55 protein-coding genes (2 of these 55 cut by a window edge) are annotated in these 57,005 nt (G+C 33.2%); 29 read left to right on the forward strand and 26 right to left on the reverse strand.

The window, feature by feature from the left end:
* The 4 genes from leuS to ACWA1F_RS15525 form a co-directional block, all read left to right on the forward strand.
* Positions 1 to 10: the 3' portion of a leucine--tRNA ligase gene (gene leuS, locus ACWA1F_RS15510; RefSeq protein WP_456894823.1), read on the forward strand. The gene continues 2,855 nt to the left of window position 1, outside the view; 10 of the gene's 2,865 nt are visible here — the last part of the coding sequence; its start codon lies beyond the left edge, outside the window; it ends in the stop codon at positions 8 to 10.
* A 635-nt stretch (positions 11 to 645) separates the two neighbouring features.
* Entirely contained in the window at positions 646 to 1,494 is an 849-nt protein-coding gene (locus ACWA1F_RS15515; RefSeq protein WP_456894825.1) for an alpha/beta fold hydrolase, read from the forward strand.
* Position 1,495: 1 nt separating this feature from the next.
* The gene (locus ACWA1F_RS15520; protein ID WP_456894827.1) at positions 1,496 to 1,969 is read left to right on the forward strand and encodes an RNA polymerase sigma factor; all 474 of its coding nucleotides are present in this window, start codon (positions 1,496 to 1,498) and stop codon (positions 1,967 to 1,969) included.
* Positions 1,956 to 2,552, forward strand: a complete 597-nt coding sequence (locus tag ACWA1F_RS15525; protein ID WP_456894829.1) for a hypothetical protein — start codon at positions 1,956 to 1,958, stop codon at positions 2,550 to 2,552. Before ACWA1F_RS15520 ends, ACWA1F_RS15525 begins: the two co-directional genes overlap by 14 nt.
* 55 nt (positions 2,553 to 2,607) lie before the next feature.
* On the opposite strand, the gene ACWA1F_RS15530 is transcribed toward ACWA1F_RS15525, so the two are convergent.
* Together ACWA1F_RS15530 and ACWA1F_RS15535 are read right to left on the reverse strand one after the other, a co-directional pair.
* Positions 2,608 to 3,585 carry a hypothetical protein gene (locus ACWA1F_RS15530; RefSeq protein WP_456894831.1) on the reverse strand — a complete coding sequence of 326 codons (978 nt, stop codon included), beginning with the start codon at positions 3,583 to 3,585 and terminating at the stop codon, positions 2,608 to 2,610.
* Between the two features lie 109 nt (positions 3,586 to 3,694).
* Positions 3,695 to 4,096, reverse strand: coding sequence for an MmpS family transport accessory protein (locus tag ACWA1F_RS15535; protein ID WP_456894833.1), 402 nt, complete (start codon positions 4,094 to 4,096; stop codon positions 3,695 to 3,697).
* 167 nt (positions 4,097 to 4,263) lie between these two features.
* Between ACWA1F_RS15535 and ACWA1F_RS15540 the strand changes: the two genes are divergently transcribed.
* The 3 genes from ACWA1F_RS15540 to ACWA1F_RS15550 all read left to right on the forward strand — a co-directional run bounded on the left by ACWA1F_RS15540 (position 4,264) and on the right by ACWA1F_RS15550 (position 7,685).
* Complete coding sequence (locus ACWA1F_RS15540) at positions 4,264 to 6,276, forward strand: ATP-binding protein (protein WP_456894835.1); 2,013 nt, start codon at positions 4,264 to 4,266, stop codon at positions 6,274 to 6,276.
* Positions 6,266 to 6,895, forward strand: coding sequence for a response regulator transcription factor (locus ACWA1F_RS15545; RefSeq protein WP_456894837.1), 630 nt, complete (start codon positions 6,266 to 6,268; stop codon positions 6,893 to 6,895). Before ACWA1F_RS15540 ends, ACWA1F_RS15545 begins: the two co-directional genes overlap by 11 nt.
* A gap of 103 nt (positions 6,896 to 6,998) precedes the next feature.
* A complete protein-coding gene (locus ACWA1F_RS15550) occupies positions 6,999 to 7,685 on the forward strand; it encodes a zinc metallopeptidase (RefSeq protein WP_095928287.1) in 687 nt (228 codons plus the stop codon).
* Between the two features lie 212 nt (positions 7,686 to 7,897).
* On the opposite strand, the gene ACWA1F_RS15555 is transcribed toward ACWA1F_RS15550, so the two are convergent.
* From ACWA1F_RS15555 to ACWA1F_RS15565, 3 genes are all read right to left on the reverse strand, one after another.
* Positions 7,898 to 8,368, reverse strand: coding sequence for an Lrp/AsnC family transcriptional regulator (locus ACWA1F_RS15555; protein ID WP_008465121.1), 471 nt, complete (start codon positions 8,366 to 8,368; stop codon positions 7,898 to 7,900).
* A 467-nt stretch (positions 8,369 to 8,835) separates the two neighbouring features.
* A complete protein-coding gene (locus ACWA1F_RS15560) occupies positions 8,836 to 9,585 on the reverse strand; it encodes a uroporphyrinogen-III synthase (RefSeq protein ID WP_111365823.1) in 750 nt (249 codons plus the stop codon).
* A 14-nt stretch (positions 9,586 to 9,599) separates the two neighbouring features.
* The gene (locus ACWA1F_RS15565; RefSeq protein WP_306153284.1) at positions 9,600 to 10,271 is read right to left on the reverse strand and encodes a DUF4271 domain-containing protein; all 672 of its coding nucleotides are present in this window, start codon (positions 10,269 to 10,271) and stop codon (positions 9,600 to 9,602) included.
* Positions 10,272 to 10,377: 106 nt separating this feature from the next.
* On the opposite strand from ACWA1F_RS15565, the gene ACWA1F_RS15570 reads away from it, so the two are divergent.
* From ACWA1F_RS15570 to ACWA1F_RS15580, 3 genes are read left to right on the forward strand one after another with little or no spacing between them, the layout of a single operon-like run.
* Positions 10,378 to 11,103, forward strand: a complete 726-nt coding sequence (locus ACWA1F_RS15570; protein WP_144217259.1) for a polyprenol monophosphomannose synthase — start codon at positions 10,378 to 10,380, stop codon at positions 11,101 to 11,103.
* A 9-nt stretch (positions 11,104 to 11,112) separates the two neighbouring features.
* Positions 11,113 to 12,453 carry a dihydroorotase gene (locus ACWA1F_RS15575; RefSeq protein WP_456894841.1) on the forward strand — a complete coding sequence of 447 codons (1,341 nt, stop codon included), beginning with the start codon at positions 11,113 to 11,115 and terminating at the stop codon, positions 12,451 to 12,453.
* 9 nt (positions 12,454 to 12,462) lie between these two features.
* A complete protein-coding gene (locus ACWA1F_RS15580) occupies positions 12,463 to 12,945 on the forward strand; it encodes a DUF4296 domain-containing protein (RefSeq protein ID WP_306153278.1) in 483 nt (160 codons plus the stop codon).
* Here the strand turns inward: ACWA1F_RS15580 and ACWA1F_RS15585 are convergent.
* The gene (locus ACWA1F_RS15585; RefSeq protein ID WP_456894843.1) at positions 12,940 to 13,941 is read right to left on the reverse strand and encodes an NAD-dependent epimerase/dehydratase family protein; all 1,002 of its coding nucleotides are present in this window, start codon (positions 13,939 to 13,941) and stop codon (positions 12,940 to 12,942) included. The genes ACWA1F_RS15580 and ACWA1F_RS15585 overlap by 6 nt on opposite strands.
* 239 nt (positions 13,942 to 14,180) lie before the next feature.
* The gene (locus tag ACWA1F_RS15590) at positions 14,181 to 15,416 is read right to left on the reverse strand and encodes an outer membrane beta-barrel protein (RefSeq protein ID WP_456894845.1); all 1,236 of its coding nucleotides are present in this window, start codon (positions 15,414 to 15,416) and stop codon (positions 14,181 to 14,183) included.
* 406 nt (positions 15,417 to 15,822) lie between these two features.
* On the opposite strand from ACWA1F_RS15590, the gene tyrS reads away from it, so the two are divergent.
* Together tyrS and ACWA1F_RS15600 are read left to right on the forward strand one after the other, a co-directional pair.
* A complete protein-coding gene (tyrS, locus tag ACWA1F_RS15595) occupies positions 15,823 to 17,118 on the forward strand; it encodes a tyrosine--tRNA ligase (protein WP_456894847.1) in 1,296 nt (431 codons plus the stop codon).
* 142 nt (positions 17,119 to 17,260) lie between these two features.
* On the forward strand, positions 17,261 to 17,605 hold the full coding sequence (locus ACWA1F_RS15600) for a hypothetical protein (protein ID WP_456894849.1): 345 nt from the start codon (positions 17,261 to 17,263) through the stop codon (positions 17,603 to 17,605).
* 15 nt (positions 17,606 to 17,620) lie between these two features.
* On the opposite strand, the gene ACWA1F_RS15605 is transcribed toward ACWA1F_RS15600, so the two are convergent.
* The 4 genes from ACWA1F_RS15605 to ACWA1F_RS15620 form a co-directional block, all read right to left on the reverse strand.
* Positions 17,621 to 18,601 (reverse strand): LuxE/PaaK family acyltransferase, encoded by a 981-nt coding sequence (locus ACWA1F_RS15605; RefSeq protein ID WP_456894979.1) that lies wholly within the window; start codon positions 18,599 to 18,601, stop codon positions 17,621 to 17,623.
* Between the two features lie 172 nt (positions 18,602 to 18,773).
* Positions 18,774 to 19,112 (reverse strand): T9SS type A sorting domain-containing protein, encoded by a 339-nt coding sequence (locus ACWA1F_RS15610; protein ID WP_456894851.1) that lies wholly within the window; start codon positions 19,110 to 19,112, stop codon positions 18,774 to 18,776.
* A gap of 216 nt (positions 19,113 to 19,328) precedes the next feature.
* Positions 19,329 to 20,456 carry a hypothetical protein gene (locus ACWA1F_RS15615; RefSeq protein ID WP_306153267.1) on the reverse strand — a complete coding sequence of 376 codons (1,128 nt, stop codon included), beginning with the start codon at positions 20,454 to 20,456 and terminating at the stop codon, positions 19,329 to 19,331.
* A 204-nt stretch (positions 20,457 to 20,660) separates the two neighbouring features.
* Positions 20,661 to 23,435: a TonB-dependent receptor gene (locus ACWA1F_RS15620; RefSeq protein ID WP_456894853.1), complete on the reverse strand. Its 2,775-nt coding sequence runs from the start codon at positions 23,433 to 23,435 to the stop codon at positions 20,661 to 20,663.
* 244 nt (positions 23,436 to 23,679) lie between these two features.
* On the opposite strand from ACWA1F_RS15620, the gene ACWA1F_RS15625 reads away from it, so the two are divergent.
* From ACWA1F_RS15625 to ACWA1F_RS15635, 3 genes are all read left to right on the forward strand, one after another.
* A complete protein-coding gene (locus ACWA1F_RS15625; RefSeq protein ID WP_008465097.1) occupies positions 23,680 to 24,363 on the forward strand; it encodes a response regulator transcription factor in 684 nt (227 codons plus the stop codon).
* Positions 24,364 to 24,664: 301 nt separating this feature from the next.
* Complete coding sequence (locus tag ACWA1F_RS15630) at positions 24,665 to 25,744, forward strand: sensor histidine kinase (RefSeq protein WP_456894855.1); 1,080 nt, start codon at positions 24,665 to 24,667, stop codon at positions 25,742 to 25,744.
* A gap of 167 nt (positions 25,745 to 25,911) precedes the next feature.
* Complete coding sequence (locus ACWA1F_RS15635) at positions 25,912 to 27,222, forward strand: porin (RefSeq protein WP_456894857.1); 1,311 nt, start codon at positions 25,912 to 25,914, stop codon at positions 27,220 to 27,222.
* 198 nt (positions 27,223 to 27,420) lie between these two features.
* Here ACWA1F_RS15635 and ACWA1F_RS15640 read toward each other — a convergent pair whose 3' ends face one another.
* The 3 genes from ACWA1F_RS15640 to ACWA1F_RS15650 form a co-directional block, all read right to left on the reverse strand.
* Positions 27,421 to 28,530 carry a glycosyltransferase gene (locus ACWA1F_RS15640; RefSeq protein WP_456894859.1) on the reverse strand — a complete coding sequence of 370 codons (1,110 nt, stop codon included), beginning with the start codon at positions 28,528 to 28,530 and terminating at the stop codon, positions 27,421 to 27,423.
* A gap of 596 nt (positions 28,531 to 29,126) precedes the next feature.
* Positions 29,127 to 29,681 (reverse strand): hypothetical protein, encoded by a 555-nt coding sequence (locus ACWA1F_RS15645; protein ID WP_456894861.1) that lies wholly within the window; start codon positions 29,679 to 29,681, stop codon positions 29,127 to 29,129.
* A gap of 63 nt (positions 29,682 to 29,744) precedes the next feature.
* Entirely contained in the window at positions 29,745 to 33,179 is a 3,435-nt protein-coding gene (locus tag ACWA1F_RS15650; protein ID WP_456894863.1) for a hypothetical protein, read from the reverse strand.
* A 174-nt stretch (positions 33,180 to 33,353) separates the two neighbouring features.
* Here ACWA1F_RS15650 and ACWA1F_RS15655 point away from each other — a divergent pair, with 174 nt between their 5' ends.
* Complete coding sequence (locus ACWA1F_RS15655) at positions 33,354 to 33,677, forward strand: helix-turn-helix domain-containing protein (protein ID WP_456894865.1); 324 nt, start codon at positions 33,354 to 33,356, stop codon at positions 33,675 to 33,677.
* Between the two features lie 274 nt (positions 33,678 to 33,951).
* Here the strand turns inward: ACWA1F_RS15655 and ACWA1F_RS15660 are convergent, their stop codons facing one another.
* Positions 33,952 to 34,863 carry a glycine zipper family protein gene (locus tag ACWA1F_RS15660; protein WP_456894867.1) on the reverse strand — a complete coding sequence of 304 codons (912 nt, stop codon included), beginning with the start codon at positions 34,861 to 34,863 and terminating at the stop codon, positions 33,952 to 33,954.
* A 188-nt stretch (positions 34,864 to 35,051) separates the two neighbouring features.
* Here ACWA1F_RS15660 and ACWA1F_RS15665 point away from each other — a divergent pair, with 188 nt between their 5' ends.
* The 3 genes from ACWA1F_RS15665 (at position 35,052) to ACWA1F_RS15675 (ending at position 39,674) form a co-directional block, all read left to right on the forward strand.
* On the forward strand, positions 35,052 to 36,104 hold the full coding sequence (locus ACWA1F_RS15665; protein ID WP_456894869.1) for a helix-turn-helix domain-containing protein: 1,053 nt from the start codon (positions 35,052 to 35,054) through the stop codon (positions 36,102 to 36,104).
* A gap of 9 nt (positions 36,105 to 36,113) precedes the next feature.
* The gene (locus ACWA1F_RS15670; protein WP_456894871.1) at positions 36,114 to 37,166 is read left to right on the forward strand and encodes a helix-turn-helix domain-containing protein; all 1,053 of its coding nucleotides are present in this window, start codon (positions 36,114 to 36,116) and stop codon (positions 37,164 to 37,166) included.
* Positions 37,167 to 37,481: 315 nt separating this feature from the next.
* Positions 37,482 to 39,674, forward strand: coding sequence for a TonB-dependent receptor domain-containing protein (locus ACWA1F_RS15675; protein ID WP_456894873.1), 2,193 nt, complete (start codon positions 37,482 to 37,484; stop codon positions 39,672 to 39,674).
* 1 nt (position 39,675) lies between these two features.
* Here ACWA1F_RS15675 and ACWA1F_RS15680 read toward each other — a convergent pair whose 3' ends face one another.
* From ACWA1F_RS15680 to ACWA1F_RS15700, 5 genes are all read right to left on the reverse strand, one after another.
* Positions 39,676 to 39,909: a putative signal transducing protein gene (locus tag ACWA1F_RS15680; protein WP_456894875.1), complete on the reverse strand. Its 234-nt coding sequence runs from the start codon at positions 39,907 to 39,909 to the stop codon at positions 39,676 to 39,678.
* Positions 39,910 to 40,095: 186 nt separating this feature from the next.
* Complete coding sequence (locus ACWA1F_RS15685) at positions 40,096 to 42,261, reverse strand: peptidase domain-containing ABC transporter (protein WP_456894877.1); 2,166 nt, start codon at positions 42,259 to 42,261, stop codon at positions 40,096 to 40,098.
* A 6-nt stretch (positions 42,262 to 42,267) separates the two neighbouring features.
* Positions 42,268 to 42,789: a TlpA family protein disulfide reductase gene (locus ACWA1F_RS15690; RefSeq protein WP_456894879.1), complete on the reverse strand. Its 522-nt coding sequence runs from the start codon at positions 42,787 to 42,789 to the stop codon at positions 42,268 to 42,270.
* 165 nt (positions 42,790 to 42,954) lie between these two features.
* Positions 42,955 to 43,584, reverse strand: a complete 630-nt coding sequence (locus tag ACWA1F_RS15695; RefSeq protein ID WP_456894881.1) for a hypothetical protein — start codon at positions 43,582 to 43,584, stop codon at positions 42,955 to 42,957.
* A 380-nt stretch (positions 43,585 to 43,964) separates the two neighbouring features.
* A complete protein-coding gene (locus ACWA1F_RS15700) occupies positions 43,965 to 44,198 on the reverse strand; it encodes a hypothetical protein (protein ID WP_456894883.1) in 234 nt (77 codons plus the stop codon).
* A 157-nt stretch (positions 44,199 to 44,355) separates the two neighbouring features.
* Between ACWA1F_RS15700 and ACWA1F_RS15705 the strand changes: the two genes are divergently transcribed.
* Positions 44,356 to 44,709: a helix-turn-helix transcriptional regulator gene (locus ACWA1F_RS15705; RefSeq protein ID WP_456894885.1), complete on the forward strand. Its 354-nt coding sequence runs from the start codon at positions 44,356 to 44,358 to the stop codon at positions 44,707 to 44,709.
* 392 nt (positions 44,710 to 45,101) lie between these two features.
* Here the strand turns inward: ACWA1F_RS15705 and ACWA1F_RS15710 are convergent, their stop codons facing one another.
* Together ACWA1F_RS15710 and ACWA1F_RS15715 are read right to left on the reverse strand one after the other, a co-directional pair.
* On the reverse strand, positions 45,102 to 46,361 hold the full coding sequence (locus ACWA1F_RS15710) for an aspartate kinase (RefSeq protein WP_306153239.1): 1,260 nt from the start codon (positions 46,359 to 46,361) through the stop codon (positions 45,102 to 45,104).
* A gap of 135 nt (positions 46,362 to 46,496) precedes the next feature.
* Positions 46,497 to 46,985 carry a GNAT family N-acetyltransferase gene (locus ACWA1F_RS15715; RefSeq protein ID WP_456894887.1) on the reverse strand — a complete coding sequence of 163 codons (489 nt, stop codon included), beginning with the start codon at positions 46,983 to 46,985 and terminating at the stop codon, positions 46,497 to 46,499.
* A gap of 171 nt (positions 46,986 to 47,156) precedes the next feature.
* Between ACWA1F_RS15715 and fbp the strand changes: the two genes are divergently transcribed.
* Positions 47,157 to 48,161, forward strand: coding sequence for a class 1 fructose-bisphosphatase (gene fbp / locus ACWA1F_RS15720; RefSeq protein ID WP_456894889.1), 1,005 nt, complete (start codon positions 47,157 to 47,159; stop codon positions 48,159 to 48,161).
* Between the two features lie 449 nt (positions 48,162 to 48,610).
* On the opposite strand, the gene ACWA1F_RS15725 is transcribed toward fbp, so the two are convergent.
* Positions 48,611 to 49,042, reverse strand: a complete 432-nt coding sequence (locus ACWA1F_RS15725; RefSeq protein WP_306153233.1) for a tellurite resistance TerB family protein — start codon at positions 49,040 to 49,042, stop codon at positions 48,611 to 48,613.
* A 168-nt stretch (positions 49,043 to 49,210) separates the two neighbouring features.
* Here ACWA1F_RS15725 and ACWA1F_RS15730 point away from each other — a divergent pair, with 168 nt between their 5' ends.
* The 5 genes from ACWA1F_RS15730 to ACWA1F_RS15750 all read left to right on the forward strand — a co-directional run bounded on the left by ACWA1F_RS15730 (position 49,211) and on the right by ACWA1F_RS15750 (position 52,742).
* Positions 49,211 to 49,804, forward strand: a complete 594-nt coding sequence (locus ACWA1F_RS15730) for a HupE/UreJ family protein (protein WP_306153232.1) — start codon at positions 49,211 to 49,213, stop codon at positions 49,802 to 49,804.
* Between the two features lie 6 nt (positions 49,805 to 49,810).
* Positions 49,811 to 50,242 (forward strand): deoxycytidylate deaminase, encoded by a 432-nt coding sequence (locus ACWA1F_RS15735; protein WP_306153230.1) that lies wholly within the window; start codon positions 49,811 to 49,813, stop codon positions 50,240 to 50,242.
* On the forward strand, positions 50,242 to 51,819 hold the full coding sequence (locus ACWA1F_RS15740; RefSeq protein WP_456894892.1) for a S41 family peptidase: 1,578 nt from the start codon (positions 50,242 to 50,244) through the stop codon (positions 51,817 to 51,819). Before ACWA1F_RS15735 ends, ACWA1F_RS15740 begins: the two co-directional genes overlap by 1 nt.
* A gap of 147 nt (positions 51,820 to 51,966) precedes the next feature.
* Positions 51,967 to 52,332 (forward strand): nuclear transport factor 2 family protein, encoded by a 366-nt coding sequence (locus tag ACWA1F_RS15745; protein WP_306153226.1) that lies wholly within the window; start codon positions 51,967 to 51,969, stop codon positions 52,330 to 52,332.
* A gap of 92 nt (positions 52,333 to 52,424) precedes the next feature.
* Positions 52,425 to 52,742 carry a hypothetical protein gene (locus ACWA1F_RS15750; protein ID WP_456894894.1) on the forward strand — a complete coding sequence of 106 codons (318 nt, stop codon included), beginning with the start codon at positions 52,425 to 52,427 and terminating at the stop codon, positions 52,740 to 52,742.
* Positions 52,743 to 52,842: 100 nt separating this feature from the next.
* On the opposite strand, the gene ACWA1F_RS15755 is transcribed toward ACWA1F_RS15750, so the two are convergent.
* The 3 genes from ACWA1F_RS15755 to ACWA1F_RS15765 form a co-directional block, all read right to left on the reverse strand.
* Positions 52,843 to 53,448 carry an FAD-dependent oxidoreductase gene (locus ACWA1F_RS15755; protein ID WP_456894981.1) on the reverse strand — a complete coding sequence of 202 codons (606 nt, stop codon included), beginning with the start codon at positions 53,446 to 53,448 and terminating at the stop codon, positions 52,843 to 52,845.
* Position 53,449: 1 nt separating this feature from the next.
* Complete coding sequence (locus ACWA1F_RS15760) at positions 53,450 to 53,653, reverse strand: hypothetical protein (RefSeq protein WP_008465053.1); 204 nt, start codon at positions 53,651 to 53,653, stop codon at positions 53,450 to 53,452.
* A gap of 106 nt (positions 53,654 to 53,759) precedes the next feature.
* Entirely contained in the window at positions 53,760 to 54,338 is a 579-nt protein-coding gene (locus ACWA1F_RS15765; RefSeq protein ID WP_008465051.1) for a MarC family protein, read from the reverse strand.
* A 399-nt stretch (positions 54,339 to 54,737) separates the two neighbouring features.
* Between ACWA1F_RS15765 and ACWA1F_RS15770 the strand changes: the two genes are divergently transcribed.
* The 3 genes from ACWA1F_RS15770 to ACWA1F_RS15780 form a co-directional block, all read left to right on the forward strand.
* Positions 54,738 to 55,307, forward strand: a complete 570-nt coding sequence (locus ACWA1F_RS15770) for a DUF3109 family protein (RefSeq protein ID WP_456894897.1) — start codon at positions 54,738 to 54,740, stop codon at positions 55,305 to 55,307.
* 337 nt (positions 55,308 to 55,644) lie between these two features.
* On the forward strand, positions 55,645 to 56,622 hold the full coding sequence (locus ACWA1F_RS15775) for a ribonucleotide-diphosphate reductase subunit beta (protein ID WP_179001755.1): 978 nt from the start codon (positions 55,645 to 55,647) through the stop codon (positions 56,620 to 56,622).
* Positions 56,623 to 56,887: 265 nt separating this feature from the next.
* On the forward strand, positions 56,888 to 57,005 hold the beginning of the coding sequence (locus ACWA1F_RS15780; RefSeq protein ID WP_456894899.1) for a ribonucleoside-diphosphate reductase subunit alpha. It continues 2,276 nt past the right edge of the window; only the first 118 of its 2,394 coding nucleotides appear in the window; the start codon lies at positions 56,888 to 56,890; its stop codon lies beyond the right edge, outside the window.

Below are 57,005 nucleotides of genomic sequence, written 5' to 3' on the forward strand. Positions count from 1 at the left end.
TGTAGGTTAATAATTTAAAATTCCAAAATATTAAAATTCCAAATTCCAATTCTTGTTGGGGTTTGGGATTTTTTTTTGTGTAATTTTTTCCGCCACGAATTCACGAATTTTTTTGCAATTAATTCGTGAATTCGTGGCGGAAAATTATCCGAATCAGTTTGGAATTAAGTCTAGTTTGTCAGTCTGAGCGAAGTCGAAGACCACGCGAGCAACTCTAATAAGATTGGTTTTTTTTGCCACAGATTAAAAAGATTTCCACTGATTTTTTTGTTTCACGCAGATTTTAAATGATTTAAGCAGATCTAGAGATTTCAATAAATAAAAAATCATATTAAATCTGCTCTAATCTGTAGAATCTGCGTGAAAAAAAATCGTTTCGACTTTCCTTTGTCGAGCTTCTTACGTGGTCTTCGACTCCGCTCAGACTGACAAAAAATGAGAAAAAAACTTTGCGTCTTCGCGCCTTCGTGGCAAAAAGAACTTGCGTACTTTGCGAAAAACCTTTGCGTTCCTTGCGGTTAAACCCCGCTCCAATATTGGAATTTGGAATTTAATAATTGAAATTTTAAAAAGTTTTGTAACATTTTAATAGTTCTCGTATCCAAAGCATGGATCCGATTATTTATAAACTTAAAAACTATTAAAATGAAAAAGTATATCATATTAGTTATCGCATTCTTATTTTCAGCATTATGTTTAAATGTTTTTGGACAGACAAAATCATATCCGTTTGAAGTGGTTAAAACGGGAAACGGAAAAAAATCAATAATCTTCATTCCTGGATTTGCCTCTTCTGGAGAAGTTTGGAATGAAACTAAAACCGCATTCGAGAAAAATTTTACGTGTTATACATTAACAATGGCGGGTTTCGCAGGAGTAAAACCGCAACCGAATCTTTCTTTTGAAAATTGGAAAAACGGAATTGCTAATTATATCAAAGACAATAAAATTGAAAAACCAATTGTAATCGGTCACAGTATGGGTGGCGGACTGGCACTGGCCATTGCGGCAGATTATCCAGAATTGGTTGGGAAAATTGTTGTGGTAGATGCGCTTCCTTGTCTGGCGGCTTTGAGTGATCCTTCATTTCAATCAAAAGAAAATAATGATTGTTCGGCAACGGTAAATCAGATGACTGCTCTAAATGAAAAGCAGTTTTACGATTTGCAAAAACAAACAATGCCAAGACTTTTGGCAGATCAATCAAAACTAGAAATGGTTGTAGATTGGAGTGTAAAATCAGATCGAACTACTTTTGGACAAATGTATTGTGATTTTTATAATACCGATTTAAGAGCTAAGATCGCAGAGATAAAATGTCCTTCGCTAATTTTATTAGAGTCTTATTTTATAAATTTAAAACCTGCAATCGACGATCAATATAAAAATTTGAAAACAGCCGATTTTAAATACGCTAATAAAGGCCTGCATTTTATTATGTATGACGATACCGCTTGGTATTTGGAGCAGTTAAATAATTTTATAAAAGCTTAAAATGGAATTCGAAGAAATATATAAAACCTATTGGGATCGAATTTTCAGGCTTTGCATGGGTTTTGTCAACGATCACGATGCCGCGCAGGATCTAACTCAGGAAACTTTTATCATTGTCTGGCAGAAACTGGAAACGTTTAGAAACGAATCGGCTATTGGGACTTGGATTTTTAGAATTGCTTCTAATAATTGTTTAAGGCAGATCGAAAAGCAAAAGCGTTTTCCAAAATCAGAGCTTCCGGTTCATCTTTCAGAAGAAAAACAACAATCAATAGAACCTCAGATTCAATTTTTGTATAAATGTATTGCTGAGCTTCCAGAAACCGACCGTATCATTATTTCATTAGAATTAGAAGAAATAAAACAAGCAGAAATTGCAGCAATCGTCGGGCTTTCAGAAGCAAATGTTAGAGTGAAAATTCACAGAATAAAAGAAAAACTGACTCAAAAATTTAAAGAAAATGGACAACGATAATACTATAGATTTTAAAGATTTATGGAAAAAACAAACCGTAAGTCAGCCCGATATGAAAGATTTGTTGGCCCGATTAAGTAAGTTTAAAAAAACGGCTTTACGCTGTTTGTGGTTGACCAATATTACGCTCTTTGCAACAAGTGCTTTTATTGCTTTTATCTGGATATATTATCAGCCACAATTTATTTCGACCAAAATAGGAATTGTGATTACCATTCTGGCTATGGTAGTTTATGTGTTTGTTTATAATAAATTATTGAACGATTACAGAAACATTGATTCTACACAAACCAATCAGGAATATCTTCAAAAACTGATTTTGATAAAAAAGAAACAGCAGTTTCTGCAAACTAAAATGATGAGCTTTTACTTTCTGTTTCTCACAATCGGAATTTGTTTGTATATGTACGAATACGCCAGCAGAATGAGTATTTTAGCCGCGAGTTTAACTTATGGAATCACTTTGTTCTGGATGCTCTTCAATTGGTTTTACCTTCGTCCAAAACAAATTAAAAAACAGCAGGATAAAATAAATAGTTTGATTGGGAAATTTGAAGAGGTTAATCGTCAATTAGAATTGTAAAAAAAAACATCTCAAATGTGCTTTGAGATGTTTAAATTTTTTGTTCTTAGAATTTTTATTTTTTAACAAAATTACTGTCATATTGAAAATCGCATATTAATATACCCGCTATATTTTCGCCTAGAGGAGCAAATGCCCCTTTAACATATCCTCCTTCAGGTTGGTAAGCAGTCCATTTTTGACCTCCTACATTACGAAGTGAACTTCCAGAACCTGCAGGGTATGACATAGTGATAGCGAAATCTGCAAGAGGATTGTTTCCTGATTGCGAAAATCCTGCGTACGATGATGCATTTGTACTGAATAAAGAAGGACATAATGTTAAAAAACCTGTTGCAGGATCCTTGTATAAAGCTTGGAATTCAGCATAATATCTAAAGAAAGTTCTTCCAAAATCATCTTCATGCGTCTGTCTTCCAGCACTATATAATATTATATATTTCATATCAGGAGCAGAGGCTGCGATTCCCTGCTTCCCGGATTCAGTAATAAATTTATTAGTTGTACTATGTGAATTAGTAAAATCATGATAAATTCCATTGATAATAACATTTCCTTTTACATTTATAACTTCTCCATTTCTATTTTCGAATATAGTTTCTACTTGATTATAATTGTTTCTTTTTAGAAATTTTTCATATTTATGAAACAATTTATTAGCCTTGTCAGCATTTAATATTTGTAATGAATTAATTTCATCAGCGATGCTTTGTATACTTGTAAAGTCTAAATTTTTTCTTAAGTTATTAATGTCAATTAATCTATCTGAATGATAATTTTTTAAAACCTCACTTATAGAGTTGTCTGAAAGTGGTGTTTTTGAAGTAGAATTTTTCGAAATATATTTTTGTGCTGTCTGGCTATCCATTTCGGCTTTTATAGCAGAAATCTCATCAATCTTTTCGTCCATTTTTTCAATAGAAGAAAAAGCTAGAACTTCAGTTTTTGCAAGTGCGTTTTCTGATGGTGTTTCGTCTTTAGAGCACGAAGTAATCATCAAGGATAAAATAGCGAATAAGTAAATTTTTTTCATTTTTTTAATTGATTTTAATTAATATATAAAGAGCGATCTCATAAAAGAAAAACTTCGCAATTTGCGAAGCTTTTTCTTTACCAAAAACAAAAAATCTAAATTCTAATTCCTATAGAGGAAAAACGTATGGCGTAAGAGGTAATACAATTATACCATCATTTGTTGCTGTTGCCGTTAATTCGTTTTCTAATTTCCCTCCAATATAAATTTTTCCTGTCAATGTCTGTCCAGCTACACCTCCGTATCCGCTTGCGCTTAAAGACGCGCCCATAGATTTTGCTTCAGCTGTAAATTCTTTAGTCCACGGAAGTTTAGTGATATCTTCATTCAAAACATTTCCTCCTTTTTCAAAATAAGTTGTAGAAAGAGTTCCTGTGTAGTTTCCAGTGATTTCGTATCTAACATCTCTTGAGTTGTTTGAACCTCCATTATCGTCGTTATCGCTGCTGCAAGAAACTGCTGTAAAAGCAAGGGTCAATACAATTGCTAAAGTTTTCAAAATTGATTTCATAATAAAATTCTTTAATTAAAATTCATAGTCAAACAAAATTAGCCCCTTATAAAAGAGTTATCAATACCTGATAAAATGTATTTTTTTTTACCTGATATCAGGTAAAAGCTGCTGTTTTCTTTTTGAAAGTCGTTAAGCTTTAATAACTTTGAGTAAATGCCTTATTTATGAAGAAAATCTACGCCTTTTTATTTTTCTTGTTTTTCACTGCAATTTCTCATTCACAAGTAATTCTTTCCTTAGATGATGATACTGTTTATATTGACAGTATTGTTAGAATCACAAAAAACACCAAATCCGACAGCGTCAAAAGTTTGAATAGTTTCAAATTGTCGAAACTTTTTTTAATGACGCAGGATGCGAAAAAATCCAAAGAATATCTCGAGCAGGCAAATCGGCTAAAAACTAAGTTTCCGTTTTTAAGAGATGCTGCTGTTTTTTATAATGCGTATAGTTTTATAGAAAAAGGCGATTTGGAAGGTTTTGAAAAAACGCTGGTAGAAGCCAATACTAAACTTAAAAAATACCGTAATAAAGAAGCGTATAAACTACGTGCCACAATACTTCAGAATTACGGTATTATGCAGCAGCGTAAGAATAACGAAAATGCCTATATGAAATTATTGGTAAATGAAGCTATTCCGATAGCTAAAAGAAGTGGTGATTACGAATTGATTAGTGCGCTTAATAAAGCTGTTGCAATTATTTTCATGAACAATGACGAGCGCGAAAAAGCTGCAGAATATCTCGATCAGGCACAGAAATATATTGAAAGTACCACTAAAAAATCGGCCACTTTAGCCGAGTCTAAAATGGAAACCTATATTATAAATGCGGAAAATTTAGTAGAACTCAAACATTTTTATGACGCTAAAGAAATTCTGGACAAAGCCTATTTGACCTTAGAGAAATATCCAGAATCCAACTTAAATGATTCGTATTTTTATTCGGAAGGGATTTATTATGCAAAACAAAACAAGCATGCCGAAGCCTTAGCCAGTTTTGATAAAGGAATTAAATCGGCTCAAAGCCATCATAATGCGATTGCCGTAAACCGATTGAAATTTGCTGAATATGAAGTGCTTTTTAAGCTTAAGAATTACGATAAAGCCAAAAGCAATTTAGAATATTTAGTAGAAAACACGCCTTTTATTGTAGACAAGAAAAACTATTATAAAGAATTGTCGAAGGTTTATAACGCTACTAAAGAATATCCGAAAGCGTATTATTATTCAAATAAATACAATGTTATTAATGATAGTTTAAATGATGCGAAATTAAAGAACGAAATTGTTGAGCTTGAGGCCAAATATAAAAAAGCAGAAAGCGAAAAGAAAATCGGATTGCTTCAGTCTGAAAATGAAAAAGCCGTGTTGCAGGTAAACAACAATCGTTTGAATATGATGCTTTTTGCGGTTCTTTCATTTGTTTTGTTTTTAATTGTTTTGTTTTTGTGGAGCTGGAATAACTATCAGAAAAAGATCAGTTTTCAAAAAGAAGTCAATCATAAACAAGAACTCGAGGCATTAGAAAATCAGCAGAAATTATCTGTTTCGAATGCGCTAATCGAAGGAGAAGAAATCGAACGTAAAAGAATTGCTAGAGATCTACACGACGGACTTGGAAGTATGCTTTCTGGTCTCAAAATTCATTTGAATCTCGCCGAACGCGAAAACAATGAAAATGCTCCGAATATCAACGGAATGCTAAACGATTCGATTAAAGAACTTCGTAATATTTCTCAGAATTTAATGCCTGAAAGTCTGATGAAACTTGGACTGGAACATGCGCTGAGAGATTTATGCGCTTCGCATTCAACAGCCGAAACTACAATTGAATTTCAGTATCTGATTAAAAAAACGACTTTGCCACAGCATTTTAAAATTATGATTTTCAGAATTATTCAGGAACTTTTAAATAATGCTTTAAAATATGCCAAAGCTTCTCAGATTCTAGTTTCGTGTTCCCAGAATAAAGATGTTTTTTTTATAACGGTTGAAGATAACGGAATCGGATTTAATGTTGAATATGCAGAAAAGAGAGACGGAATGGGCTTGCGGAATATCAAAAACCGTGTGGCTTTTTTAAACGGAAAATTAGAAATAGATTCTGTTATTGATAAAGGAACTTCGACTTACATCGAATTAAAATATAATCCAAATCATGAGTATGAAATATAAAACGGTAATAGTAGACGATCATCCGATTGTAATTTCTGGAATAGCGGGCCTATTGTCGGATTTAAATGATATAGAAATAGTAGAAAAATTCGAATCGGGAATTGCGCTTTTAAAATATATAGAAGACAATAAAGTAGATTTGATTTTAATGGATATTTTTCTCCCTGTAATAAATGGAGTTGATTTGTGCAAAACAATCAAACAAAAGCATCCTAAAATCGTAATTCTGGGTATGAGTAGCCAGTCTGAAAGAAGTTTGGTTATGCAGTTCATTCAAAATGGTGGAAACGGATATATTCTTAAAAATGCTTCTTTTGATGAGTTTAAAGAATGTATTTATAAAGCAATTGATGGCGAAATTGTTTTTAGCGAAGAAGTAAAAACCATAATCAGCCAGCCCTTGTCTGAAGATTTAGAGCGAATTCCAGGTTTAAGTAGGAGAGAGCGTGATATTGCTTTATTGCTTTCGCAAGGAAAATCGACTCAGGAAATTGCCGATGATTTGTTTTTAAGTTTCTTAACCGTCCAAACGCATCGTCGTAATATTCTTCAAAAGTATAAAATGAAAAATGTGGCAGAATTAATTGCTTTTTTAATCAAAAACAACATGCTGAATTAAGTCAAAAGTGGTAGAAAAATGCCAAAATGACATTTTGTTAAAATGGTTCGCAATTTGCAGTTTGTTTTGTAAATTTAAAAATCAATCTAAAAACACAAAAAAAATGGGATCAGGATATTTAATTATTGCTGGAGCTATCATGTTGTTCAGCTGGCTGGTAAGCTCACAGCTGAAGAGTAAATTTGAATTGTATTCGAAATTACAGCTAAGAAACGGAATGAGCGGACGTGAAATTGCAGAGAAAATGCTGGCTGATAACGGAATTACAGATGTTCGTGTTATTTCAACACCGGGTCAGTTAACAGATCATTATAATCCATCAGATAAAACAGTAAACTTAAGTGAAGCAGTTTACAATCACAGAAACGCAGCCGCGGCAGCAGTTGCAGCACACGAATGCGGTCACGCCGTGCAGCACGCAATTGGTTACGAATGGCTTACCATGCGTTCTAAATTGGTGCCGATTGTAAGCGTTGCATCCAATTATGTGCAATGGATTTTAATTGCAGGAATCTTAATGATTAAAGTTTTTCCTGGATTATTATTAATCGGAATTATCATTTTTGCAGCAACGACTTTGTTTTCTGTTATTACGCTTCCAGTTGAGTACGATGCGAGTAACAGAGCGTTGGCTTGGTTAGAAAATAAACACATGCTGACGCAAGAAGAGCAAGCAGGAGCAAAAGATGCTTTAAAATGGGCAGCAAGAACGTATGTAGTAGCTGCAATTGGTTCGATCGCAACGTTATTGTACTATATCTCGATTTATTCGGGAAGTAGAAGAAATTAATTTGGTAATTAGATAATTAGTCAATTAGATAATTTATAGTAACCCTACAGTTTTTTGAAAGCTGTAGGGTTTTGTTTTTAAATAGTATTTCAAGCTGAGCGAAGTCGAAACCTTTTTAGCGGATTTTTAAAATTATCTAATTATCTAATTTCCAAATTGGCGCATTATCAAATTCCTCAATTATCTAATTATCAAATTGGCGCATTATCTAATTACAATTGAATCTGCCTATCAATCTGCTGATCCAGCGAAATAAAAGTTTCGGTTCTCGAAACCCCTTCAATTGCTTGGATTTTTGTATTCAAAAGTTGCATTAAATGTTCGTTATCGCGACAAATGATTTTAATTAAAACAGACCAGTTTCCTGTGGTATAATGGCATTCTAAAACTTCGGGTATTTTTCTAAGTTCTTTTACCGCTTCAGAGTTTCTGGATGCTTTGTCCAAATATACGCCAACAAAAGCCATGGTGTTGTAACCCAAAACTTTCGGATTTACTGTAAACTTAGACCCAGAGATAACCCCAGATTGTTCTAGCTTTTTTAATCGCTGGTGAATTGCAGCACCAGAAATTCCGATTTTATTAGCGATTTGCAAGATTGGTTTTCGGGCATCGTCCATTAGATATCGAAGGATTTCTTTGTCGATTCCGTCAATTTCAATTAAAAGGGAGTTGATTTTCATAACTTATAATTTGAAACTATTTTTTGAGATTTGGGTTTTGAATAGCAATCAAATGTAGTTAAAAGACGTTGGAAATAAAATTCTAAGATGAAAAATTCCCAATTCCAATTTTATGGATGGTGCAAATTTAACCGCCACGAATTCTCGAATTTTTTTTGCAATTAATTCGTGAATTGCTTCGCCTGTTCGCTATCGCTCGAGTCGTGGCGGAAAATTACCCGAATTAGTTGTGATTAATTCTAGTTTGTCAGTCTGAGCGGAGTCGAAGACCACGCTAGTAACTCTACAAAGATTGGCTATTAGATTGCGGAGCTCCTTACTTGGTCTTCGACTCCGCTCAGACTGACAAAAAATGAGAAAAAAACCTTGCGTTCTTTGCGGTTAAAAAAACTGCTTTAAAACAAAAAATCCAAATCCCAAGTGATTAGTTTGGAATTTGGAATTTTAAATATTGTAATTTCTTAGGTTTATTTTCCTTTGTTGGCTTCTGCAACGTATTTTTCTAAAGCCATTGTCATAGAAGGAGTTTCAGGAGTTGGAGCAAGAATATCAATTCTCAATCCGTGGTCTAAAGCCTCTTTCTGTGTTGTGCTTCCGAATACGGCAATTCTGGTATCGTTTTGTTTAAAATCTGGGAAATTTTTAAACAATGATTTAATTCCTGTTGGACTGAAAAAAGCTAAAACGTCGTAATAAACATCAGCTAAATCAGATAAATCACTCATTACAGTTCTGTAAAAAATAGCTTGTGCCCAATCTACTTTTAAACCGTTTAGGGTAACAGGAGCATCTGCATTTAATTGGTCAGATGCAGGAAGCAAAAACTTCTCGTCTTTGTACTTCTTGATTAACGGAGATAAATCTGCAAAATCTTTTGCTCCAACGTAAATTTTACGTTTTCTGTATACAACATACTTTTGAAGGTAAAACGCAACAGCCTCAGATTGACAAAAATACTTCAATCCTTCAGGAACTTTGTAACGCATTTCATCAGCCACTCTAAAAAAATGATCTACAGCATTTCGACTTGTTAAAATGATCGCAGTGTAATGATTAAGATCGATTTTTTGTAATCGAATCTCTTTTGCGCTAACCCCTTCTACATGAATAAATGGTCTGAAATCAATTTTTATTTTGTGTTTTTGTTGGAGCTCAAAGTAAGGAGAATTCTCCACTTTAGGTTCAGGCTGTGACACCAAAATTGTTTTCACTTTCATATTATAAATATTTTCTAAGCACTCCCTTTTGTTATCCAATAATAAAGAAAATAATAAGGGGCTATTTCAAGAGCGCAAAGATATAAAATAAAATAAAATAATTTGCCGATTATTACGTTTTGATACGTTTTGATAGAAATAAAGTAAGAGTATACGCTAATACACAGCGAAATACCTATGATTGCTAGCGGAATTATTTGCGGAATATTGTTATAATAAAACAAAACAGCATTGATTGGAAGGATTAAAACGCCAATATACGTCCTGTAAGTTACTTTTTGTAGGTTAAATAGTTCTACAAATTCGTCAATGTTGAATGAAGTTGCTACAATTTTTTCGATCAAATACTTTCCTAAAATGAAATAAAGCAGAAAAGTAGCAATCTGTATAAATAGAATCCAGTCGGTCTTTTTAATGCTGCTGTCAAAAATATTCATTGCAAGAAGAATAAAAAAAGCAAACGATATGATCTGCACAAAAAATAGCCCCACAGTAAAGCTATTTTTCATGTGGCTGTTGTCTCGGTAAATTTTAGCGTATTTGTCAGAAAAAATAAGTTTACTAAATTCACTAAATCTTGTTTCGTAAGCAGATTTTGTCATGGCAACAACGGCAAAGGTCACCACAAATAAAAGTGTTGCCCAGTCTTTGTTTTCAATAATTCGAGGGTGAAGTTGTTCAATCATAGCGTTACAAAATTAGTAATTTTTTGATGCAATACTTTTATTATATATTTATTATGAATCAAATGCTATAAAAAGTTTACTTTTGCGGTGAAATTACCGAGAAAAAATGAATGATAGTATTGTCATAATTCCCACATATAACGAAATTGAAAATATAGAAAGTATAGTAAGAGCTGTACTTTCGCAGCATAAATCTTTTCATCTGCTGATTATTGATGATAATTCTCCTGATCATACTGCTAAAAAAGTGATCGCTTTACAGGAAGAATTTCCAGGGAAACTTTTTTTAGAACAAAGAACCAAAAAATCAGGATTAGGAACCGCGTATGTTCACGGCTTTAAATGGGCTTTGGAACGCGACTATCAATTTATTTTTGAGATGGATGCCGATTTTTCGCATAATCCAAATGATTTAGAGAAATTGTATGATGCTTGCCATTTTGGTGGAGCAGATCTTGCTATTGGATCGCGTTACGTAACGGGAGTAAATGTGGTAAACTGGCCTTTAAGCCGAGTTTTGATGTCTTATTTTGCATCTGTTTACGTGAAGTTTATCACCGGAATGAAGATTCACGACGCTACTGCGGGTTTTGTTTGTTATAAAAGAGAGGTTTTAGAAAAAATCAATCTGAACAAAATAAAATTTGTCGGGTATGCGTTTCAAATTGAGATGAAGTACAGAACTTATTGTGCTAAATTTCAAATTACCGAAGTCCCAATTATTTTTACAGATAGAACAAAAGGAGTTTCTAAAATGAGCAATGCTATTATTAAAGAAGCTATACTTGGAGTGATTTCACTTCGATTAAGAAAATTAGTCAATTCATTATAAACCACTAAGATGAACAGGATTTTAATAAAAAATGCCAAAATTGTAAACGAAGGGACAATTTTTGAAGGTGATGTTTTAATTGAAAACGATTTGATTGTTGAAATTGCAGACAGCATTTCATTAAAAACTTCAGATTGTATCGTAATCGATGCTGAAGGAAATTATCTAATGCCAGGCGCCATAGACGACCAAGTGCATTTTAGAGAACCAGGATTGACTCATAAAGGAGATATTGAATCAGAATCTCGCGCGGCGGTTGCGGGGGGAATTACTTCTTTTATCGAACAGCCGAATACAGTTCCGAATGCGGTTACACAAGAAATCTTAGAAGATAAATATCAGATTGCATCTCAGAAATCATTTGCGAATTATTCGTTTATGATGGGAGCAACCAACGATAATTTGGAAGAAGTTTTAAAAACGAATCCAAAAAATGTTGCCGGAATTAAAATTTTCTTAGGTTCATCAACAGGAAATATGCTGGTTGACAATGAAGCAGTTTTGGAGAAGATTTTTTCTAGCACGCCAATGTTAATTGCGGTTCACTGTGAAGACGAAACTACAATTAAAAATAATCTTGCTGCTTTTAAAGAGCAATATGGCGATGATGTTCCGGTAACGGCGCACAACTTAATAAGAAGTGAAGAAGCTTGTTATATTTCGTCTTCAAAAGCTGTGGCGCTGGCAAAACGAACTGGAGCGAGATTGCATATTTTCCATCTTTCAACTGCGAAAGAAATGGAATTGTTTACGAATAAAATTCCGTTAGAAGAAAAGAAAATCACTGCTGAGGTTTGCGTGCACCACCTTTGGTTTACTGATGAAGATTATAAAACAAAAGGGAATTTCATTAAATGGAATCCGGCTGTAAAAACAGCAGAAGATCGTGCAGAACTTTGGAAAGCATTAAATGACGGAAGAATTGACGTAATTGCAACCGATCATGCGCCTCATACCAAAGAAGAAAAACAGCAGTCTTACTTAAATGCACCTTCTGGCGGTCCGCTAGTGCAGCATGCCGTTGTGGCGATGTTTGAAGCGCATCACCAAGGAAAAATTAGCGTGGAGAAAATTGTAGAGAAAATGTGCCATAATCCGGCTAAACTTTTTAAGATCGAAAAAAGAGGTTTTATTAAAGAAGGCTATTATGCCGATTTAGTTATTGTAAATCCAAGTTTGCCTTGGAGTGTAAATCAAGACAATATTTTAGCAAAATGCGGATGGTCTCCTTTTGAAGGTTATACCTTTAGATCGAGAATTACGCATACTTTCGTAAATGGAGAATTGCTTTATAATAACTTCAAAGTAAAAGATTCTAGAGCTGGAAAAAGATTATTGTTTGACAGATAAAAAACGACTATGAAGAATCTTATAGTAATACTATTGGTTTTATTTCTTTCTATCAGCTGTAAAAAAGAGGTTGTAAAACAACCTGCAAAGCTTATTGAGAAAGAGAAGATGATCGATATTATGTATGATTTATCTCTTTTGGAAGCAATGAGATATCAGAAACCATTGTCTTTGGATTCGATAGAAAATGATCCGACTAAGTTTATTTTGAAAAAATACAAAGTAGACAGTCTTCAATTTGCTCAAAACAATATGTATTATGCCTCTGATTATGATAACTATAAAGACATGTTTGATGAGGTAAATAAAAGAATTTCTGTAAACCAGAGAGCGGCAGATTCTTTAGCTAAAATTGATGAGAAAAAAGCAGCTAAGGAAAATAAAAAGAAAGCCGCAGCAGTCTCCAAAGATTCTGTGAAAAAGACAATTCCTAAGGTAAATATCGATTCTATAAAAAGAGCTCAGATGGAAAACAGAAAGAAAAAACTATAGTTTAGAGCTTTCTTTAATATAATGATGAATATCAGTAAAAACCGTTCCTAGAGCGGTTTTTATTTTTTCGTTACTATACAGATTCTTTGAGTAAGAAGCTTTTGCTGTTGCTTTTGTAATACTTCTTTTTCTGAAAAATAAAGTAGAAAATATTCCGTCAGTAATCCATAATAAATTCATCAGGAAAGGCTTGGCGTGAATGTGTGGTCGCTTTACTTTTAAAACATCTGAAATTGTGTCCAAAAGATCTTTAAAAACAATATTATCTGCGATAAGTGTAAAGCGTTCATTTTTTATTTCACTTTTCATCAGTTCATAACTTGTTTTTACTACATCATCAATAGAAATAAAGCCAGTACTTCCTAGCGTATAGAACGAAAGTCCATTAGAAACCTTTCGATAGATTTCGCTACTTCCTTCATCAAAAATATCCATCATTTTTGGCGGACCCAAAATAACGCCCGGATTTACAATAATGACATTTAATCCTTCCTGATGTGCACGCCAGACTTCCATTTCGGCACCGTATTTAGAAATAGCGTAATCGCTGTGTGGTTTCTCTGGGTTCCAATCTGTTTCTTCGGTAATGTGTGTTTCGTGAGGAGCAATATCTCCTAAAGCAGCAATCGAACTGATATAGCAGAACTTTTCTATTTCTTTGGCAATAGCAAAATTGACCATATTGGCAGTTCCTTCGATATTGGTTTTTCTAAGGTTTTCTTCGTCTTTTGGTTCGAAAGAAATAAAAGCAGCGCAATGGTATACTTGTTTGATGTCGATAAAAGCGGTTTCAAGTGAAGGTACATCTAGAATATCGGCTTCAAGCCAATTGATTTTTTCAAATAAGTGTCCTTTTTTATAAAAATCAAAAACCGATTTTGTTTTGCGAATATTGTTTTGGGTTCTGTAAATTGCCCGAACATTTTCTCCATTTTCAATTAAATGAAGCAATAAATGTGCGCCTACTAAACCAGTTCCTCCAGTTACTAATATCATGTTGTAAAGATAAGTTTTTGGTTGGAAGGTGCAAAGTTGCAGAGAGACAAAGTTGCAAAGGTTTTTTTTGTTTTTTTGCTACGAAGGAGTAAAGACTCGAAGTTTTGTTTTTTTTAGCCACGAATTGCACAAATTACCCCCGATTTTCCTTTTAATAAATGAAATTACAATTCGAGAAATTTGTGTAATTCGTGTCGAATATTTGTGTTTTGGTGTCTTTGTGCCAATTTTTAAGTCCCTTAAAAGAAAGTATATCCGAAAACAAAATCAATTGCTCCGTATTTAGCAGAAAAACTGTCGTAGTCAGATAATAATTCTTTTTTGCTATTTGCTCTGATTTCTATACTAAATTTATCTTTGAAGTTGTAACCGACTCCAAAAGCAAAATTAGAATCTGTGTTGCTTTCCTGCTCTAAATTGTTGTCAAATGAAATGCTGGCTTTTCCGTTTATTTCTAAGGAATAAGCGGCGTTGATAAAGATTTTTGAATTATTATTTAAGAAAAAATAATGACGTAAACCGATAGGAAGCTGAACACTTGAGTACTTTATTTCGACATAACGAACTTTTTCTGGAGAACCCGCAAAAGTACCAGGTCTGCTATAGGTTATATTATTTTCATATTTCTGATAAGCCGGATTTATAAACAGGCTCCATTTGTTTTTATTGAATGGCATTACGTATTCTAATTCTGCACCTATTTTAAAATTGGTTTTATTATCCAGATCAACATCTTTTGAAGGCACATCTCCGTCATTCATCGTCATGGAAATTAAGCTAACTTGCGGTGTTATTTTTAAGTGTAATTTACCGTTTCGTGTTTTTAATTCGTCATTGTTTTCGGTATTGGCATCTATATTATTGTATTTTATGAAATATTTTACAAGTTGAGGTTTTTTATATTGCAGGCTTTCAATGTCTCTGTCTGATGTATTTGATGCTCGTACATTATTATTTAATTGTTGTTTGTAATAATTGTTTTCCTGTAAGTTTCCTGTTGACATTCCATCTTTTGATTCAATATATTTTAAATGAACCAACTGTTCCAACGGAATTTTTGGTGTTTCGTAAAAATAACGAATCAGATTGTCTTCTCTGAAGGAATATAATTTGGCTTCGCCCTGAACCAATATTTTTAGAAAAAGTGTATTTTCTTCCCACACTGGTTTTCCTGTTTGGGAAATTGTTTCAAAATTATCGCTTGAACGATCCATTTTTACTTTGGCTCTTTTAAATGCGGTATTGTTGTCTATTCCAAATTCCTGAACATTTGCGATGGTTTCTGTTTTTGAATCGTTATCAGTAATATGAATTTTATATCTGAAATCTGTTGGGTTGTTTTTCCAGTCTAAATTTTTGATAAAACATTCTGTTCTTTTCCCGTCGTTAGAAATGATATATCCTTTTTCAAATGAAATTTGGGCATTAATAAATGTGCAATAAAATAATAAAGTGGTTAATAAAAATTTGGTCATAGGTAGGTTTTTGGTTTTTTTCAGGCCAAAAGTAAATAATCAGTTGTTAAGATTTTTACGGCTTCCCGTAATTTTTTTTAAGGTGTTTTATTTTTTGCCACGAAGGCACAAAGACGCGAAGTTTTTTGGTTGAAAGGTGTAAAAGTGCAGAGGGACAAAGTTGCAAAGGTTTTTTTGTTTTTTTGCCACAAAGGTGCGAAGACGCAAAGTTTTTGAGCTTGCAAAGCTTCAAGTTTTTTTGTCACAAATTACACAAATTGCTCCAATTTTCTTTTTAATAAAATGAAATTACAATTCGAGAAATTTGTGTAATTCGTGGCGAATATTTGTGTCTTTGCGTCTTTGTGGCATAACATTTTTTTATTGCAATTGACAATCCTTATATTTGCGCAAAATATTTAAAAAAATGAAGAATCTAGTTGAAGAATTAAAATGGCGCGGGTTATATCATGATAGTATGCCTGGAACGGAAGAGCAATTACTAAAAGAAGCTACCACTGCGTATATCGGTTTTGATCCAACAGCAGATTCACTGCACATCGGAAGCATGGTTCAGATTATTTTATTGGTTCACTTAAAGAATTTCGGTCACAGACCGGTTGCTTTAGTAGGTGGAGCTACAGGAATGATCGGGGATCCTTCTGGTAAATCTGATGAAAGAAACTTGCTTGACGAAGTAGCTTTGGCTAAAAACGTAGCTGGAATCAAGAGCGTTTTGTCTCGTTTCTTAGATTTTAATTCAACCGAAGCAAATGCACCAGTAATGGTAAATAACTACGATTGGATGAAAGAGTTTTCTTTTATCGATTTTGCACGTGAAGTTGGAAAAAGAATCACCGTAAATTATATGATGGCTAAAGATTCTGTAAAAAAGAGATTTAGCGGAGAAGGTGAGGGAATGTCTTTTACAGAGTTTACATATCAATTAATTCAAGGTTACGATTTTTATCATTTATATAAAAACAACAATTGTATTCTGCAAATGGGAGGTTCTGACCAATGGGGTAATATTACCACAGGTACAGAATTAGTTCGTAGAATGGGAGGTGAAAATGCTAAAGCTTACGCTTTAACAACGCCTTTAATCACAAAAGCAGACGGATCTAAATTCGGAAAATCTGAAGGTGGAAACGTTTGGTTAGATGCTGATAAAACTTCGGTTTACAAATTCTACCAATTCTGGGTAAACACTACAGATGCTGACGCTGAGAAATATATTAAAATCTTTACTTTCTTAGATAAAGAAACTATTGACGCCTTAATTGCTGAGCACCAAACGGCTCCGCATTTGAGAGTTTTACAAAAGAAATTGGCAGAAGAAATTACTGTTTTTGTTCATAACCGCGAAGAATTAGAAAAAGCGATTCAGGCTTCGAATATTTTGTTTGGAAATTCTACTGCTGAAGATTTGAAAAAACTGGATGAAGTAACTTTCTTAGAAGTTTTTGATGGAGTTCCGCAAGCTGAAATCGCAAAAGCTGATCTAGAAAACGGATTGGATATTGTTACTGTTTTAAACGAAAAAACGGGTTTCTTTAAATCAAACGGAGAAGCGAGACGTGCGTTAACGGCAAATTCAATTTCTGTAAATAGAGAAAAAATCAAAGAAGATTTTGTTTTAACTGCAAATGATTTAATTAATAATCAATTTGTGTTGTTGCAGAGCGGAAAGAAAAATTATTTTGTAATTCGCATTGTTTAATTGTATCGATTAAATAATTAAGCTAAATAAACTAATCCCAATGTTCGAAAGAATGTTGGGATTTTTTATTTTTAAAATATTGATATTTAAAATGTAATAATTTTTTTATTAAGTTTATTCCCTAAAAACTAACTCAACCGATATGATTGGAATTTTACTTATTTACTGGATTTGGAAAGGATTTACCAATTTGGCTCTTGAATATGATAAGAACAAATGGGGTTATTTTGCTATTGGAATTGTATCATACTACGGAGGTACTCTTGTCTCAGGATTTATTGTCGGACTTCTAGCTGTTCTTATTAGCGGTGTTGACAGCGTAAACGATGACAGTTTTACAAATCCAGGATGGAATATACTTTTTGTGCTTTTCGGTGCTTTGGCGTGTTATGGAGTGTACAGACTATTAGAAAATAAATGCGAAAAAGAAAAAGAGCTTCAGAAAAAAGAAGGTATTGATAGTATTGGTGTAATTGAGGAGAATTAAGTTTTTAAATTAACTTTAAAGAACCATCAAATTACACCCGCGAATATCAGAATTATCAAAACGTCCCAAAACTTCAAAAGAGTTGTTGGGATTTTTTTTGCCTAAATCCTGCGTCGCGATGAAAGAGCAAGAATTGATATTCGCTAAATCGATCACATTGATTCCGCCTGTTTTTCCATCTTTTACGTAAGTCAAAGCATCTTCAGGATCGCGAACTAAAATGTTCATCCAAGAAGGGCATTCGAAAACACCTTCGCCTAAAGAATAGGCTTGTGCTAAAAGTTCGGTCATGCCGTATTCAGAGTGAATTGATGAAACGCCAAAACCTTTACAAAGTATTTCGTGCAATTCTTCCCGAATCATTTCTTTACGCTTTCCTTTCATTCCTCCCGTTTCCATAATAATGGTGTTTTGAAGGTTGAACTGATGTTTTTCAATCAAATCCAATAAAGCGTATGTAACACCAATTAAGATTACATTTTGACCTGCTTCCTCTAGTTCAAGAAGTTTTTTGATTAGGTCATCATGATTGTGCAAATAAAACCCGCTTTCAGGCTGATTGGAGAGTTTTATTAAATCTTCTACCATATAAATTAACGAAGAGCCTTCGCGCTCTAAATAAGATGGCAAAAGGGCTAAAACGACGTAATCTTCGATATTGCCATAAAATTGAGAAAATCCTTTGCGGTAACTTTCCTCATATAGGGAAACATCGGTCACTAAATGTCTGCTGGTAATCATTCCGGTTGTGCCGCTGCTGGTAAAAGTTACCTGCGCTGGATCGGTAGTAGAAACTACATCATGACTTTTGAAAAACTGAATGGGTAAAAAAGGAATTTGCTGCAGTGATTTTACCTGCTGCGGATTGACTTTTAAAAAATCACAGAAATCGCGATAGACTTTATTGTTCTCGTGCTGAAAACGAAACACTTTTAGTGCTATTTTTTCAAATTGTTTCTGACTTGAAATGGTAAAGATATCGTTGGCTGTAATCAAAACTTTTTTTTGCAAAGATATTGTTTTTTAGTGTTCAGTGTTCAGTTTTTTGCTTTGAGGTTCAGTGTTCAGTAAGAGCAAAATTTATAGAAATTTAAATTAACTGAACACTAAAGCCTGAACACTGAACACCAAAAAAAAGCTCCCAATAAAAGGAGCTTTTTTCTATATTTTACCGAATAATGAGCTTTCGGGTTGCTGATGCATTTTGTTCGCTTATTTTGATGATGTAAACACCTGGAGGTAGTTCTGAAACACTTAATTCTTTAGAGGCTAAATGCGCTTGCAGTACTTTTTTGCCTAAGATGTCAAATACAATAACTTCCTTCTCTAAATCGTTCTTAGATGATATATAGACTTTTCCGTTTGTTACTGGATTAGGATACAAGCTAAGACCCTCGATAGAAGTAGATTCTTGAGTTTTTGGTAGTTGCTTGCTATCTTGCGCCGAAACGCTTAGAGTAAAGAAAAATGCCAATAAGAAAGTAATATAAAAGTAGTTTTTTGCCATCGCGTATATTTGATTACTGTAAATATACAAAAAAAATTACAAAAAGTACGCCAAAAAAAAACATCCTAAATATTTAGGATGTTTTTAACATTATGTGTTCGAAGTGATTGGAATTCTCTTGACTAAAAGTATATTTTTTAAATATAAACTTTATTAAAATGAAAAAAGCTGTCTGAAATCTTCAGACAGCTTTTTGTATATGGTATTAGAACTTTATTATTTAGTCCAGTTAGCCCAAGTTGGCAAGTCAGCACCAGCACCAGCACCTAGAGCACCAGTAGTTGTTCCTGCTAATTTAGGACCTGTAAAATCAGTTACAGAAGCTCCAAAAGTGTAGTTTGTGATAGTAAAGTTGCCAGCAGCAAGATTTGCAGTAACACCAGCATCAGCAGATAATTTAGTAAGAGCAGCAGGCATTCCGTTAGCTACATATACGTTTGTGTAAGCTTGTTTTCCACCACCTTCTTTGTAGTTGATTGCTTTTTCGTCAGCTAAGAAAGTAGCACCACCTTTAACGATAGAGATGTTGTTGATTTTAGCGTTAGTCATTGGAACAGCTCCACTTGGATCTTTAGCGTTAGTAGATCCTTCAACACCAGCTTTAGAAACACCGCTAATGTAAACATTAGTAGCAGTACCTTGCCATCCGTCAGCGAAATCTAATGAATCATCATAAGAGTTAATGATTACTAAGTTGTTAGCATTTACAGCTCCACCGAAGAATTCGATACCGTCATCACCACTTTCGAAAGCATAGATGTCAGAAACTACAGTTCCAGAACCAACTCCGAAGAAAGAAACTCCGTTGTATTCTTTTTCAGCAGTATATTTAGATCCTGTGTAAGAAATTTTCAAGAAGTTGATGTTTCCAGAAGAATCTGCATTATCATTACCTCCGTAGCTTAATCCACCTACTTCAGAAGTACCATTGTCTCCAGTGTTTACTTTACCGTTACCAGCGATGATCAATCCACCCCAGTCACTTTGAGCAGGAGTTGCTTTTCCAGATGTCATGATAACTGGTTTAGCAGCAGTACCGTTGATGTTGATTTTAGCATTTCTTTCTACAGCGATATATAAAGAAGTTGCTTCAGCAGTAGCAGAACTTTTGATTACTGTTCCAGCAGGAATTACCAAAGTAGCTCCACCTTTAACAACTAAACCTCCAGTTAATGTATAAGTTTGAGTAGGATCTAAAGTTACTGTACCGTCTTTAATTTCTCCTTTTAAATCGTCAACTTTTAAAACAAAAGAACTGTTGTTCGTGTTTTTGTTATCATCAGAACTACAGCTTGTTAAAGCAAGTCCTAATATTGCAGCCATTGCAAATAAACTTTTTTTCATTTTTGTTGTGTTTTATTGTTTTATTTATTCAAGGCAAAGTAAATGAACATATGTTTTTGCTGAGTTAAGACGATATTAACAATCTATTAAGTATATCGAGGTAAAAACGTCTTGTCTTAATATAAAATTTACATTGCAGTTTTGGACAAAAAAAGGCGATTAGTATAACCTAATCGCCTTTTGTATTTATTGAAAAGCTATTTCTTAGAAAGTATAGTTTAAAGTAAGTCTAAGATCTGAACCTGCTTTGTATGAAGTTACAGTAATATCTCCAACAGATTCTTTTCCTGGTACTTCTCCTTGCTCTTGTACACGCTTAAAAGTTGGATTTAAAATGTTATTGTAAATAAGACCAATTTTTAAGTTTTTAGTTAAGCTTGAGTTTACGATAAAGTCTAATTTATTCACTGCTTTATCTACCATGTTACCAACTCTTGATGTTCCAATTACTGCTAGTTTATCTGAAAAATAAGAGTAAGATACCGTTGCTGAAATATCTGAGTTTTCTGTAAACTGATTTAAAAATGACAAGTTTGCATTGGCAAGGAAATTAGAAGCTCCTGTTAGTTTACTTTCTGTAAAAGTAAAGTTAGCTCCAAAATCATTTTCATTGTTTACTTTATCGTTACTTAGATCTTGGTTTGTGTATAAGTAAGATCCGTTTGCGTCAAAAGTAACTTTTGTTTTTAAATTGTTTTCTTTTTCAATTTCAAAAAGATCTTTTCTATATTCAAGTTCAACTCCAGCTACTGTTCCTTTGTCTCCAGTATTTGCATAAGAAATATCATTTGAAGAAGAGTTTAAGAACATCTCGTTGATTGGATTTTGAATGATTTTACCAAATGCAGTTACAGAGATTAACTCACTTGCTTTCGGGAAAAATTCCCATCCTAAATCGAAGTTGTAATTTGTTGAAGCATATAATCTTGGGTTTCCTTGGTACGCTTGTGCAACATCTTCGTAAATAATTGGCACTTTTTCTTTAAACTGAGGAAGTGTATAAGTTTTACTTGCAGAGAATTTTAAATTCTGCTTTTCATTTAATGAATACTTAGAAATTAAACTAGGTAAAATGTTAAACTTCGAGTCGTTAGAATTCCCACCGCCTGGAACTGTTGTTGTGATAAAGAAAACATCTTGATTTAATTGCTCTAATCTAGCGCCTAAGATTACACTCAATCTTTCAGTTAAAGAATATTGAACATTAACAAATGCAGCATTAATATCTAAATTTCCATTGTAAGTTTGGTGAATTCTGTTTGAGTAAGAAGAACCCCAATGTGCTGGATCTAAATAGTTATCTACATGATGTATGTCTTCTTTAGGGAAAGAAATTGCAGTTCTATTTGGGAAGAATGAAAATTGTTGCATATCATAATCCACATCTTTAAATTTTCCTGAATAACCAACAGTTAATTTTCCTTTGTAAGTATCGTCACTAGCTTTTTTGAAGTTATAAGAAAGTGCAATATTTGCAGCAATTTCATTTTCTTTTAAGTCTTGAAAAAATCTGTGGTTGTTGATATTTGAATTGGTAAAGAAAGTATAGTCAATAGCGTTAGGAGCATATACGAAAGAGTTTTGCATACGATCTGGAATTGCGCTATTAGAAGTACTGTATCCTACTCCCCAGTTAAGATTCAATCTGTCGTTGAATTTAGTTTTTCCTGTTAATTGGTTAACAATTAATTGAGTTCTTTCAAAAGTTCCACGTTTGATGAAACCACTAATTTGCTGTTGAGCATCTCCACCACCATCAAAATTGATGTTAGTTCCTTCGTATTCGCTATAATCTTGATCACTAGAGTTTAAGAATAAAGAAGTAAAGAAGATAGAGTTTTTGTTATTGATTTTATAATCAGCAGTACCCATAACAGTTGTTGTAGTGTTATGTTTGTAAGCCGTTCTGATAAAATCAGAATAGATATCTCCGTCAGAAGTGATTCCTCCTCTGCTGTAACCTTCAGTAAATTTATTTTTTGCGCTAAAAGATCCTGTTACAAAAGCACCAATTGAACTTTCGTCATTTATTTTAAATCTTTTTCCTCCAGATAATGTATAAAATGCATTCAATACATTTTTGTTTTCTTGTCTATCCCAGCTTGTAGAATAACTATATGGCAATAATGGAGAGTCTGGAACACCAACTTTTTTAAATCCAGTGTAAGTAGGTCCGTCTTGTAGGTAAAAATGATCTTGTGCTAAAACATTTGTGTTTGCACCAGTACCAATTGAAAAGCTGATAAAAGGTTTTCCGCTGAATTTCTTTGCGCTAATATCGATATTAGCTCCTCCGAAATCCGCATAGTTTTGAGCTTCAAAAGTTTTGCTAATTCCAATATTGTCTACAATGTTTGTAGAGAAAATCTCTAAAAGGATATTTTTGTTTGCTGGGTTGTTTGATGGTAACGGAAGACCATTTAAAGTAGTTACATTGTAACGGTCACCTAATCCTCTTACGAAAACATTTCCAGAATCGTCTTGTTTAGAAACTCCGCTCACTTTCGCAACAGCGTTGGCAACGTCGTTAACCCCTTTTCTTGCAATTTCTTCGGCACCAATAGCAGCTTTAAACTGAACTGCATTTTTTTGATCTAATAATAATGCTGATTCTTTTTGTTTGTTTGCTGCAGCCGATTTTACCACCACATCTTTAAGTGTATAACTTCCTGATGAAAGTCCTTGATTAACTGTTACAGTTTCGTTTGCTTTTACAGCAACAGGAGCTTCTACAGATTCATATCCTAAAAAACTAAAAATTAAAGTATAATTTCCAGGATTAACGCTTAAGGAATATTTTCCATCTACGTCGGTATTTACGCTAATATTTGTACCTTTAACTAAAACATTAGCAAATGGCAGAGCTGCGTTGTTTGAATCTTTATCAGATAAAACGCCAGAAATCGTACCTTTGTTTTGCGCGATCGAAATCGTACAGATAAATAATGCAATTAATAGAAATCTTAAATTGAATTTCATTTTTTTTCAGTGTTGTGTTTGTGTCTTAAATATTTTGGTGCAAAGAAAGAACCGCTCTGTGAAGTCCATGTTATGGACTTGTTATGTTTTTGTGTTGTTAAGATTATCAAATTGTTACGAGATTAAATTACGGTTAACACCATTTTTTAAAGGTTCTTTTGTTAGTATATTTACCCTGTGAAATAAGAAATATCGAATGTTTAATGAAGAAGTTTCGATATAAAAATCTCAATTTTTGCTATTTATGAAAAAAACACAAACTAAGATTTTATTAGTTGACGACGAACCAGATATCTTAGAAATCGTTGGCTATAACCTTGCTCAAGAAGGCTACCAGATTGTTACAGCATCAAATGGAAAAGATGCTATAGCAAAGGCGCAGAAGGAGCTGCCAGAATTAATCATTATGGACGTGATGATGGCAGAAATGGACGGAATGGAGGCTTGCGAGCATATTAGAAAAATTCCAGAATTAAATAATGTTATCATAACATTCCTTACAGCAAGAAGTGAAGATTATTCTCAAGTAGCTGGTTTTGACGCCGGTGCAGATGACTACATTACAAAGCCTATCAAACCAAAATTGTTAGTGTCTAAAGTAAAGGCGCTGTTAAGAAGGTTAAAAGAACAGGAAGTTGTTACAGATACTCTAAATGTAGGCGGAATCGAGATTAATCGTGAAGAATACAAAATCATAAAAGGCAATGTAGAAATTGCTTTGCCAAGAAAAGAGTTCGAATTATTTTATCTATTGGCTTCAAAACCAGGCAAAGTTTTTAAAAGAGATGAAATCTTGGATAAAGTTTGGGGTAACGAAGTTGTGGTTGGAGGAAGAACAATCGATGTTCATATCAGAAAACTGCGCGAGAAAATTGGTGAAGACCTTTTCAAAACAATCAAAGGAGTAGGATATAAATTTGAAGTGTAGTTTTTTTTAAAGCTTCTAAGGTTCTGAGTTACTAAGCTGCTGAGGTTTTGTAGCCTGAATTTTAAGAAAGATTAAATACATTCCAATTATTTTAAAATCTTCTATAAATATTTGAACCATATAAGTCATATAAGTTCATTTAATTATAGTATCGATAATTAATAATTTAAGATCATCTTTGTCAAAGTTTTTAACTTTGACAAAGATTTCCTTTTTTTATGTCATAAAGTAATTTTTTAGTTTTCTACTTTAAATGAACTTATATGACTTATATGGTTCAAAATATAATTTTAAATATTCAATGAAGATTAATTTTAAAAAAACATACAAATTTGCTATTAAATCGGCATTGTATATCAGTCTGTTTACCACAGGATTTGTGCTCATACTGATGTCTTTGTTCTACAAAAACCAATTAAAACATCAAGTAGCATTTGGAATAATCTTTATTATTGCCATTTATATATTCTCTTTTCTGGTTTTGCAATATCGTGTAGAGCGATTTATTTACAGAAGAGTAAAGAAAATTTACGATGAGGTTTCCTTATTAGAATCGACAACACTTATCAATCAGCCTATTAATACCGATATGGAAACGCTTTCGCGCGAAGTGAAAAAGTTTGCGACCGATAAAAAACTCGAAATCGAAATGCTCGAAATTCGCGAACAATATAGAAGAGAGTTTCTTGGAAACGTTTCGCACGAATTAAAAACGCCTTTGTTTACGGTTCAAGGTTACGTTTCGACTTTGCTAGACGGTGCAATGGACGATAAAAACATTAGAAAGAAATATTTGAAACGCGCCGAAAAAGGAGTGGAGCGACTTATATATATAGTAGAAGATTTGGACATGATTACCAAATTAGAATCGGGAGATTTAGATTTGAATATGACTGATTTTGATATTGTCGAATTGATTGAGAATGTTTTTGAATTGCTGGAAATGAAAGCAGACAAAAAGAAAATCAAACTATCTTTTGAAAGTAAAAATGTGAAGTCGGTTATGATTAGAGGCGATCAGGACAGAATTCAGCAAGTGTTGGAAAACCTGATTGTAAACTCTATAAAATATGGAAAAGAAGGCGGTCTGACGGAAGTTGGCGTGGTAAACTTAACGAAGAAAAAAGTCTTAATTCGTATTAGCGACAATGGAGAAGGGGTTGAAAAACAAAACATTCCGAGACTTTTTGAACGTTTCTATCGTGTTGACAAAAGCGGAACGCGATCTGAAGGCGGTTCTGGTTTAGGATTGGCGATTGTAAAGCATATTATTGAAGCACACAAAGAGAAAGTTTACGTAGAAAGTGAGTTCGGAATTGGCTCTGAGTTCTCTTTTACACTTGAAAAAGCAAATAAATCGGCAAAAGCTGAGGTTAAATAAGCTCAAGCCAATAGGAGTTAAAAGCCCTGAAACAGGGGTGTTTAACAATAAATCAACATACGGATTTCGGCCGTAACATTAAATTTTTATTATAGTAACATCTGGTTAATGATTTCTTAACATAGGTGGGTCATCTTTGCATCCTGAAATTAAGGGCATTAGAAAAAATGATAAAAAAAATAATATTAGCCGTTGCATTAATAGCTGTTTCTGTTGCAAATGCACAGGAACCAAACAAGCAGGAACTGAATAAACAGGATGTAAAAAACGAGGTAATGCGTATTTTAGATTCTATAAATAAAGCCAAACTTCCAGAAACTAAATCGGGATCAGGTGTTGAAGAACATTGGTACGATAGAATTTCGCTAAGAGGTTACGCTCAAATCAGATACAATGGTTTGCTTTCTACAAACGATAAAGTATCCTGCGATCAATGTGATAGATCTTGGGGAACAACTTCTACAGCTCCAGATGCAAAAGCAAACAACGGACTTTTTATTCGCCGTGCACGTTTAGTGTTTTCTGGACAAGTACACCCTAATTTATTTTTCTATTTTCAGCCCGATTTTGCTAGTTCTCCAAGCACTGGAGTTCAGAACTTTGTACAAATTCGTGATTTGTATTTTGATGTTTCTTTCGATAAGAAAAAAGAATATCGCGTGCGTGTGGGACAAAGTAAAATTCCATACGGATTTGAAAATATGCAGTCAAGTTCTCAACGTTTAACTTTAGACCGTGCCGATGCTATCAACTCTTCAATCTTGAATGAGCGTGATTTAGGAATCTTCTTTTATTGGGCTCCAGCTGAAATTAGAAAGCGTTTTGCGATGTTGGTTGATGACGGTTACAAAGGTTCAGGAGATTATGGAGTTTTTGCTTTTGGAGTTTACAACGGGCAGATTGCAAACAAGTTAGACGGAAACAGAGACTTAAATGTGGTAACTAGAGTAACTTATCCTTTTGTAATTGGAAGCCAAATTATAGAACCTGGAATTCAGGCTTACACTGGAAAATGGGCATTTACAGGAGAAGTTTCTCCAGGTGTTACAGTCAATGATCCTCAATATGTAAAAGATCAGCGAGTGGGTGCAACTTTCGTTTTGTATCCAAGACCATTCGGAATTCAGACCGAATATAACATCGGAACTGGACCTCGTTACAATACCCTTACCAATACAATAGAACAAACTGATTTGAACGGAGGTTACGTTTTATTAAACTACAAATGGGATATTAAAAAACAGCATATTTATCCTTTCGCTAAATTTCAATATTATGACGGAGGAAAAAAATATGAAAGAGATGCTAGAAGCTACGTCGTAAGAGATTTCGAATTTGGTGTAGAATGGCAGATTTTCAAAGCATTGGAGTTTACAGCCGAATATGTAATCGCAGACCGAACTTTTGAAGACAGCGTACTGCCAATAAACAGACAGAAAGGAAATGTGCTTAGAATGCAAGTGCAGTTTAACTTCTAAAAAAATAGTACGCGGATGAAACGAATTCGCTTTCGCGAAGACACGGATAAAAACGGATTTCTTTATAAAAAAAATATGAATTGCCTCCAGCTTTAGCTGGAGGTTTTTTTATGATAATCTATAAGGCTTTAGCCAAAATAGAAATTTTAAAAATAGAAGAAGATAAATAAAAAAATCAGTTTTTATCCGCGTTTTGCTTTAGCAACCCGCTTCATCCGCGTTCCAATATTTAGCTGTTTTTTCCTCGAAAACTTTAAATAAAGAATCCCAGTCAATATTATTTTCAAATTGAGACAATCCTTTATAAGACTGTACTTTTGATAAATCTTCAATTGTAAAATCATCTTGCATGGCATACGGTACAAGATTTTCTTCCTGAAGTTTTATTGCCAAATATTCCTGTTCGTACTGTCCAGGCGTTGGAATAAAAAAAGCTTTTTTGCCCAATTTTGCCAAATCCATTACAGTTGTGTAGCCAGAACGACACAACACAAATTCACTTTCGTTAAAAGTCTGTTCCAGCTGTTTGGAGTTCATGAAGTTATAATAAGTAACATTTCCTGCCTGCCATTTTTCTTGCGATTTTTCTACAATTCCTTGCACAAAAACTACTTTTCCAGGAAAGTTTGTCGCTTCTTTCTGCAGTTTTTCATCCAAGAAAGTGCGTTGCGGTTCAGGTCCAGACAATATAATCATAAGATCATATATTTTGGGAGTGTCCTTTTTTTTCATTCGGCTCAGCGGGCCAATATATTTTAGGTTTAGTTCATCATTTTTTAAATGCCCCAAATCTCCAGTTAGATTTATTTCTTCGTTCGTATCAGGAACCCAGCATTCATCGTATTTTTTAATAAAATGCTGATGACATTTACTCGTAAACCAAGTTGTATTTCCTGTCATTACATTCAATTGATGCGTAATGAAAACAGAAGGCACCTTTTTGCTGAAAACCCCCAGTCTGTTATCTGAGATAATACCATCAATGCCATGTTTTTTTATCCAATGATTGATCATTTTCTTCTCATCCAAAATGGCAGTAATCATCTTCGGAAGATTTTTAATCAGCTTCCATTTAAAGTTTTTCCCATTCTTTGCATATTCAATATGATAAGAAGGAAGTTCTAAAGTCTGTATGTAAGGAAATTCTTTTCGTAATAACGACAGCGCCACTCCATCAGAAGCAATGATCGGAATGTAATTATTCTCTTGAAGCGCCTTAATAATAGGAATGCATCTCGTTGCATGTCCAAGTCCCCAATTTAATGGAGCAATTAAAATAGTTTTATTCGCAGAATAATCAATACTCATTTTTAGCACGTTTTAAAAACGAAGATAGAAAAATATGTTTTCTATGTTATTTCGAGTTTATTACTAAATTATTAATTTAAGGTTCTAAGCTTCTGAGGTTCTAAGATGCTAAGCTTCTGAGGGACTAAGTTTTTTTATAGATAATATATAGATTTAGAGGAATCCTTGCAAGGCTTAATATTCATAAACAAATGAAACATCTCAAAGTAAAAGTATTGCAGCGTCGACGAAATTGAAATGCAATAGGTATTGTCGCTCCCCTGGAGCTATTTTATGATGGTTATTAATCTCTATAAATATTATACTCCGCTGGAGTATTTTAGATTTTATAGATGTAGAGTAGTCCCAGCGGGACTTAATATTTATAGTGAAATAAATCGTTTCAATATAAAAGCCTCGGAGAGGCGACATTAAATCGGAATGCATAGGTACGCGTCCTAATGAGATAATTGTTTAGAATTAATGTTTTTAAATATTATTCTCTGTTATTATAAATAAAAAAACCGAACTGCAAGTTCGGTCTTTAAAAATCTTAGTAGCTTAGTAGCTCAGAAACTTAGTACCTTAGAGACTTAGCACCTCAGAAGCTTAGCACCTTAATCCTGAATATACGTCTTATTGCCATTTTTGTTAATATAGTATTTTCCGCCTCTTGGGCCTGTGTATACTTTTTTGCCATTGTATTCGCCAGTAACTTTATCTGGAACAGATGGCGCTTTTTCGTTAGTTTCTTTTAAAGTTTTAGTTGCCGATTTTTTGGTAGCTGTAGCATCTTTCTTAGCAGCGTCAGCTTTTGCGGTCGATTTTTTAGCGTCGGCTTTGGTTTTGTCTGCAGTGCTTTTAGCTTTATCAGAGGCTGCAGTAGCTTTTTTGGCATCAGCTTTAGCTTTTGCAGCTTCTTTGTCGGCCGTCTTTTTTGCAGCATCAGCAGATTCTTTCTTTGCTTTAGACGAAGCAGCTTTTGCGTCGTCTGCCGCTTTTTTAGATTTTGTAGCTTCTTTTTTGGCATCAGCCGAAGCTTTATCGGCACTAGCTTTAGCTTTTTTTGCCGAAGTTTCTGTTTTGCTTTTCGTAGTTTTTGCAGTTGTTTCTTGTGCGTAAAAATTAGAAGAGAAAACAACTAATAAACAGATTAATACTAATTTTTTCATAAGGTTATACGTTTAAATTTCAATTAAAATTAAACAATTTATTGTCATCTTTTTCGAGACACATTAAAAATATGCACGCAGCTGAACGTTTCCTGTATGAATGGTAGATCCCATCTCGCTTTTACGTCCTTGATAGTTTAAATTGACATCCAAAAAAGACGTAAGGTTCTTTTGCAGAAGCAGTTTCCAAACCAAATTCGATCCAGCTTGAAGTCCTTCCAGCATCTGAAAACCTACAGATGAGAATTCGTTTCCATTAAATTTATTTTCATAAAAAGAAAATTCTCCATTTACGGTTACTTTCTTTTCGCCCGCATAAGAAAAAGAGGTTCCGATTCTGTTTTGGTCTAAAGTTTCGAGATTTCCAATCTGATTTTTCTTATTCTGAAGCTCATAAAAGAAATCCAATTTGGTGTTCTTTGAAAATAAATAACTGATTTTTGGCGCGATCTGCCAGCCGTTGATATCATAATTTTTTTCGACAAAATCTTCAGAAACCAAATCTGTTTTTATGGTTTTGGTAAACAAATTAAACAGCCAGCTTTTTTGATATAAATGCGTGTATTGAATTTGATGCGAATAATTCTTCACCTGCTGCGACCCAACAGAAAGCAGACTTTTACCTTTGTTAACCAAATAAGAATACGTAACAGAATGTTTTTGCTTGCCTCGGTTGTAGAATAAGCTGTTTCTAAAACTCGAATTCAATCCTAAAATATTCTCTTCTGACGAAGCAAACGGATTAAGTTCTAATTTTTCGCCATCGCTTTTCACCTTTCGATCCATTATAAAAGAAGTCTGATTGTAAAAATAAGACAGCAGTTTTTTAAACCCTTTTTCATTCTGCCATTGCAGCGGATTCAGAGTTAAAGATTGTGAAAATTTATTTTGGTTGGTTTTAATGTAAACTTGATTCGGCAAAAAGATCCTCACATATCGCGCCTGATCTTGGTAAATCGCAACTTCAAATTCCTCTAATTCCTGAATCCCATTTCCGTTATAGTCGTTCCAAGTGTAAACTCCCTGTCCAGTCGGCACTTCTATATATGTAAATTCTTGTTGGGCAATGGTTCCAGAACTGGTTTCATAAGCCGTTCCAATTTGCATTAATTGATTAAAAAAACGGTCGTTGTATAAAACTCTCGAATTTAAAGAAGGCTCATTTTGTCTCGATTTGTCTGTAAAATCCAGATTTCTATAACTCGCATAAACCGCTAAATCGGTCTTTTTGTTCTGAATTAATTTCGACTTTAAATAATACGTCTGCGAATTATTCACGTGCTGCAATAAGCCGTTTTGCAAACTATCGTTGCGCCTTTGCAGAAAACCAATTTCGACAAAAACTTTGGTGCTGTCGCCTCGTCCAGTAAAAACGCCATATTCTGAAAATCTTTGGCTTAAAGCCGAAAACTGATTGGTAATTTTATCTTTTTCCTGATTATTTTCTAACTGCATGCTGCCTCCAATCCAGTTTTTGCCAAAATGATATTTGGCTCTAGTCTGATTTCTAATAAATTTTGAAGTCGAAGCGGTTGCATCAGAATTTAGGAAGCTCCCATTATTTTCAATTGTCCATCTTTTTAATTTGAACAGCGCATTAGTCGTATGTCTGGCTCCAGTATAGCTTTCGCTAAAATCTAATTTCTCAAATTGATACGTTAGCAAGCCAATATTTGAAGTTTTATTTTTCGAAAATAAATCAAAATTCAAACCCGTAACCAAAAGACTTTGATTGCCCAGAAGAGTTCCAGTTAAATTCCAGTCGCGATTAAATTCGATATTGTACAAACGTTCGATAGATTTAAAATCCTGCTGTACGAATTGATAATTCGCGAAAGCGTCTAAACTCCACGCTCTAGAAAAAAGACGTTTTTTAAGATTGGTTTTAAAAGCAACTCCTTGATTGTTAGAATCATCAATTCCAGAAAATAAATTCTGGTCATTATTGCTGACCGCCACTTCAAAATCGACCAATGTTTTCTCATTCGGATTGTATTTTCCTAAAAAAGTTGCCACTTGAAGTTTCATTGGCGCCACAAGCTGTACAATAGGTTCGTAATTTCCTTGTAAAACTCCATTCACGGGTTCAACATATTGATAAATGCGCTCAACCGAATTATTATTTTGGATGATATAATTTCCAGCGTTTGCACCAACCTGACTGAATCTGACGTTATACAAAACATCAGCAGGATTGTTCGAATATTCGTAAACTTCAACCGAGTTGACCAATATTTTTCGATACAAAATTTTATTCTCGGTATAAGAATCTTCATAAGCAGAAGGCGCTTTCATTAAATTGACATCATCTCCAGCTTCGCTTAAAATTTGAACTTGTTCCGGAGAAAGATTTTGTTGCAATGGCTGATTTTTCATATCATTTTCAGAATACAAATAACCGCCAAAACTCCAGTTTTTGTTCTCGTGTGTTGCTCCTGCGTAAGTGACTAATCGGTTATAATTTCGTTCAGAATATTGGTATTCTACATTAATACGCATTTCTGAAGTAATGGTAAAAAGAGAAGTGAAAACAATTTCTCCTGCATTGTAATCAATAACATAATCATTGTTTTCGCCACGTTTGAGCAAAACGCCATTTACGTAAACACGCTCAGAACCCGAAATTACGAGAACGTACAATTCGCCATTCTGGCCTTTTAATTTGTAAGGGCCTTGATTTCCTTCCTGACCAATAAAAGTACTTTTGGCATATTGACCTCTAACAAAAGCGACCGAAGCAAAAACATTAGTCTTGCTTTTTTCGGTATCAAAATCGAAACTTGCCGAAAGTCCCTGAACTTTTTTATTGAAACTCAAAAATTGGGTTTTCCTATTTTCTAAAAAGACATCGCCTGCGCGAATGTTCCAATCTTCGCTGAAAAGCTCTATGAAAATATTATCAAACTGATCGAGTTTCTGCGAATAACCGCCGTCTTGTAGCGGAATATTACTGTCTTGTAGTGAAGCTCTCAAACTCACTTTGTCTGAAAGTTTTCCTGTAATCTGCAGATCTAGATTAGAATTTAAAACAGTACTCTGATTGTTGCCGACAGTTATTCCTCTCGTAATGCTTCCAGAGGTTTCAAGTCCGTCAAACGGAGTTACTTTTTTAGCGTTCGAGTTATTATCTATTCGATACAATTTGTCTGTTCCAACATCGCCACTCACAATCTGATCCGATTTGTAAAGGCTGTATTCTTTGGTTAAAAGCTCGGGATAATTAAGATAATTGACAATTAAAGTATCTGAAACCGATTGGAATTTTTCATTTAAAAGCAAATATCCTTTTTCAAAATTCACGTTATAAAAAGTCGAATCAATAGGTTCGTTTTTAGTATTCAGAATTTGAAAAAATCCAGAGTTGATCGACATTTTTTCAAGGCGGATGGTATCTTTTGAAACAATTACTTTTTTGGTTTTGTACAGCGATTCAGTTTCCTGAGCCTGAAGCGCAGAAAACCAGAACAAAACCGTCAAAAACAGTAATTTTTTCAACATAAATACTTTAACTCTAAAAAGCCAAAAGTAGTATTTATAATCAAGAAATTCCAAATCAGTACATATACGAGCATTCAATTCTTTAGAAGAATTTTTTATTATAAAAAAAATAATATTTAGTGAGTATATATTTACAAAATTGTCCTCTTTAACATTATAGAAATGATATGGATTATGAATATTTTAGTTGGAAATAAATTGAGAATGCTTAGAAAAAGTAAAAATATGTCACAGGAAGAAGTGGCAGATTATCTGCATGTATCTCAATCTGCCTATGCTAGAATGGAGAATGGAGAAAGTAGTTCTTGGGCTGCTCACATTTTAAAAATTTCTAAAATTTTTGCAATAAGTCCTGAGGAATTATTAAAAATAGACAATGAAGAAAAAAAAGAAGTGTTGCCATATGCTATTGCTCAGTTGTCAGAAAAAGTTATTGAACAATATGAAGAGCGAATAAAAGAGTTGAAAAAGGTGATTAAGGATTTGAGGAAAAAATAGAATGTAAATAAATAAGACTCCATATATAGGAGTCTTATTTATTATTTGTTATTATCTTTTGGAAATTTTACTCCCCGCCTAAGAAAGATTAGGAAAGCTATTGCTAGAAATAATGCTAGGTATAGCTTTAAATCAAATTTATGATCAATTATTTTTTGTAGAGAGAATGAATTGCCTTCAAAGAAAATAATCCAAAACATTACAATTATAGCAATAGGACTAAAAATATAGTTGTATACGAAAGTGAGTATTTTTATATGATTTTGTTTCATGATTACTCTATAAATCTTATTAATGTCTCGTCTGAAGTGCTTAATACAGTATTTATTAAATTGTCAGAATTTTCAAATATATAAAAATTAAATTGATCAGGATCATTAGGAGCAATAATCTCCATATAGAAATCATCAAAGTAAATATATTCAGCTTCTAAAGTTGTGCGTTCCGTAGCACAATCGATAAAAGCCCATGTAAGCTCAACTAAACCTCCGCTTACAGCTCCTTTAGCTGCTCCAAAAACGGCTCCTCCTACAGCTCCAGTGGCAGTTCCGATTCCAGGTAATGCTACAGTTCCGCCAGCCGCGCCAGCTAATGCTCCCCCAGCGGCACCTACTAAAGCACCAGTTGCAACTGCTCTTCCTATGCTTTTTCCTTTTGTAGCAAAACAATCTCCAAAACCAGCTCCTTTTCCTGTTTTATTTGTCTGAGATTTATTTAAAATTGTGCCTATTTCATTGGTAGTTTTTTCAATTGTATTAAATATAAAATTGGCTTCATTTTTAAAATCAGATGAAAGACTATTGTTGTTAAGTAAGATTCTTTTTGAGTTTAAAAGCTCAATAATCTTATTATCATAACAATTTGCAAGATCCTGATAAAAATTTAGCATAAACTGGCTTTCTTCGTGATTGTAATGCGGAGCCAAAGTAATTTTAATAATCTCCTCCTGTGGAATACTTTTATTAACATTCAATGATTTTGGTTTAGTTTTAAAATACTTTAAATAGTTTTCTTCAACATTAGAATTAAGAGTCAATGTTCTTAGTGTGCTAATTTGATTGTCTACTGATTTGTTCAAAGTAAAATAGTCAATGTTATTTGCTGACTTATTTTCTACAGATTCGTCTTTACTGCATGAGTATGATATGCCAATAAATAGCATTGTGATAAAAAAAAGCTTTTTCATTATAATAAATAGGTTGGTTAGTAATAATTGAATTAAAAGCTAAATTATTCACTATGTTGCATTTGTGTTATGCAAAATCAGGGTATTCTTAATCTTAATTTGCATAAGTTTAATAGAGTTGAAATATTATTCGCATTATAAATCCAATCTTTTTTTTAGCTTTGTTTACGATATAACTAACTTAAATTATGGATACTAGCAAAGAACTTTTATTCTTTTTTAGTGCTTTGGGAGCTTTCAACGGAATTATTCTCGGAGTTTATTTCTTCTTTTTTACTAAGAAAAAATACCTGACGAATTATTTTCTGGGCGCGCTTTTGTTTGCTCTGAGTATCCGAATCGGGAAATCTGTATTTGTATATTTTCATCCCGAACTGCCAAAAATGTATCTCCAGTTTGGCTTGACAGCTTGTTTCTTTATCGGACCTTGTTTGTATTATTTCATCAAATCGGCGGTGGATGAAGTTCAGATAATGTCCAAATCATGGAAATTGATATTAGCATTTTGGGGCACTTTAATTGTCGCAGTCGGCGTTTTTTATCCGTATGAAATGTATCCAAAATTGTGGGGCGGTTATTTTATAAGGATCATTTATTTTCAATGGTTTATTTACATTTTGCTTGCCGGTTTTGAACTGCGAACTGTTTTGAAAAAAATCCTAAGCAGAAAAGAAAAAACAGCTCCTGCCGAAATGTGGTTTGGTATGCTTTTTTTGGGAAATTTTCTATTGTTTCTATTTTATTTCTTATCCATTATTGGAGCGCCAGGAGCAACGTATATTAGTGGAGCAGTAGTTTTTTCATTCATTTTATATTTAGGAATTTCGATTCTTTTGTACAGAAAAAAAACAGACGATCTCTTTTTGTTGAATGGAAAGATTTCGAATAAAAAAATCGACTCGGCAGAAGCTGTAATGTGGTCTGAAAAACTCGAAAATGCCATGCACGAAAAGAGTTTGTATAAAAACCCGAATCTGACTCTTCAAGATTTGTCTCAAGAAATTAATATTTCGAGCCACCAGTTATCGCAGTTTTTAAATAATAATTTAGGAAAGAATTTTACCAGTTTTGTCAATGAATTTAGAATAGCCGAAGCTTGCAAAATTATAGCTTCCAACAACAAACTGACTTTAGAATCTGTTGGCTATGATGTTGGATTTAATTCCAAATCGACTTTTTTTGCCGCTTTTAAAAAACACACCGGAACAACACCGCTAAACTATCAGCTTCAAGCTTTATAAAATTTGGATATGAGTATTGGTAAAGAAATAGTATTCTTCTTGGGAGCTTTAGGCGCTTTTAACGGATTTATTTTAAGTCTGTATTTTTTGTTCTTTACCAAGAAAAAATATGTTTCTAATTTATTTCTTGGGGCACTTTTATTGGTTTTAAGCATCAGAATTGCGGTTACGGTTTTCGTATATTTTAGTAACGATCTTCCTAAAACATATTTGCAGATTGGGCTTTCGGCTTGTTTGCTAATTGGGCCGTTTTTGTATTACGTTTTAAAATCGGCGATTCATAATACAGTTTCAAAACAATGGAAATGGCATTTAGGAATTTGGTTTTTGGCAGTTTCAACTATCGGATTTTTTCTTCCGTATGAAAATTATCCTGTTTTATGGAATTATTATTTTGTGGCTTTTATTTTCTTCCAATGGTTTTCGTACCTCTTTGTTTCTGGTTATGAAAGCCGTTTGCTACTTCAAAAAATAATCTGGAATTATGAAAGTTCTTCTCCCGCAGAAAGATGGTTTACGGCTATTTTCTTTGGTAATGCAGCCGTATTCATTGCTTACTTTTTAGGATTTTCACGAGTTCCTTTTGTTTCCTGCATTACAGGAGCAATAGCTTTCACCTTTATTTTATATCTGATTATTTTGGTTCTGTTGCATCGAAAAAAAACCGATGATTTGTTCTTGATCAATAATCAGAAAAGCAAAAAAATAAGCGATGCAGATGCTGTCGTTATTTCTCAAAAACTAGAGAAAATTATGAATGAAAAAGCATTGTACAGAAATCCGAATTTGAGTTTAAAAGATTTATCGGAAGAAATTAATATGCCAAGCCATCAATTGTCTCAGTTTTTAAACAACAATTTAGGCAAGAATTTTACGAGTTATGTTAATGAATTTAGAATTGAAACCGCTTGCAGAATTATTTCGTCAAACAATAAACTGACTCTAGAATCTGTTGGCTATGATGTGGGATTTAATTCGAAATCCACTTTCTTCGCAGCGTTCAAAAAACATACAGGAACAACTCCTTTAAATTATCAGCTACAAGAATTATCGCTTAGATAAATTTAGTTTACAAAAATTATATTATTGACTCAAAGAAAGACGAAGACAACAAGAATAAAACTTTGCGTCTTAGCGCCTTTGCGCGATTATTTCGTATTTTATAAAGAAACCTTTGTAACTCTGTCACTTTGAATCTTTGTATCTCAAAAAAAAAGTCCTAATTTATAAATCCGTACTCCTGATTTCGCTTTCGACGACCTTATAACACGATTTAGAACTGACTTTTGTTCCATCAAAGTCAAACTTAATCGCTAGAATTTTATGAGGTTTTTAATTTTAATTTTCGTTTTTATTTATTTCCTGATTTTTTCATCAATGGAAATAAAAGCACAAGCTGTAAAAAAAGTTACAGACAAATCCTATGTTAAAGAAAAGGATCTAATCATCAAAACAGTTCCAATAGCTGTTCCCGATACGATAATTCCCAACGATCAAGAACACAATAAATTAAATGAAGTAGTTATAAAAAGTCAGCCTTCCTTATTAAAATACGGAGCCAACGGAAATATTGATGTGAATGTAAACGGAACGGTTCTGGCAACGAGCAGTTCGGTAAACGAATTATTGTCTAGAGTTCCAAACGTTGTGGTTGCCGACGGAGAAATCAGCGTACTCGGAAAGGGCGAGGCGATTATTTATCTTAACGGAATTTTGATTAATTACGAAAGATTTGCTGCAATTCCCGTTTCACAAATTCAGAAAATCGAAGTGATTTCGAATCCTTCTGCCAGGTACGATGCCGAAGGAAAAGCGGTTATCAATATTATCACCAAACAAAACAAAGAAAGTGGCATGATGGGAACTGCCAATCAGCACACGTCGGTTTCTAAATTTGGCGGAACGAGCTACAATACGCTTCTTGATTTTAGTTATTCTAAAGGAAAATTTTCTTTTATAACTAATTACGGTTTGCAGTTGGGAAGAAACCGCGAATTATTGTACACCACGAGAACGCGCCCAGATCCGGAGGAATATATGAAATCGGAATTGACAACCGACTGGAAAAGAAGGTTTAATAATTACTCAAATTTCGGATTCGGGCTTCAGTATAGTTTTTCTCCAGACAATTATATTTCGCTGGCTTACAGCGGAAACGTAAATGATTTAGGCGGAATTACAGAAAGCCGAAATTCGATAACGAATAATTCTGGCATCAGTTTTTACGCAACAGATGTAGACCGAAATGATGTTTTGCTGAATCAGTTTGTAAATTTAAATTATAATATGAAAACCGATCCCAAAGGGTCAACACTATTTATTGGTTCGCAATATTCCAATTACAATCAAACGATTGATGATTTTATTGAAGAAAATAGCTGGGCTGACGAAACAGCTGATAAAAGATATTTGAAAAATAATGTAGAAAGCCGAATTAATATTATCGCGATTCAAACGGATTATTCGAAGAAAATAAATGAAAAAACAAAGCTAGAAATAGGAGCAAAGTTCAGTCATGCCACCATAAAATCGGGAACAGATTTCCTGATTGCCGATGCGGATGATATGGATTATGAATTGGACGACGAACTTTCGAGCGATTTTGAATACAATGAAAAAATTACAGCGGCTTATTTAAATTATGTTGGATCTTGGGGAGAAAAAGTCAATTTTTCAGTTGGAGCAAGGGCAGAACGAACCAGTTATAATCTGTTTACAAACGCCAACGGAATTCAGGAATTTGAAAAAGCGTACGGCAACTTTTTTCCCAACATGCTTTTAAATTTTAATTTTTCAGAAGATTGGAAAGGTCATTTCTCGTACGCTGCCAGAATAACCAGACCGAGATATCAGGCTTTAAATCCGTATGTGATTTATCAAGATCCGTTTACGACCATTGAAGGGAATCCGAATTTGCTTCCAGAAAAAACACATGCTTTTGAAATAGGCACGATGTACAAAAAGTTCGATTTCAAAATTGGCTACACGTATAAAATTGACCCGATTTCTGCAGCCGCTTTACGAGGCGACACGCCAAACAGCTATATTCTGAGAGCTTTAAATCTCGAAAAAGGACACGTATTTTTTACGTCGCTTTCGAGATCCTTCAATCTCAAATGGTGGAATTCTACCAATACCATAAGCATGAACTTAACCAAATCGGTTGACAATTTTTATGAATTTGAATTCAGCCCTGTAAAACCTCAGTTTTATTTGTATTCGAATAACACTTTTACGATCCCGAAATTTTTTAAGCTACAGCTTTTGGCTTGGTACTTAGGAGATCGCAGCTACGGATTAGGAAGCGAAAACAGCCGTTCGACCGTAACTTTGGGAATAGAAAGAAACTTTTTTAAAGATGCATTAAGACTTAATTTTTCTGCCAATGATATTTTTCACAAGTTTATGGTTTCTGGAGATTACAATGTTGGACAAACCCAGATTTATTATCATCGAACGTATACGAGTAATTACTTTAAACTGATAGCAACCTACAATTTTGGAGATTCAAAAAAGACAACCTATAAAAAATCTGAAATTGAGCAGTCGGAGAATAATAGGGCGAGGTAAGTTATACGCTTAAGTTATATTCACCATTGTTGTAGCTTTCAATTATTTTTTTGCTATTAGCCATATCTTTTTCTAAAACTTTTAAAATTGCAGGACTATTTCCTCCTGCAGAAACAGACCAAGGTTGAATATTTGACATGTATTCATTAGTAATAAAAGCTGAAATGCCATTGTTTTCCAATAGATTTTTAATATTCATCGTTTCAATATAAGAACCTCTAAAAATTTCTATCATTGTTTTTCGTGTTTTTCAACTTAATACATATGTTTGTTTGGTAAATAGCACTGATTAAAGCTATTGTTGTTGGTAACCATGGGTTAAAATCAATTTTTTTTATGAAATACAATATGCATAAAAGAATTGTAAATAGTAAAAAGAAATAGATTGTAATTAATTTTACTTTAGGAGTAATCATAAGATTTAATTTAATAGTTGTTCATTCCAATATTCACTATAAAAATTATTGGATTTCATGAGCTTTTCATGATTGCCAAATTCAGATATAGTTTTATTTTCTATTATATAAATAGTATCGGCTATGTTTTTGAGTTTGTTCAAACGATGAGAAATAAATAATATGGCGCAATCTGTTTTTATTTTTTTCAACAATTGCATGGTAAAGTTTTCCGTATTTCTGTCCATTGCAGAAGTTGCTTCGTCAAGAATTATAAACTGTGGTTTTTTGTATAAAACCCTTGCTAAGGCAATAATTTGCTTTTGCCCGCCACTTAAATTAATTCCTTCTTCTCCAACAATTGTTAGTAGACCTTGAGGCAGTTGATCAAAGTAAAAATCAAATCCAAACTCCTGAATAAAAGTTAAAATGCTTTCAGATGTATCTATAGTTCCAAGAAGAATATTGTCAATTACAGTCCCGTTAAATATGGTAATTTCTTGAGGAATTACGGCTAACAAATCTCTATAGTTTTTAAGGCTGATATCTTGAAGCCTATATGTATTGTTAACTATAATATTTCCATTTTCGAAATTGTAAAAACGCTGTAAAATTTGCCCTAACGTACTTTTTCCGTTTCCGCTTTCACCAACAATGGCAACAAATTTCCCTTTTTCAATTTCGATATTTATGTTCCGAAAAAGTTCACTTCTTCCAGCAAATCTGAATGAAAGATTTTCAATTGAAATGGTATTAATTTCAAAAATTTTATGCCCTTGTTCACTTTCCTTTTCGATTGAAGCAAATTCATACATCCTATTGAATGCAATTTTAGCTTCATTTATAGGAATTGAAATTAAAGCTAGGTTTGCAATTGATGGAAGCAATGAGCCAACAATTCCTAGAATAGCCATTAATTCTCCAATTTTAATTTCTTTGCTAAAAACCTGAATAGAAGTATAAATTAAAATGCCAATAATAAATGCAACGTTTGCTAAACCAGATTGCCAAGATAAGCTAATATTGATTTTTCCAAGATTAAAAATTTTTTCTTGGTAAACAGAAAAAATGGTCTGATTTAATTTTTCAAAAACAGATTCTTTATTGTCAATTTTAACAGCAGCAATTCCTTGAATTGTATTGATGAAATTACTTTCGTTTATTGCAGAACTTTGCATAATCTCTTTTTGGGACAGCAAGATTTTTTTATTGTTTCTATAGATTATAAAAAAATATACAGGAATGCTTAAGAGGCAAATTATTCCGAGTTGCCAAGAGTAAGAAAATAAGAAAACCGTCGAGATGATTGTAACCAATATATCGATTATTAAAGAACTTGTTAGTATTTTGATCACATTCTGTATGCGTTGCGTATCATTTAACCTTGAAACGAGTTCTCCTGTTTTTCTATTGTCAAAAAAAGGTTTTGGTAAGTGTAACAATGAAGAAAAGAAAAAAAGATTTATCCTGGTATTAAAATCTTTAGATTGTCTAAGTAAAAAATACTGTCTTAGAATAGCTATTCCAACACGAGCGGTGAGTAAGATAGTTAACAGAATAATACCAGAAACTAATTTGTTGATATTGTTTGAAGGTAAAATATCATCAATTAATTTTTGAGAAAAGAGTGCCATTGCCAATCCTAAACCTGCAACAAAAACACCCAGTATAATAGAAATCCAAATTAGTTTATAATCTTCTTTTAATAAATCTATAAACCATTTTCGTTGCTTATTTCGTTCTTCTTTTTTAGTAATAAAATTTTCGTTTGGTTCAAGTGTCAGACAAGTTTTAGAAATCCAAAAATTTTCTAATTGCTCTATTGATAAATTGTAAATTCCTACTGCGGAGTCGCCAATTAAAAAGCCATCTTTCTTAGAGTATTGATAGCAAATTACATAATGTTCTAACTGATTTTCGATTAATAGATGGAGAATGACAGGTTTATTATGTTCAATCAAGGAGTTTATATCAGCTTCACAACCTTCTGCAGTAAAACCTAATTTATTAGCAGCTTGAAATAAACCCAGCATTGTTGTGCCTTGTTTTGTCGTGCCACTTAATTCTCTTATTTTTTCTAAAGAACTATTGCCATTATATAATTTTATAATAGATAATAAGCAAGATGGACCGCAATCAGATTGATCTAATTGTAAGGTGTGCGTTTTTGAAATTTGTTTTAAGTCTAACATGGGGCTTTATTCTCCGTTTAATTTTTTAATCAAAAATTCAGGTTTTGTCTGACCTTTAATTTTTTCTATTAGTTTTTGATTTTTATCATAAAGAACAAAGCAAGGCAGTGAGTTTACATCAAATGTAGAAGCAAAAGTAACTTTGCCGTCATGTAGAAAATGAATGTTATCATAATTATTCAATTTATATTGTTGTGCAAATTTTTTTATTCGATTTGGATTTTCAAATGATACAAAGATGATTTGAACGTATCTAAACTTTTTAATATTTTGACTCAACATCTTTGCTTCTTCATTGCAGTAATCACAATCGGTATTGAAGTAAATAAAAATTACAGGAGTATACTTTTTTAAGTTACTATTGGTGAAATCTTCTCCATTGATATTCAGAAAGGAGAATTTGGGAATAGTTTTGATTTTCTGCTGAATTTCCTTTTTATGAGTAATCTTAGAAATTATCTCATAACCCAAAAAGATAAAAATGCTGGCGAATAATAAGGCAAATGTAATTTTGAGAAACTGTCTCATTTTTTTTGATTATCTTTTAATAAGGTTATAATAATTATCAAGATCATTGGGACAATTCTTGATATGGTTTGAAGTAAATCGGCGTTATAATAGAAATAATTGATTATATATAACATAATCATTATGCAGGATAGCGCGAAGAGAGCTTTTTTAAACGTTGACATATTAACTATAATTAAGAGTGAAAAACATCACCGTTGCCACCCATAAAAGGAGAAATGGTACATAGCTTAGTCCAACGATTTTTAAACCATAATCAGCATTTGTATTGGTTATTCTGCCGATTTGAAATCCTAAATAAATTATGTAGAAAACCTCAAATAGGTTTAAAACCTGAAATGGGTAAATAAACCATGTTTCTAATCCTTTATAGCCAACAATGTTAAGTGCAGATAACGGATAGAAATTTTGGATATCATTTAAATTGTAATTGGTTTGAAAAAAGTAAAACCACAAAATTTTTAGAATAGGCACTAATACAAAAATGAACTCAGCTTTTATAGTTATGTTCCATAATTGGGTATATTTTATTTCCTTGCCAAATAAAAACAAACCAGCATATAAAATCGTGGATATTATTATAGTTTTGATTAGAATTAACAAAGGAATATATAGATAAGTTAGCCAATGCCATTTATCTTGAAATTCAAAGTAACTATTAACTTGCTGGACAGATAAAAAATCGCTTAAAAAGTGATGAAGCAAATCTTTTAGATTGAGAATTTTATTTGTTATTTCTGTTATAAAGACAAAAGAAATAGTAAGTAAACTATATCTAAGAAAAGTGTTTCTCATTTATTAGATGTATTGCTTTTTGTGTAAAACGCATTATTCATTTATGAACAATGCGTTTAAATTTAAAATAGTTCATTATGATGAATTACTTACTTATTCAGATTATTTAATATTTTGTAAAGAATATATAAAGCAGATCTATTAAAAAGCGGGAGAGTATGATGATTTACTTTAAAATCTTGAAAATATGTTTCCACTGAATAAAACTTCCAATAGCTAGTAATAACATTGCAGAAGCATTAAATAAAAAATAAAAGTCTTTAGTCTCTAGGTATCTATAAATATGATAACCTGTTAATCCACATGCTATGTATAAAATTACAAAGTATAGCCATTTTTTAAATTGCAAATTTGAGTTTTTCATTTTTTGTGTGGTTAGATTAGCATGCTCTTGCTGTTCCAATCGATCCAAGTATAAAAGTTGCTGCAAAAAGTCCTGCACCTCCTGTTGTGACTATAAACGCAGCGCCTACAACGCCTAAGGCTAATCCAGCCAAACCTATTCCACAATCAATTGCATTTCCACCGCCACCACCATATACCTGTGGAGGTTGATATACTACTTTTGTACCACCTTGTAAATTTTCCATCTGAGTTAATTCTAATTTTTTCATAATCATAAAATTTATTGGTTAATATTTGATTTATTAATGATTACAAATATATGTTGTGTAAGAAAAAACTCTTAGTCTAAAATCGGTTATTAAAAACCTAAATACGAATAATTGTAAAACAATTCTTATATTTACATTTGTTTTAAAAATGTTAATTATGAATAAGATTGTAGGAGATAATCTAAAAGTTTTGAGAAAATCAAAGAATATGTCACAAGAAGCAGCTGCTGATCATTTGCAAATCTCACAATCTGCTTACGCCAGAATGGAACGCGGAGAAAGCACTTCTTGGGCTATTCATTTTAATAAGATTTGTCAAATTTTTGAAATAACCCCAGAAGAATTAGTTAGAAAAGGATTGGGAGATTCTGTGTATGAAAGTCTAACAAATACAGATCGGCAAACTGAAATTGCCATATTGAGTTTTTATAGAAATATTATAAAAGAGTATGAGTTGGAAATTGAAGATCTAAAAACAATTATAAAACACTTAAATAAAGGAAAAAACTAATTTTTTCTTCTTTTCAGTTGCGTATAGGTTATAAGAATTCCAACTGTAGATAAAAAGGGACCAATTACCAATTTAAAATCTGAATAAGAAATGTCTTGTCTATCTCTTGTTAGCAATGGACTCAAAGATATACCAATGTATAAGAAACCAAGAATAATAAAAACGAGTAAAAAAGCCTTTTTTGTCATTTCAAATTATAATTGTAGAATGAAAACCGTAATCGTTTCATAATTAATGAGTTTTGAAAAGGGTTTTCAGAAATTAAAAAGTAAATATAAGCAAAAAACAAATTAATTAGGGAAAATTCTTTCGAAATAAAAAAGGCTCCACTTTATTAAGCGAAGCCCTTCCAATAATTTGTGAATTAAATAATTACCTTTTATAAAGCAATATTAGTTTAATTCTTTAGTCACAATCTGCATTGTTTCACGGCTAACTTGTTTCAATAAAACTGCTTTGTTTTTCTCAACCGTTTCTGCCGCTTCTTCTGTAAAGTGACGGATTGTATATAAGGTTACATTTTCGCTGTATTCTACTTTGAATTTTTTAGAAAGAATGGCATTCAATTCTGGGAAATTTCCAAATTTATCTTCCACACAAACAGAGAAACTAATTGCAGAGTTCTGAATTAAGTTTACTTTGATTTTAAATTCGTGGAATAATCCAAAGATCTCGCTGATGTTTTCTTCCATAATGAAAGAGAAATCAATTGAAGAAAGAGAAATTAAAAGCTGTTCTCTTTTTACAATAAAACATGGATACTGTGGCTCCAAATCGACACCTTTAGAAACGCAAGTTCCTTTTAAAAGCGGATTAATAAACGATTTTACGTATAATGGAATTTCTTTTTTCTGTAAAGGCTGCAATGTTTTTGGGTGAATAACCGTTGCTCCGTAAAAAGCCAATTCGATTGCTTCACGATAAGAAATCTGATTCAAAAGACTTGCATTTTCAAAGTAACGCGGGTCTGCATTCATAACTCCAGGAACGTCTTTCCAGATCGTTACACTTTCTGCATTTAAGCAGTAAGCAAATATACCTGCAGTATAGTCAGAACCTTCACGGCCCAAAGTGGTTGTGAAATTATTTTCATCAGCACCCAAGAAACCTTGTGTAATATTCAAAACTTTTCTTGGTACATTTTTGCTGATGTTTTGTTGCGTAACTTCCCAGTCCACTCCAGCATCTCTATAATTTGCATCGGTTTTAATGAAGTTGCGAACGTCAAGCCATTGCGTCTGAATTCCCATGAAATTCATAAAATAGCTTAAGATATTAGTCGAAATCAATTCACCAAAACTTACCACCTGATCGTAAACAAAGTTGTAATTTGGAGATTTATTATGCGCTAAAAAATATTCTAATTCAGCAAACTGTGCATTTACAGCTGCGAAAACTTCGTGCTTTTCGTCCTCAAACAAATCCAATAAGATTTGATTATGGTATTTTTTGATTTCCTGAACAGAAGAATTTAGTTCTGTCGATTTTTCAAAATAATTCTTGATTACAACTTCAAGAGCATTTGTTGTTTTTCCCATAGCCGAAACTACAAGAATTACGTCTTCGTAACCTACTTTTTGTAAAACGTCGTATACGTTTTTAATTCCATCTGCATCTTTTACCGATGCTCCTCCAAATTTAAATACTCTCATTTTTTAATTATAGATTTTTAGATTTTAGATTTCAGATTGGGGCGAAATCATATGATTTTTTTCGCCACGAATTCACGAATTATCTTTTTAAATCTTTGCGAATAAAAATTCGTGAATTCGTGGCGAACAATTTTTTTATAATTTTTCTAAGAACGCATTAACTCCCATTTCGTCCATTTGAACAACTTGCCAGTCGTCTAAGATTTTGGCGCCAGAATTTTTGTAGAAATTCACTGCTGGTGTATTCCAAGCCAGCACATTCCATTCAACTCTTCTTACATTATCTCTTTTTCCTTGTTTCATGATTTCAGCGTAAAGAGCAGAACCTAATCCAGTACCGCGCATTTTCTCTTTTACAATCAAATCTTCAAGGTGAATTGTTTTTCCTTTCCAAGTAGAATAGCGATAATAATACAAAGCTATTCCAACAATTTCTTTCTGTTTTTCTTCGTTTTCAATCTCTGCCACAAAAACGTGAAACAATGGTTTTTCTCCAAAACCGTCACGTATTAAATCTTCTTCAGTAATAACGACTGCATCAGGTTCTTTTTCGAATATTGCCAGCTCCTGAATAAGCCCTAACACCGATTTCATGTCTTCAGGATTTCCTTTTCTAATATTCATGTATTCGTATTTTTAATTATTTATTATCTAAAAAAGCGCCGTTTTATCCATTGCTTTTTGCAGATAATTAGCAAATATACAATAGTAGCAAACTAACAAAATAATTTTTAAATCATTCTCACAAAATAGACGATATTTGTGACTTAAAAATAAAACTATAACGATTTAGAAATGGAAGAACGCAATAAAACACTGGGAGAGTTTATTATTGAGAACCAAAAAGCATTTCAGTATTCGTCGGGAGAACTCTCGCGAATTATTAACTCTATTCGATTGGCTGCCAAGGTGGTCAACCATAAAGTTAATCAAGCAGGTTTAGTAGATATTGTTGGCGCCGCTGGCGAACAGAATATCCAAGGAGAAGACCAGCAAAAATTAGATGTCTATGCAAACGAAGTATTTATCCAGACGTTAATAAACCGTGAGATTGTCTGTGGTATTGCTTCTGAAGAAAACGACGATTTTATAACAGTTCAGGGGAGCGACAACTGTCATAATAATAAGTACGTGATCTTAATGGATCCGCTTGACGGATCTTCAAACATTGATGTGAATGTTTCTGTGGGAACTATCTTTTCTGTTTTCAGAAGAGTGACCCCAATAGGAACCCCGGTAACTAGCGAGGATTTTTTACAGCCGGGAATCAATCAAGTTGCAGCAGGCTATGTAATTTATGGAACTTCGACCATGCTTGTCTATACTACTGGACATGGGGTGAATGGTTTTACACTAAATCCGGCGATAGGTACATTTTACCTTTCGCATCCAAACATGAAATTTCCAAAAAATGGAAATATCTACTCGGTAAACGAGGGTAATTATGTTCATTTTCCGCAAGGAGTAAAAAATTACATTAAATATTGCCAGCGCGAAGAAGGAGACAGACCGTATACTTCTAGATATATTGGAAGTCTAGTAGCCGATTTTCATCGAAATATGATCAAAGGCGGTATCTACATTTATCCGACAAGTTCAAAAGCGCCAAAAGGGAAATTACGTTTGCTTTACGAATGTAATCCGATGGCATTTTTAGCAGAACAGGCAGGAGGAAAAGCAACTGACGGTTTTGGAAGAATTATGGAAATCCAACCAACAGAACTGCACCAAAGAGTTCCTTTCTTCTGCGGAAGTTATAATATGGTAGAAAAAGCTGAGGAATTTATGGCAGCTGAATAAAAGTGTTCAGTATTCAGGTTTTTAGTGTTCAGTAACAGTTTATAGTTTACAGTCACAATAAAACCCGACAAGTTTTTTTAAACCTGTCGGGTTTCTTTTCATTTTGTCATTCCGTTAGGAATGTTTCATTGGTAGAAAAACAAATTAAATTGCAGTTATACGTTCCGTAGGAACGTTTGATCAATACATTTTTCCAAAAAAATCATGTGTCCCTGCAGGACAAATATGAAATCATAATGCTGCTAACTACCAACCAAATATTCCTAACGGAATAATAAATATTTGTATTAAAAAAAACTGTCTTTTTTTTTATTATTATAATTGTCCAATGTGACTATAAAATGAAACCCCGACAAAATTTTTAAAATCTGTCGGGGTTCTAAATTTAAATGTATTTCAATTTTCAGGTGTCAAGGTAAACTGAACACTAAAAAACTGAAGACTGAATATTACTTATTCATATTCTCCATTTCGAAAAGGAAAGTATCCAAATCTACTTTTTTGTCTACAAGAGAAAGTGCTTTAGAAACAATATAGTTTACGTTTCCTGGAGTAAAACCTAATGCAAGTCCCATACGGGTTAACATTACTTCCTGCAAATCTCCTAAATGATGGTCAACGTGAACCATTCTTGCTAAGTCGTATAGGCGCTCTAAACGCTGCGTGTATAAATAAGGAGGATTTATTGGGTGTTTCCAAGGATCTGCAAGAATCTCTTTGTATTCTTCTTCAGAGATTTGTAAAGTCGAAGCAATTTTATCCAAGAACTCTTGTTCTTCTGTACTTATTTTTCCGTCAGCAAAAGCAACGCGCACAATTGCAGAGAAATGACCTCTGTTTCTTTGTTTAAATTCGTTATCAAATAATTCTGAAAATGGCATAATTAGTTAATTTTATATCAAACAAATATAGCCCAAATTTTAAATTATTGATTTTAAAATTCTCATAAAATTTAACTTATTTTTATTGAAGGATTTGCTGGCCTAAATCTTTAATTTTGAAAATTAATCGTAAGTTTACAGCCCCTAATTATTTAATTACAAATACCTATGTCACAATTTTGGATTTATTTTCAAATAGGATTAAAACACGTTTTAGATATCAATGCTTACGATCACGTTCTTTTTTTAATCGCCTTAACTGTTCCGTATTTATTTAAAGACTGGAAAAGAATTTTCTTATTGGTTTCTCTTTTTACAATTGGTCATACTTTGGCTTTAATTCTTTCTGTTTATGGAATTATAACTATAAAAGTAGATCTTGTAGAATTCCTGATTCCGATAACAATTTTAGTAACCGCTCTTTATCATTTGTTTACGGCTGGAAAGACCTCAAAAAATGATGGCGTAAATCTGGTATTTTTCATAACTTTATTCTTTGGAATTATTCACGGACTAGGTTTTTCAAATTATTTCAAAACAATTTTAGGAGGTTCTGCAACCTCAAAATTGTTACCTTTGGGAGAGTTTGCCTTAGGAATCGAAGCTGCACAGTTAGTAGTGGTTTTTGTTGTTCTGGTAATTTCATATATAGTGCAGACGGTTTTCCGTTTTTCAAAACGCGACTGGGCACTTGTAATGTCGGCTTTCATTATTGGAGTTGTAATTCCGATGATTATTGAAAGTCCAATTTGGAACAGATAAAATTAAATGGAAGTAAAAAAACGGAATAAATACGATAGAGCTTATCTGCGAATTGCAAAAGAGTGGAGCCTGCTTTCTTACTGTAAACGTAAACAAGTTGGCGCGATTATCGTAAAAGACAGAATGATCATTTCTGATGGTTACAACGGAACACCGTCTGGATTTGACAATTGCTGCGAAGACGAAGAAGGATTAACGCGCTGGGACGTTTTACACGCCGAGGCAAATGCAATCCTGAAAGTAGCAAGATCAACACAGTCTTGCGAAGGAGCGACTTTGTATATCACGCTTTCGCCTTGCAAAGAATGCAGCAAATTAATACATCAGTCTGGAATAAAAAGAGTGGTGTATAAAGATGGATATCGCGACGATTCCGGAATTCAATTTTTAATAAAAGCAGGCGTAGAGGTTGAACATATTCCTGTTTTAGAAGAGTAATGAAATTTAATTCAAAATATCTGCCAATAGTTATCGGAGCTACTTTTGCTCTCGGAACAATAGTGGGAAGCTTAATGAACGCTCCAGCTAGTGATCAGCTTTTGGCTAAAAATTACTCCAAAACCAAGCTCAATAAACTTATTGATTTTATCAATACAGAATATGTAGACAGCGTCAATACCGATTCGATTGTAAACCTTACGGTCGATAATATTCTTTCCAAATTAGATCCGCATTCTGTTTATATTCCGCCAAGCGAACAAGCTGAGGTTGCCGAGAGCATGAAAGGTGATTTCGTCGGAATCGGAATCAATTTCTACATGTACAAAGATTCTGTGGCGATCATAAAACCGATTGAAAACGGACCTTCAGCTAAAGCAGGATTAAAATCTGGCGACCGTATTTTATTCGCTGGAAAAAGCAAATTATACGGACGAAAATTGCCTTCAGACAGTTTGTTCTCAAAACTAAAAGGCCTTCAAGGTTCTGAAATTGAATTGACGGTTTTTAGAAAATCAGAACAAAAGAAACTTAAATTTAAAGTCAAAAGAGATATTATTCCGATCAAAAGTGTCGATGCGTCGATTATGATTGGAAATAAAGTTGGTTATATCAAAATCAACCGTTTTGCTGAAACTACATTTAATGAGTTTAAAACGGGTTTGGCAAGATTAAAACAAAAAGGAGTTGAGTCGCTTGTAATTGACCTTAGGGATAATGGTGGCGGTTATATGGAAGAAGCGATTGCTATTGCTGACGAATTTTTAAAAGACAAGCAATTAATCGTTTTCACGAAAAGTAAAAATGGTTCTACTGAAAAAACATACGCTACTAAAGCAGGAAGTTTTGAAAGCGGAAAAGTATATGTTTTGATTAATGAAAACAGTGCTTCTGCCAGCGAAATTTTAGCGGGAGCGATTCAAGATAATGATCGAGGAACTATTGTTGGAAGACGTTCTTTTGGCAAAGGTTTGGTTCAAAGAGAAATGGATTTTAATGACGGATCGGCAGTACGATTGACCGTAGCCCGTTATTATACTCCGACAGGAAGATCAATTCAAAAACCGTATAAAAAAGGAAATGAAGCCTATTTTAAAGAATCTGAATCTAGAATTGCAACAGGAGAATTGTACGCAAAAGACAGTATAAAAGTAGCTGATTCTTTAAAATTCAAAACTCCGAAAGGAAAAATCGTTTACGGCGGTGGCGGAATTGTTCCTGATGTTTTTGTGCCAATGGAAGCAGAGCACGGAAATGAAAATGTAGCTTACTTGTTGCAAACTGGAATTGTGGGACATTTTGTTTTTGAAGAATTGGATAAAAATAGAAATGCTTTTGCAGGTGATAGCTTCGCTGAATTTTTAGCTAAAATGAAAAACTCAGATGTATATTTCAAAAAATTCAAGAATTACATTCTGATGACAGGTTTAGATTTAAAATTGGATAAAACCAAAGCGCTTGTAAATCGTCATATCACGGCCGAATTTGCGCGTCAGCTGTATGGAGAATTGTATTTTTATGATGTGATTCTGAAAGATGATGCCATGATTAAAACAATTCTGACTCCGAAGAAATAAGATAAAGGTTTAAAAAATCAATAAATAATAATCAGCCAAATCTGCTAAATCTGCAAGAAGTATTTTAAGCTTGCAGATTTAGCAGATTTTAAATGATTTAGTAAACCTTTGAGATTTTGATCTAATAGTAACTTCAATCTTTATATCATGAAAATAGAAACCGTTGTTGATGCAGAAATCGAACTTTTAACTGCAATTAAAAAATCGGATGTTATGGCTTTGGATACCATCCTTCATGATGATTTATTGTTCAACATGCCCGACGGACAAACGATAACCAAAGAATTTGACTTGCAAGCGTACCGTTCTGGAAAAATGAAAATCGATTCGCTAGAAGCCTCAGATCAAATTGTAAATATAATTGAGAATACCGCCGTAGTTGCTGTTACCGTTTCATTAAAAGGAACTTACGATACTACTGCAATAAATGGCGTTTTCAAATACATTAGAGTTTGGAAAAAATCGGGTAAAAATTTAAAAGTTATTGCCGGAAGCTGCGTTCAGCTGGCATAAAGTTTGAAGCAGGAAAAATAATATTAACTTAAAGCGTAATTCCGAAATCTAAACATAAATCAGTGTTTAATTTGCGGTCTAAACTAAATAATATGAAAAATTTAAAAAGAATAAGTCTGTTAGCCATTTTGATGGTTTTTGTAATCTCTTGTACTTCTATGAAAAATGATGCAAATAATCCAGTTACAGGAAAAGTAGAATCAATCGAAGGAGGAAAAGACGGTTACACAGCAAAAATTACAACAGACAGTAAAGAAGTCTATTTTGCAACAATCAGTATTGTAAACGTTGGAGGACCTCAAAACTACAAACAAGTAAAAATCGGCGATGTAATTTCTGTAAAAGGAGAAAAATGGAAAACAGAAGATGAAAACCACATCAAAGTAACCCAAATCGTTTCGGTTAAATAAAAAAGGTGAACCATATAAGTCATATAAGTCCATATTATACTTTGCGTATAAATTAAATGAACTTATATGACTTATATGGTTTAATAAATTTTATGAGATTTTATCGAATACTATCGTGAGCATGAGTTTGCGTGCCATTGTTCCATAATGTAAGAATATCTGTTGCAACAGCAGCGCCACTTCCGGCAGCAATTGCCAATTGGCTTCTCCAACCTGCTAAAGTTCCGATTACATAAATGCCATCAGCAACTTTATGATCTTCGTTTTTAAGCTGAATGCGCTGTTTTTCTGGAAGCGCTTTTTTGTGAGGTTCAACAAATTGCATCAAACCTTCGATGTCGAAAGTATTGGCAGAGCCAATTCCCACTACGATATTTCTTGTTTTGTATGAATTTTTGTTGGTCACTACGGTAAATTCAGGGTAACTACCCTCAATTTTAATTACTTTTTCATTAGGAATCTGAGCAATGTGCGGATAAGTTGCCGCTAAATCTTCTGTACTTTCAGTTAAAAGTTCAGAACCTAATTTTCCTGGAGTAATTCCGTAAGCGTTATAAAATATAGCCTCTTGTAAAGAAGAATTTTTCTGATGCGTAAAAATTCCGATTTTTTTGTCAGTAACAAAAGTTTTGTTTTTTGCGGATCCTAAGACAAGAGCACAAGACATTCCTGATACTCCTCCGCCAATAATTAAAACATCAAACATATTATCTGTTGTCATTCATTTTTTCTTCAATTCTTTTTGAAATTCTAAAAATCAAAAGAATCAAAACAGCGCAAAATGAAGCGGCGATTCCAATAAAAGCTACCATACTATCTCCTTGAAAAGGGTTTTTAAAGTCTAATAGCGTAATATTAAAAACGATTAAAGCTAATGCCAAAAGCACTAAGATTGAAGTGAAAATTTTCATAGATTGTTTTTGTTTTTGTCTAAAATAATAAAGTAGAACTTTATGGAGGGTATGCCTTAAAGTTGTATTTTAGAAATTTTACGGGGTAAATTTATAAAAATAAATTTTAGACAAACAAACCTTTAACATTAGCGGCGAATAATTTAACAGCAATTGCTAAAAGTATCACTCCAAATGTCTTGCGAACCACGCCAAGTCCGTTTTCTCCTAACAAATTTTCGATTTTTTTAGAAGATTTTAAAACGATATAAACCAGTATAATATTAAGGACAATCGCAATGATAATATTGATGGTGTGAAATTGAGAACGAAGCGATAATAAAGTAGTCATGGTTCCTGCTCCAGCAATTAAAGGAAACGCTAAAGGTACAATAGAAGCCGAGCCTGGTTCTTCGTCACGATAAATTCTGATCCCTAAAATCATTTCCAGAGCAAGAAAGAAAAGTACAAAAGATCCCGCAACGGCAAACGAATGTACATCGATTCCGATAAGATTTAAAAGTCCTTCTCCAACAAAAAGAAAAACAATCATAATAGCCCCAGCAACGATAGAAGCTTTTTCAGATTCGATATGGCCGACTTTTGCTCTTAAATTCACAATAATCGGAATAGAACCAACAATATCAATCACGGCAAAAAGCACCATACTAACGGTAATGATTTCTTTAAAATCGATTTCTAACATATCAATTTGATTTTGAGGAATTAAAATTTGCTGCAAAAGTAAATAATAAAGTTAGGTGATTTTTCGATAGCTTGTATTTTTGTTATAAAAACATGTTTTATGTGTTAAAAAAGTGATATTTATAACAATTATGAATTTTGTCGTGGAGTTTCACAAAGATTTTTGGGAAAGTTCATGAGTTTTACCACAGAGCTACGCAAAGTTTTCACAAAGTTTCGCAAAGTTTTTAATTTTTTAAAGTTCGCAAAGATTTAAGATTTAAATTTTCACAAAGCTTAATAAATTTTTGTGCGCCTCTGTGATAAACTTTGTGTAGCTCTGTGATAGAATCTCTGCGGTACATTTTTTATCTGCTTTCTTTGACTATCTTTGCACTTTATTAAAATACAGTATACTATCATGTTTCAGTTAGGTAAAACTATTATTTCAGAAGATATTCTGGAAAAAGAATTTGTGTGCAACTTGTCGGCTTGTAAAGGAGCTTGTTGCGTGGATGGAGATGCGGGCGCGCCTTTGAGCGAGGCTGAAACGAAAATCTTAGAAGAAATTTATCCTAAAGTAAAACCCTTTTTACGAAAAGAAGGAATAGAAGCTATCGAAGCGCAAGGGACTTGGTTAACCGGAACTGACGGAGATCTTGAAACGCCGCTCATCGATAATAAAGATTGTGCTTATGTAATTTTTGACGGTAAAACAGCGCTTTGCGGAATAGAGCAAGCGTACAATCAAGGAATCGTCGATTGGAAAAAACCGGTTTCTTGCCATTTGTATCCAATTCGTGTAAAAGACTTCACAGAATTTGCAGCGGTTAATTACGACAAATGGGATATTTGTGATGATGCCTGTTCTTTAGGAAAAGAATTAGAAGTTCCAGTTTACAAATTTGTCAAAGAAGCATTAATAAGACGCTTTGGCGAGGATTGGTATATGGAATTGGAAAAGGTTGCTGAAGAGCTCAAAAATTCATAAAAAACAACTATCCGTTATATAGTCTTTTTGACTACATATTTTAACTCAAAAAAATAAAGTTTTGATGCTAAAAAACTTTTTTAAAAACTATTCAAAATAACTTGCATTTTATATTTAAAAGTCTATATTTTACGGCTGTTTCCGAGAATTTAGTACTTTTAAATGTCTCATTTACAAATAATTAATTATTGTCTGAAAAATATCGCAATTTTGGGTCGTTGTTAAAAACTACGTCCGATTGTGAATAAGTTTGACTTTTATTTTTGGCGTTAATTAACAATCTTTGTACTGCTTGTTTAAGCACAAAATTTCAATACAAAAATTAACAGAATCTGTCATGTCACAAATCGAACCAATATTACAAGAAAATAAAAATCGCTTCGTTATTTTTCCGATTAAACATCATGATATTTGGGAGTGGTATAAAAAGATGGAAGCTAGTTTTTGGACTGCAGAAGAAATCGACTTACACCAAGATTTGACAGACTGGAATAATAAATTGAATGATGATGAAAGATATTTCATCAAACATATCCTAGCATTCTTTGCTGCTTCTGATGGAATCGTAAATGAAAATCTGGCTGAGAACTTTGTAAACGAAGTTCAATATGCCGAAGCGAAGTTTTTCTACGGATTTCAAATCATGATGGAGAATATTCATAGCGAAACCTATTCTTTATTAATTGATACTTACGTAAAAGACGAAGCAGAAAAAACAGAGTTGTTTAATGCTTTGGAAGTTTTTCCTGCAATTGCTAAAAAAGGAGAATGGGCTTTAAAATGGATCGAGTCAGATTCGTTTGCTGAAAGACTTATTGCTTTTGCTGCAGTTGAAGGAATCTTTTTCTCAGGAGCTTTCTGTTCAATTTATTGGCTGAAAAAACGTGGTTTAATGCCAGGTTTGACTTTCTCTAATGAATTGATTTCTCGTGACGAAGGCGTACACTGTGATTTTGCAGTTCACTTGCACAATCATCATTTGGTAAACAAAGTGCCAAAAGAAAGAATTAAAGAAATTATTGTTGATGCATTAGATATCGAAAGACAATTTGTGACCGAATCTCTTCCGGTAAGTTTAATTGGTATGAATGCTGGTTTAATGACACAGTATTTAGAGTTTGTTGCCGATAGACTTTTGGTTGAACTAGGTTGTGAGCGTGTTTACGGATCAGCAAATCCATTCGATTTCATGGACATGATTTCACTTCAAGGAAAAACTAATTTCTTTGAAAAACGTGTTGCAGAGTATCAAAAGTCAGGTGTGATGAACAATGACAGTGATGCTCAAAAAATTTCATTTGATGCAGATTTTTAGACAACAAAAATACTTTTAGCGTCTTATATCCTCAAGAGGCACTAAAAAAAGATTACAAGGAATATTTTAAGGTTGAATCTCTTTCCCAAATCGCAGATTCAATAGCAATTTTAGGCGCATTTAAATTCGATTTTCGAATTTGAAACGAGTAACTATTGAGAATTTGGTAATTCTCTAAAATTAATTTTAAAACACGCAATGTTTAAGTGCTGGAGTTCGTTCTCTAGGTACTTTCATTTTTTCAATAACTATAAAAGGTAAGCTTATGTATGTAGTAAAAAGAGATGGCCACAGAGAGCCCGTAATGTTTGATAAGATTACAGAAAGAATCAAAAAATTGTGTTACGGCTTAAATGAGCTCGTAGATCCAGTTAAGGTAGCCA

It is taken from the genome of Flavobacterium erigeronis, assembly GCF_054075165.1.

What these genes read in the sequence shown, in the direction of transcription:
- ACWA1F_RS15515 (WP_456894825.1), top strand. Translation starts at nt 646, where the DNA reads ATGAAAAAGTATATCATATTAGTTATCGCATTCTTATTTTCAGCATTA.
- ACWA1F_RS15520 (WP_456894827.1), top strand. Translation starts at nt 1,496, where the DNA reads ATGGAATTCGAAGAAATATATAAAACCTATTGGGATCGAATTTTCAGG.
- ACWA1F_RS15525 (WP_456894829.1), top strand. Translation starts at nt 1,956, where the DNA reads ATGGACAACGATAATACTATAGATTTTAAAGATTTATGGAAAAAACAA.
- ACWA1F_RS15530 (WP_456894831.1), bottom strand. Translation starts at nt 3,585, where the DNA reads ATGAAAAAAATTTACTTATTCGCTATTTTATCCTTGATGATTACTTCG.
- ACWA1F_RS15535 (WP_456894833.1), bottom strand. Translation starts at nt 4,096, where the DNA reads ATGAAATCAATTTTGAAAACTTTAGCAATTGTATTGACCCTTGCTTTT.
- ACWA1F_RS15540 (WP_456894835.1), top strand. Translation starts at nt 4,264, where the DNA reads ATGAAGAAAATCTACGCCTTTTTATTTTTCTTGTTTTTCACTGCAATT.
- ACWA1F_RS15545 (WP_456894837.1), top strand. Translation starts at nt 6,266, where the DNA reads ATGAAATATAAAACGGTAATAGTAGACGATCATCCGATTGTAATTTCT.
- ACWA1F_RS15550 (WP_095928287.1), top strand. Translation starts at nt 6,999, where the DNA reads ATGGGATCAGGATATTTAATTATTGCTGGAGCTATCATGTTGTTCAGC.
- ACWA1F_RS15555 (WP_008465121.1), bottom strand. Translation starts at nt 8,368, where the DNA reads ATGAAAATCAACTCCCTTTTAATTGAAATTGACGGAATCGACAAAGAA.
- ACWA1F_RS15560 (WP_111365823.1), bottom strand. Translation starts at nt 9,585, where the DNA reads ATGAAAGTGAAAACAATTTTGGTGTCACAGCCTGAACCTAAAGTGGAG.
- ACWA1F_RS15565 (WP_306153284.1), bottom strand. Translation starts at nt 10,271, where the DNA reads ATGATTGAACAACTTCACCCTCGAATTATTGAAAACAAAGACTGGGCA.
- ACWA1F_RS15570 (WP_144217259.1), top strand. Translation starts at nt 10,378, where the DNA reads ATGAATGATAGTATTGTCATAATTCCCACATATAACGAAATTGAAAAT.
- ACWA1F_RS15575 (WP_456894841.1), top strand. Translation starts at nt 11,113, where the DNA reads ATGAACAGGATTTTAATAAAAAATGCCAAAATTGTAAACGAAGGGACA.
- ACWA1F_RS15580 (WP_306153278.1), top strand. Translation starts at nt 12,463, where the DNA reads ATGAAGAATCTTATAGTAATACTATTGGTTTTATTTCTTTCTATCAGC.
- ACWA1F_RS15585 (WP_456894843.1), bottom strand. Translation starts at nt 13,941, where the DNA reads ATGATATTAGTAACTGGAGGAACTGGTTTAGTAGGCGCACATTTATTG.
- ACWA1F_RS15590 (WP_456894845.1), bottom strand. Translation starts at nt 15,416, where the DNA reads ATGACCAAATTTTTATTAACCACTTTATTATTTTATTGCACATTTATT.
- tyrS (WP_456894847.1), top strand. Translation starts at nt 15,823, where the DNA reads ATGAAGAATCTAGTTGAAGAATTAAAATGGCGCGGGTTATATCATGAT.
- ACWA1F_RS15600 (WP_456894849.1), top strand. Translation starts at nt 17,261, where the DNA reads ATGATTGGAATTTTACTTATTTACTGGATTTGGAAAGGATTTACCAAT.
- ACWA1F_RS15610 (WP_456894851.1), bottom strand. Translation starts at nt 19,112, where the DNA reads ATGGCAAAAAACTACTTTTATATTACTTTCTTATTGGCATTTTTCTTT.
- ACWA1F_RS15615 (WP_306153267.1), bottom strand. Translation starts at nt 20,456, where the DNA reads ATGAAAAAAAGTTTATTTGCAATGGCTGCAATATTAGGACTTGCTTTA.
- ACWA1F_RS15620 (WP_456894853.1), bottom strand. Translation starts at nt 23,435, where the DNA reads ATGAAATTCAATTTAAGATTTCTATTAATTGCATTATTTATCTGTACG.
- ACWA1F_RS15625 (WP_008465097.1), top strand. Translation starts at nt 23,680, where the DNA reads ATGAAAAAAACACAAACTAAGATTTTATTAGTTGACGACGAACCAGAT.
- ACWA1F_RS15630 (WP_456894855.1), top strand. Translation starts at nt 24,665, where the DNA reads ATGAAGATTAATTTTAAAAAAACATACAAATTTGCTATTAAATCGGCA.
- ACWA1F_RS15635 (WP_456894857.1), top strand. Translation starts at nt 25,912, where the DNA reads ATGATAAAAAAAATAATATTAGCCGTTGCATTAATAGCTGTTTCTGTT.
- ACWA1F_RS15640 (WP_456894859.1), bottom strand. Translation starts at nt 28,530, where the DNA reads ATGAGTATTGATTATTCTGCGAATAAAACTATTTTAATTGCTCCATTA.
- ACWA1F_RS15645 (WP_456894861.1), bottom strand. Translation starts at nt 29,681, where the DNA reads ATGAAAAAATTAGTATTAATCTGTTTATTAGTTGTTTTCTCTTCTAAT.
- ACWA1F_RS15650 (WP_456894863.1), bottom strand. Translation starts at nt 33,179, where the DNA reads ATGTTGAAAAAATTACTGTTTTTGACGGTTTTGTTCTGGTTTTCTGCG.
- ACWA1F_RS15655 (WP_456894865.1), top strand. Translation starts at nt 33,354, where the DNA reads ATGAATATTTTAGTTGGAAATAAATTGAGAATGCTTAGAAAAAGTAAA.
- ACWA1F_RS15660 (WP_456894867.1), bottom strand. Translation starts at nt 34,863, where the DNA reads ATGAAAAAGCTTTTTTTTATCACAATGCTATTTATTGGCATATCATAC.
- ACWA1F_RS15665 (WP_456894869.1), top strand. Translation starts at nt 35,052, where the DNA reads ATGGATACTAGCAAAGAACTTTTATTCTTTTTTAGTGCTTTGGGAGCT.
- ACWA1F_RS15670 (WP_456894871.1), top strand. Translation starts at nt 36,114, where the DNA reads ATGAGTATTGGTAAAGAAATAGTATTCTTCTTGGGAGCTTTAGGCGCT.
- ACWA1F_RS15675 (WP_456894873.1), top strand. Translation starts at nt 37,482, where the DNA reads ATGGAAATAAAAGCACAAGCTGTAAAAAAAGTTACAGACAAATCCTAT.
- ACWA1F_RS15680 (WP_456894875.1), bottom strand. Translation starts at nt 39,909, where the DNA reads ATGATAGAAATTTTTAGAGGTTCTTATATTGAAACGATGAATATTAAA.
- ACWA1F_RS15685 (WP_456894877.1), bottom strand. Translation starts at nt 42,261, where the DNA reads ATGTTAGACTTAAAACAAATTTCAAAAACGCACACCTTACAATTAGAT.
- ACWA1F_RS15690 (WP_456894879.1), bottom strand. Translation starts at nt 42,789, where the DNA reads ATGAGACAGTTTCTCAAAATTACATTTGCCTTATTATTCGCCAGCATT.
- ACWA1F_RS15695 (WP_456894881.1), bottom strand. Translation starts at nt 43,584, where the DNA reads ATGAGAAACACTTTTCTTAGATATAGTTTACTTACTATTTCTTTTGTC.
- ACWA1F_RS15700 (WP_456894883.1), bottom strand. Translation starts at nt 44,198, where the DNA reads ATGAAAAAATTAGAATTAACTCAGATGGAAAATTTACAAGGTGGTACA.
- ACWA1F_RS15705 (WP_456894885.1), top strand. Translation starts at nt 44,356, where the DNA reads ATGAATAAGATTGTAGGAGATAATCTAAAAGTTTTGAGAAAATCAAAG.
- ACWA1F_RS15710 (WP_306153239.1), bottom strand. Translation starts at nt 46,361, where the DNA reads ATGAGAGTATTTAAATTTGGAGGAGCATCGGTAAAAGATGCAGATGGA.
- ACWA1F_RS15715 (WP_456894887.1), bottom strand. Translation starts at nt 46,985, where the DNA reads ATGAATATTAGAAAAGGAAATCCTGAAGACATGAAATCGGTGTTAGGG.
- fbp (WP_456894889.1), top strand. Translation starts at nt 47,157, where the DNA reads ATGGAAGAACGCAATAAAACACTGGGAGAGTTTATTATTGAGAACCAA.
- ACWA1F_RS15725 (WP_306153233.1), bottom strand. Translation starts at nt 49,042, where the DNA reads ATGCCATTTTCAGAATTATTTGATAACGAATTTAAACAAAGAAACAGA.
- ACWA1F_RS15730 (WP_306153232.1), top strand. Translation starts at nt 49,211, where the DNA reads ATGTCACAATTTTGGATTTATTTTCAAATAGGATTAAAACACGTTTTA.
- ACWA1F_RS15735 (WP_306153230.1), top strand. Translation starts at nt 49,811, where the DNA reads ATGGAAGTAAAAAAACGGAATAAATACGATAGAGCTTATCTGCGAATT.
- ACWA1F_RS15740 (WP_456894892.1), top strand. Translation starts at nt 50,242, where the DNA reads ATGAAATTTAATTCAAAATATCTGCCAATAGTTATCGGAGCTACTTTT.
- ACWA1F_RS15745 (WP_306153226.1), top strand. Translation starts at nt 51,967, where the DNA reads ATGAAAATAGAAACCGTTGTTGATGCAGAAATCGAACTTTTAACTGCA.
- ACWA1F_RS15750 (WP_456894894.1), top strand. Translation starts at nt 52,425, where the DNA reads ATGAAAAATTTAAAAAGAATAAGTCTGTTAGCCATTTTGATGGTTTTT.
- ACWA1F_RS15755 (WP_456894981.1), bottom strand. Translation starts at nt 53,448, where the DNA reads ATGTTTGATGTTTTAATTATTGGCGGAGGAGTATCAGGAATGTCTTGT.
- ACWA1F_RS15760 (WP_008465053.1), bottom strand. Translation starts at nt 53,653, where the DNA reads ATGAAAATTTTCACTTCAATCTTAGTGCTTTTGGCATTAGCTTTAATC.
- ACWA1F_RS15765 (WP_008465051.1), bottom strand. Translation starts at nt 54,338, where the DNA reads ATGTTAGAAATCGATTTTAAAGAAATCATTACCGTTAGTATGGTGCTT.
- ACWA1F_RS15770 (WP_456894897.1), top strand. Translation starts at nt 54,738, where the DNA reads ATGTTTCAGTTAGGTAAAACTATTATTTCAGAAGATATTCTGGAAAAA.
- ACWA1F_RS15775 (WP_179001755.1), top strand. Translation starts at nt 55,645, where the DNA reads ATGTCACAAATCGAACCAATATTACAAGAAAATAAAAATCGCTTCGTT.